The sequence below is a fragment of the Pseudomonas sp. PS02302 genome, assembly GCF_029959585.1.
GTDB classification, from domain to species: domain Bacteria; phylum Pseudomonadota; class Gammaproteobacteria; order Pseudomonadales; family Pseudomonadaceae; genus Chryseomonas; species Chryseomonas aestiva.
Map to the genome: position 1 here is coordinate 1 of NZ_JASCON010000021.1, position 57671 is coordinate 57671.

Annotated in this window: 48 protein-coding genes, 2 tRNA genes and 1 pseudogene (1 of these 51 running past the window's edge); 39 read left to right on the top strand and 12 right to left on the bottom strand. The window is 67.9% G+C overall.

The features are described 5' to 3' along the window. Positions 1-89 precede the first annotated feature (89 nt). The 10 genes from QMX82_RS09410 (at position 90) to QMX82_RS09455 (ending at position 10900) form a co-directional block, all read left to right on the top strand. On the top strand, positions 90-830 hold the full coding sequence (locus QMX82_RS09410) for a response regulator (RefSeq protein WP_133860874.1): 741 nt from the start codon (positions 90-92) through the stop codon (positions 828-830). After that, positions 820-2268: an ATP-binding protein gene (locus QMX82_RS09415; protein WP_208691502.1), complete on the top strand. Its 1449-nt coding sequence runs from the start codon at positions 820-822 to the stop codon at positions 2266-2268. The genes QMX82_RS09410 and QMX82_RS09415 overlap by 11 nt, the downstream gene beginning before the upstream one ends. Positions 2269-2478: 210 nt before the next feature. Then, the gene (locus tag QMX82_RS09420; RefSeq protein WP_208691501.1) at positions 2479-3741 is read left to right on the top strand and encodes an ABC transporter substrate-binding protein; all 1263 of its coding nucleotides are present in this window, start codon (positions 2479-2481) and stop codon (positions 3739-3741) included. A 132-nt stretch (positions 3742-3873) separates the two neighbouring features. Next, on the top strand, positions 3874-4791 hold the full coding sequence (locus QMX82_RS09425; protein WP_074582831.1) for a carbohydrate ABC transporter permease: 918 nt from the start codon (positions 3874-3876) through the stop codon (positions 4789-4791). Continuing rightward, positions 4784-5614 (top strand): carbohydrate ABC transporter permease, encoded by an 831-nt coding sequence (locus QMX82_RS09430; protein WP_007158674.1) that lies wholly within the window; start codon positions 4784-4786, stop codon positions 5612-5614. Before QMX82_RS09425 ends, QMX82_RS09430 begins: the two co-directional genes overlap by 8 nt. A gap of 11 nt (positions 5615-5625) precedes the next feature. Continuing rightward, positions 5626-6726, top strand: a complete 1101-nt coding sequence (locus QMX82_RS09435) for an ABC transporter ATP-binding protein (RefSeq protein WP_158895354.1) — start codon at positions 5626-5628, stop codon at positions 6724-6726. A gap of 128 nt (positions 6727-6854) precedes the next feature. Further along, the gene (locus QMX82_RS09440; RefSeq protein WP_208691499.1) at positions 6855-7760 is read left to right on the top strand and encodes a carbohydrate kinase family protein; all 906 of its coding nucleotides are present in this window, start codon (positions 6855-6857) and stop codon (positions 7758-7760) included. Positions 7761-7800: 40 nt separating this feature from the next. Beyond that, the gene (locus QMX82_RS09445) at positions 7801-9012 is read left to right on the top strand and encodes an AGE family epimerase/isomerase (RefSeq protein WP_282282683.1); all 1212 of its coding nucleotides are present in this window, start codon (positions 7801-7803) and stop codon (positions 9010-9012) included. 221 nt (positions 9013-9233) lie between these two features. Further along, complete coding sequence (locus QMX82_RS09450) at positions 9234-10634, top strand: carbohydrate porin (protein ID WP_133860867.1); 1401 nt, start codon at positions 9234-9236, stop codon at positions 10632-10634. Between the two features lie 92 nt (positions 10635-10726). Continuing rightward, positions 10727-10900 carry a DUF1289 domain-containing protein gene (locus tag QMX82_RS09455; RefSeq protein WP_082900493.1) on the top strand — a complete coding sequence of 58 codons (174 nt, stop codon included), beginning with the start codon at positions 10727-10729 and terminating at the stop codon, positions 10898-10900. A gap of 561 nt (positions 10901-11461) precedes the next feature. On the opposite strand, the gene QMX82_RS09460 is transcribed toward QMX82_RS09455, so the two are convergent. Then, entirely contained in the window at positions 11462-12340 is an 879-nt protein-coding gene (locus QMX82_RS09460; RefSeq protein WP_282282687.1) for a LysR family transcriptional regulator, read from the bottom strand. A gap of 141 nt (positions 12341-12481) precedes the next feature. On the opposite strand from QMX82_RS09460, the gene leuC reads away from it, so the two are divergent. The 18 genes from leuC (at position 12482) to QMX82_RS09550 (ending at position 30611) form a co-directional block, all read left to right on the top strand. Further along, positions 12482-13906 carry a 3-isopropylmalate dehydratase large subunit gene (gene leuC / locus QMX82_RS09465; RefSeq protein ID WP_208691495.1) on the top strand — a complete coding sequence of 475 codons (1425 nt, stop codon included), beginning with the start codon at positions 12482-12484 and terminating at the stop codon, positions 13904-13906. 11 nt (positions 13907-13917) lie between these two features. After that, a complete protein-coding gene (gene leuD / locus QMX82_RS09470; RefSeq protein WP_282282689.1) occupies positions 13918-14562 on the top strand; it encodes a 3-isopropylmalate dehydratase small subunit in 645 nt (214 codons plus the stop codon). Between the two features lie 45 nt (positions 14563-14607). Beyond that, positions 14608-15372 (top strand): class I SAM-dependent methyltransferase, encoded by a 765-nt coding sequence (locus tag QMX82_RS09475; RefSeq protein ID WP_282282690.1) that lies wholly within the window; start codon positions 14608-14610, stop codon positions 15370-15372. Between the two features lie 19 nt (positions 15373-15391). Beyond that, a complete protein-coding gene (leuB, locus tag QMX82_RS09480; protein WP_282282691.1) occupies positions 15392-16474 on the top strand; it encodes a 3-isopropylmalate dehydrogenase in 1083 nt (360 codons plus the stop codon). 56 nt (positions 16475-16530) lie between these two features. Further along, positions 16531-17643, top strand: coding sequence for an aspartate-semialdehyde dehydrogenase (gene asd / locus QMX82_RS09485; protein WP_133860861.1), 1113 nt, complete (start codon positions 16531-16533; stop codon positions 17641-17643). 77 nt (positions 17644-17720) lie between these two features. Then, positions 17721-18716 carry an aspartate-semialdehyde dehydrogenase gene (locus QMX82_RS09490; protein ID WP_282282692.1) on the top strand — a complete coding sequence of 332 codons (996 nt, stop codon included), beginning with the start codon at positions 17721-17723 and terminating at the stop codon, positions 18714-18716. Between the two features lie 174 nt (positions 18717-18890). Beyond that, a complete protein-coding gene (locus QMX82_RS09495; RefSeq protein WP_442969379.1) occupies positions 18891-21515 on the top strand; it encodes a FimV/HubP family polar landmark protein in 2625 nt (874 codons plus the stop codon). A 70-nt stretch (positions 21516-21585) separates the two neighbouring features. After that, positions 21586-22437: a tRNA pseudouridine(38-40) synthase TruA gene (truA, locus tag QMX82_RS09500; protein ID WP_282282696.1), complete on the top strand. Its 852-nt coding sequence runs from the start codon at positions 21586-21588 to the stop codon at positions 22435-22437. Between the two features lie 54 nt (positions 22438-22491). After that, the gene (locus QMX82_RS09505; RefSeq protein ID WP_282282698.1) at positions 22492-23121 is read left to right on the top strand and encodes a phosphoribosylanthranilate isomerase; all 630 of its coding nucleotides are present in this window, start codon (positions 22492-22494) and stop codon (positions 23119-23121) included. A 211-nt stretch (positions 23122-23332) separates the two neighbouring features. Then, entirely contained in the window at positions 23333-24202 is an 870-nt protein-coding gene (gene accD / locus QMX82_RS09510; RefSeq protein WP_133860856.1) for an acetyl-CoA carboxylase, carboxyltransferase subunit beta, read from the top strand. After that, positions 24202-25494, top strand: coding sequence for a bifunctional tetrahydrofolate synthase/dihydrofolate synthase (folC, locus tag QMX82_RS09515; protein ID WP_208691489.1), 1293 nt, complete (start codon positions 24202-24204; stop codon positions 25492-25494). The genes accD and folC overlap by 1 nt, the downstream gene beginning before the upstream one ends. A 3-nt stretch (positions 25495-25497) precedes the next feature. Further along, the gene (locus QMX82_RS09520; RefSeq protein WP_282282700.1) at positions 25498-26163 is read left to right on the top strand and encodes an SPOR domain-containing protein; all 666 of its coding nucleotides are present in this window, start codon (positions 25498-25500) and stop codon (positions 26161-26163) included. A gap of 54 nt (positions 26164-26217) precedes the next feature. Continuing rightward, positions 26218-26763: a CvpA family protein gene (locus QMX82_RS09525; protein WP_282282701.1), complete on the top strand. Its 546-nt coding sequence runs from the start codon at positions 26218-26220 to the stop codon at positions 26761-26763. Positions 26764-26845: 82 nt separating this feature from the next. After that, positions 26846-28354 carry an amidophosphoribosyltransferase gene (purF, locus tag QMX82_RS09530; protein ID WP_133860853.1) on the top strand — a complete coding sequence of 503 codons (1509 nt, stop codon included), beginning with the start codon at positions 26846-26848 and terminating at the stop codon, positions 28352-28354. 10 nt (positions 28355-28364) lie between these two features. Beyond that, a complete protein-coding gene (locus tag QMX82_RS09535) occupies positions 28365-29576 on the top strand; it encodes an O-succinylhomoserine sulfhydrylase (protein ID WP_273862133.1) in 1212 nt (403 codons plus the stop codon). Beyond that, positions 29573-30340: an SDR family oxidoreductase gene (locus QMX82_RS09540; RefSeq protein WP_273862132.1), complete on the top strand. Its 768-nt coding sequence runs from the start codon at positions 29573-29575 to the stop codon at positions 30338-30340. The genes QMX82_RS09535 and QMX82_RS09540 overlap by 4 nt, the downstream gene beginning before the upstream one ends. An 80-nt stretch (positions 30341-30420) precedes the next feature. After that, a tRNA-Val gene (locus tag QMX82_RS09545) sits at positions 30421-30496 on the top strand. A gap of 38 nt (positions 30497-30534) precedes the next feature. After that, positions 30535-30611: transfer RNA gene (locus tag QMX82_RS09550), tRNA-Asp, on the top strand. A gap of 146 nt (positions 30612-30757) precedes the next feature. Here QMX82_RS09550 and QMX82_RS25990 read toward each other — a convergent pair. From QMX82_RS25990 to kdgR, 3 genes and pseudogenes are all read right to left on the bottom strand, one after another. Then, complete coding sequence (locus QMX82_RS25990; protein WP_442969380.1) at positions 30758-31621, bottom strand: methyl-accepting chemotaxis protein; 864 nt, start codon at positions 31619-31621, stop codon at positions 30758-30760. Continuing rightward, positions 31613-32395, bottom strand: a pseudogene (locus tag QMX82_RS25995) (MCP four helix bundle domain-containing protein); the annotation flags it as partial. The pseudogene QMX82_RS25995 and the gene QMX82_RS25990, both read right to left, overlap by 9 nt. A gap of 110 nt (positions 32396-32505) precedes the next feature. Then, entirely contained in the window at positions 32506-33315 is an 810-nt protein-coding gene (gene kdgR / locus QMX82_RS09560; RefSeq protein WP_282282711.1) for a DNA-binding transcriptional regulator KdgR, read from the bottom strand. A gap of 193 nt (positions 33316-33508) precedes the next feature. On the opposite strand from kdgR, the gene QMX82_RS09565 reads away from it, so the two are divergent. The 9 genes from QMX82_RS09565 to QMX82_RS09605 all read left to right on the top strand — a co-directional run bounded on the left by QMX82_RS09565 (position 33509) and on the right by QMX82_RS09605 (position 44552). Further along, complete coding sequence (locus QMX82_RS09565; RefSeq protein ID WP_282282714.1) at positions 33509-34804, top strand: MFS transporter; 1296 nt, start codon at positions 33509-33511, stop codon at positions 34802-34804. Continuing rightward, entirely contained in the window at positions 34791-35702 is a 912-nt protein-coding gene (locus QMX82_RS09570; RefSeq protein WP_282282716.1) for an SMP-30/gluconolactonase/LRE family protein, read from the top strand. Before QMX82_RS09565 ends, QMX82_RS09570 begins: the two co-directional genes overlap by 14 nt. After that, positions 35699-36682: a sugar kinase gene (locus QMX82_RS09575; protein ID WP_282282718.1), complete on the top strand. Its 984-nt coding sequence runs from the start codon at positions 35699-35701 to the stop codon at positions 36680-36682. Before QMX82_RS09570 ends, QMX82_RS09575 begins: the two co-directional genes overlap by 4 nt. A gap of 4 nt (positions 36683-36686) precedes the next feature. Continuing rightward, positions 36687-37898, top strand: coding sequence for a D-mannonate dehydratase ManD (gene manD, locus QMX82_RS09580; protein WP_282282720.1), 1212 nt, complete (start codon positions 36687-36689; stop codon positions 37896-37898). A gap of 14 nt (positions 37899-37912) precedes the next feature. Then, positions 37913-38941: a Zn-dependent oxidoreductase gene (locus QMX82_RS09585; RefSeq protein ID WP_282282722.1), complete on the top strand. Its 1029-nt coding sequence runs from the start codon at positions 37913-37915 to the stop codon at positions 38939-38941. A 70-nt stretch (positions 38942-39011) separates the two neighbouring features. After that, on the top strand, positions 39012-40289 hold the full coding sequence (locus tag QMX82_RS09590) for an MFS transporter (protein WP_282282723.1): 1278 nt from the start codon (positions 39012-39014) through the stop codon (positions 40287-40289). After that, positions 40286-41719: a mannitol dehydrogenase family protein gene (locus tag QMX82_RS09595; RefSeq protein WP_282282725.1), complete on the top strand. Its 1434-nt coding sequence runs from the start codon at positions 40286-40288 to the stop codon at positions 41717-41719. The genes QMX82_RS09590 and QMX82_RS09595 overlap by 4 nt, the downstream gene beginning before the upstream one ends. A gap of 1 nt (position 41720) precedes the next feature. After that, positions 41721-42905, top strand: a complete 1185-nt coding sequence (gene uxuA / locus QMX82_RS09600) for a mannonate dehydratase (RefSeq protein ID WP_282282726.1) — start codon at positions 41721-41723, stop codon at positions 42903-42905. A 90-nt stretch (positions 42906-42995) separates the two neighbouring features. Next, on the top strand, positions 42996-44552 hold the full coding sequence (locus QMX82_RS09605) for a UxaA family hydrolase (RefSeq protein WP_282282728.1): 1557 nt from the start codon (positions 42996-42998) through the stop codon (positions 44550-44552). A gap of 45 nt (positions 44553-44597) precedes the next feature. Here QMX82_RS09605 and QMX82_RS09610 read toward each other — a convergent pair whose 3' ends face one another. From QMX82_RS09610 to QMX82_RS09625, 4 genes are read right to left on the bottom strand one after another with little or no spacing between them, the layout of a single operon-like run. After that, a complete protein-coding gene (locus QMX82_RS09610; RefSeq protein WP_282282730.1) occupies positions 44598-47612 on the bottom strand; it encodes an efflux RND transporter permease subunit in 3015 nt (1004 codons plus the stop codon). A 3-nt stretch (positions 47613-47615) separates the two neighbouring features. Further along, positions 47616-48713, bottom strand: coding sequence for an efflux RND transporter periplasmic adaptor subunit (locus tag QMX82_RS09615; RefSeq protein WP_282282732.1), 1098 nt, complete (start codon positions 48711-48713; stop codon positions 47616-47618). Between the two features lie 14 nt (positions 48714-48727). Next, the gene (locus tag QMX82_RS09620) at positions 48728-49513 is read right to left on the bottom strand and encodes a MipA/OmpV family protein (protein WP_282282734.1); all 786 of its coding nucleotides are present in this window, start codon (positions 49511-49513) and stop codon (positions 48728-48730) included. Between the two features lie 11 nt (positions 49514-49524). Beyond that, positions 49525-50964 (bottom strand): TolC family protein, encoded by a 1440-nt coding sequence (locus QMX82_RS09625; RefSeq protein ID WP_282282736.1) that lies wholly within the window; start codon positions 50962-50964, stop codon positions 49525-49527. A gap of 96 nt (positions 50965-51060) precedes the next feature. Between QMX82_RS09625 and QMX82_RS09630 the strand changes: the two genes are divergently transcribed. Next, a complete protein-coding gene (locus tag QMX82_RS09630; RefSeq protein WP_282282737.1) occupies positions 51061-51735 on the top strand; it encodes a response regulator in 675 nt (224 codons plus the stop codon). Then, entirely contained in the window at positions 51732-52898 is a 1167-nt protein-coding gene (locus tag QMX82_RS09635; protein ID WP_282282740.1) for a sensor histidine kinase, read from the top strand. Before QMX82_RS09630 ends, QMX82_RS09635 begins: the two co-directional genes overlap by 4 nt. 27 nt (positions 52899-52925) lie before the next feature. Here the strand turns inward: QMX82_RS09635 and QMX82_RS09640 are convergent, their stop codons facing one another. The 4 genes from QMX82_RS09640 to QMX82_RS09655 all read right to left on the bottom strand — a co-directional run. Beyond that, positions 52926-53843 (bottom strand): SGNH/GDSL hydrolase family protein, encoded by a 918-nt coding sequence (locus tag QMX82_RS09640; RefSeq protein ID WP_282282742.1) that lies wholly within the window; start codon positions 53841-53843, stop codon positions 52926-52928. A gap of 347 nt (positions 53844-54190) precedes the next feature. After that, the gene (locus tag QMX82_RS09645; RefSeq protein ID WP_282282744.1) at positions 54191-54748 is read right to left on the bottom strand and encodes a ProQ/FinO family protein; all 558 of its coding nucleotides are present in this window, start codon (positions 54746-54748) and stop codon (positions 54191-54193) included. 396 nt (positions 54749-55144) lie between these two features. Then, on the bottom strand, positions 55145-56596 hold the full coding sequence (locus QMX82_RS09650; RefSeq protein ID WP_282282746.1) for an aldehyde dehydrogenase family protein: 1452 nt from the start codon (positions 56594-56596) through the stop codon (positions 55145-55147). A 53-nt stretch (positions 56597-56649) separates the two neighbouring features. Next, positions 56650-57671 carry the 3' portion of a hypothetical protein gene (locus QMX82_RS09655; RefSeq protein WP_282282748.1) on the bottom strand. 166 nt of this gene lie beyond the right edge of the window, so the window shows 1022 of its 1188 coding nt (coding positions 167-1188); its start codon lies beyond the right edge, outside the window — the gene reads right to left on this strand; the stop codon is at positions 56650-56652.

Below are 57671 nucleotides of genomic sequence, written 5' to 3' on the forward strand. Positions count from 1 at the left end.
GGCGACTACTCAAGGTCGCCCGGCCCCGGTATGCTGCCGGCACTACCGGTAGCTGGCCTCGGGCCAGAACAACAAGAGCGAACATCGCCATGTCCACCCTGGGCAAATCCCTCCTGGTCGTCGACGACGACGGGGAAATCCGTGAGCTGCTCGAAGCCTACCTCACCCGTGCCGGCTATCTGGTGCGCGCCGTCGGCGATGGCCGCGAATTGCGCCGGGCGCTGGGCGACTTCGTCCCCGATCTGCTGATCCTCGATGTCATGCTCCCCGGCGAGGACGGCTTCGCCCTCTGCCGCTGGATGCGCGAGCAGTCGAGTTGCCGACAGGTCCCCATCATCATGCTCACCGCCAGTTCCGACGAAGCGGATCGGGTCATCGGCCTGGAACTGGGCGCCGACGACTACCTGGGCAAACCCTTCAGTCCGCGCGAATTGCTGGCCCGCATCAAGGCGCTGCTGCGCCGTGCCGGCTTCGGCGAGACGCGCCCGGCGGCCACCGGTCTGCTGACCTTCGACGACTGGCGCCTGGATCCGGTCAGTCACCGGCTGTTCCATCGCGATGGCGAGGAGGTCATCCTCTCCGGCGCCGATTTCACCCTGCTCAAGCTGTTTCTCGACCATCCCCAGCAGATACTCGATCGCGACACCATCGCCAATGCTACCCGCGGGCGCGAGGTGCTGCCGCTGGAGCGCATCGTCGACATGGCGGTCAGCCGCCTGCGTCAGCGGCTGAGAGACACCGGCAAGTCGCCGCGACTGATCCGCACCGTGCGTGGTTCCGGCTACCTGCTCGCCGCCGAGGTCAGCGGACTGGTCGCCGATGCGGTGTAGCGGTCCGCTCGCGCGGCTGGTGCCGCGCTCCCTGCTGGCGCGGATGCTGCTGCTGACCCTGCTGGCGGTACTGCTGGCCCAGGGCGCCTCGGCGCTGTTCTGGTCGGCTTCCCTGCGCAGCGACCGCAACCAGGGCTTGCAGACCGCCGCCCGCAGCCTGGGCTATTCCATCGCCGCCAGCGTGCGCTATTTCAGCCTGCTGCCGCCGGCCTATCGGCCACTGGTGCTGGAGCAGTTGCGCAACATGGGCGGCACGCGCTTCTTCGTCTCGCTCAACGAAAAGCCGCTGACCATGCAGGCGCTGCCGGACACCCCCGGCCGCCGGGCGGTGCTCCAGGGCGTCGAGGCGGTGCTGCGCGAGCGCCTGGGCGCGGCCATGCCCATGTACGTGGAATTCATCGGCCCCCAGCAGCTGCGGCTGTTCAACGGCGCCGTGGCCCTCGACGAACTGCCGCGCTCCTGGGCGCACTATGCCCTGAGTCTGGAGCCGCTGGAGCCGCCGGTACTAGTGACCCAGATCCGCATCGGCGAAGGGGAGTGGGTCTATCTCGCTACCCTGATGCCGGCGCCCTACTACAGCCTGGACGAGTCCTGGCTGCCCTTGCAGCAGCTGCTGTTCATGGTCTTCAGCAGCGCCTTCCTGCTGCTGTTCATCGGCCTGCTGATCCGCTGGCAGAGTCGCCCGCTCAAACGGCTGTCGCGTGCCGCGCGGGAGCTGTCGCTGGAGGTCCATACGCCGCCGGTGCGCGAGGAGGGCGCCCAGGAGATCCGCGAGGTTACCCGCGCCTTCAACGCCATGCGCGAACGCATCGCCCGCTACCTGGACGAGCGCGCCCAGCTGTTCAGCGCCATCTCCCACGACCTGCGTACGCCCATCACCCGGTTGCGCCTGCGCGCCGAACTGCTGGATGACGAGCTGATGCAGGCCAAGCTGGTGCGCGATCTGGACGAGCTGGATCTGCTGGTCAAGGGGGCCCTGCAGTGCGTCAAGGACACTGACATCCACGAGAACCTGGAGCCGGTCGACCTGCAGGCGCTGCTGGAACAACTGGTGGAGCCCTTCACCCAGGAGCAACCGCCGCGGGCGCGCCTCACCGGGGAAGCCCGGGGCACCCTGCTGGGCAAGCCGCTGGCGCTCAAGCGCTGCATCGGCAATCTGCTGGACAACGCCCTCAAGTATGGCTATCGCGCCCACCTGCAGGTGGAAGACGACGGTCATGCCTTCGTCCTGCATGTCGACGACGAAGGACCGGGGGTGCCGGAGCAGGAACTGGAGCAGGTATTCCAGCCCCATGTCCGCCTGGCCACCGACCGCCATGGCTATGGCCTGGGCCTGGGCATCGCCCGCAACCTGGCCCATGCCCATGGTGGCGAAGTGGAGCTGCGCAATCGCCGCGAAGGCGGTCTGCGGGTCACCCTGACCTTGCCACGCGGCTAGGCCGGGGCCGCTGCTGGAACCGCTGCGCCTCCGCCAGGCAGACGCGCGCACCCGCCAGGCAGGCATTCGCTCCGTTTCCCCACCCGCTCTGACGCCAGCGCTATGTCACCAGTCCGTGACAAAACTCCTTCCCTTCGTTACCCACGGCCGCAGGCGTCTGACTAGACTCCGCCCAGCTCCAATAAAAAAACAACAAGGAACGACCCCCTCATGAATGCGTTGAATCGTCTCGCTCTCGCCGTTTCCCTTTCCTGCGCCGCGCTCGCCGCCCCCCTGACCGCCCATGCCGGTGAGGTCGAGGTGCTGCACTGGTGGACCTCCGGTGGCGAGGCTCGCGCCGTCGATGTCCTCAAGCAGCTGATGCAGAAGCAGGGCGATACCTGGAAGGACTTCGCCGTAGCCGGTGGCGCCGGCGAGGCCGCCATGACCGTGCTCAAGACCCGCGCCGTGTCCGGCAATCCGCCGTCCGCCGCCCAGCTCAAGGGCCCCGACATCCAGGAATGGGCCAGCATGGGCTTCCTGGCTGACATCAGCGACATCGCCAAGCAGGGCAACTGGGACACCATCCTGCCCAAGCGCGTGGCCCAGACCATGCAGCACGATGGCGAATACGTCGCGGTACCGGCTGGCATCCACCGCATCAACTGGCTGTGGATCAACCCCGCCGTCTTCAAGAAGGCCGGCGCCAAGGTCCCCACCACCCTGGACGAATTCTTCGAGGCCGCCGACAAGCTCAAGGCCGCCGGCGTCGTGCCCCTGGCCCATGGCGGCCAGAACTGGCAGGACGGCACCATCTTCGAATCCCTGGTCATGGCCATCATGGGTCCGGAAGGCTACGACAAGGTCTTCGTGCAGACCGATGCCGACACCATCCGCAGCGACAAGATGGTCGAGGTGTTCAAGACCTTCAAGCGCGTCAAGGGCTATGTCGATCCCAATGCCGCCGGTCGCGACTGGAACCTGGCCACCGCCATGGTCATCGAGGGCAAGGCGGGCATGCAGATCATGGGTGACTGGGCCAAGGCCGAATTCACCGCTGCCGGCAAGAAGCCGGGCGTCGACTACGAGTGCGTGGTGATGCCGGGCACCCAGGGCGACTTCATCTACAACATCGATTCGCTGGCCATGTTCAAGATCAAGAACAAGGACAACCAGAAGGCCCAGGACGACCTGGTACGCACCGTCATCGACAAGCCCTTCCAGGAGGTGTTCAACCTCAACAAGGGCTCCATCCCGGTGCGCAACGACATCGACCTGGCCAAGTTCGACAGCTGCGCCCAGCAGTCCGCCAAGGACTTCCAGGCGGCCAATGCCGATGGCAAGGCCGAGCCGAGCATGGCGCACAGCATGGCCAACACCAGCTATGTGCAGGGTGCGATCTTCGACGTGGTGACCAACTTCTTCAACGACGCCAACGCCGATCCGAAGAAGGCCACCGAGCAACTGGTCGCTGCCATCCAGGCCGCCAAGTAAGGTCAATCGCGACCATGGCGGTCCGCCGCTGCGGCCGCTCCTGCAGACGCCTGATCGACCTGTAGGAGCGGCCCATGGCCGCGATCATCCAGCTACCTGACGCCAAGACAATACCACCCCTGGGAACGCCTCATGGCTCTTACCGAAACCCTTCCCGTCGCGACCGTCAGTCGACGCCCGGACCGGCTGCAGCGCCTGCTGCCCAAGCTGGTGCTGGCGCCCACGGCCATCGCCATGGTCGTCTGCCTCTATGGCTACATGCTGTGGACGGCGGTGATCTCCTTTACCAACTCGCGCTTCCTGCCCAGCTACAATTTCGCCGGCTTCGCCCAGTACGCGCGGCTGCTGGAGAACGATCGCTGGCTGGTGGCCTGCAAGAACCTGGCGATCTTCGGCGGTCTGTTCATCCTGCTGAGCCTGGCCATCGGCGTCTTCTTCGCCATTCTGCTGGACCAGCGCATCCGTCGCGAAGGCTTCATCCGCACCATCTACCTCTATCCCATGGCGCTGTCGATGATCGTCACCGGCACCGCCTGGAAATGGCTGCTCAACCCCGGCATGGGGCTGGACAAGCTGCTGCGCGACTGGGGCTGGGAAGGCTTTCGCTTCGACTGGCTGGTGGATCCCGACCGGGTCATCTACTGCCTGCTGATCGCCGCCCTCTGGCAGGCCTCGGGCTTCGTCATGGCCATGTTCCTGGCCGGTCTGCGGGGCGTGGATTCCTCCATCCTGAGAGCCGCCCAGGTCGACGGGGCAGGGCTGCCGACCATCTATCTGCGCATCGTCCTGCCCAGTCTGCGGCCGGTGTTCTTCAGCGCGGTGATGATCCTCGCCCACATCGCCATCAAGAGCTTCGACCTGGTCATGGCCATGACCGCGGGCGGTCCCGGCTACGCCTCGGACCTGCCGGCGGTGTTCATGTACCAGCACACCTTCACCCGCGGCCAGATGGGCCTGGGTTCGGCCAGTGCGGTGCTGATGCTTGGCGCGGTGCTGGCGGTGCTGGTGCCCTACCTCTACTCGGAATTGCGGAGCAAGCGAAATGGCTAAGGCTCTGAACGTCAATCGCGTGGCCATCCACGCCACCCTGATCATCGCCTGCGCGGTCTATCTGGTGCCGCTGCTGGTGATGCTGCTGACCAGCTTCAAGACCCCGGACGACGTTCGCACCGGCAACCTGCTGAGCCTGCCCCTGGACTGGACGATCATCGGCTGGCTCAAGGCCTGGGACGTGGTGCACAGCTACTTCTGGAACTCCTTCATGATCACCGTCCCGGCGGTGCTCATCTCCACCTTCATCGGCGCGCTCAACGGCTACGCCCTGTCGAAGTGGCAGTTCCGCGGCTCGAATCTGCTGTTCAGCCTGCTGCTGTTCGGCTGCTTCATTCCCTTCCAGGTGATCCTGCTGCCGATGTCCTTCACCCTCGGCCAGCTGGGCCTGGCCAACACCACCGCCGGCCTGGTGCTGGTGCACGTGATCTACGGCCTGGCCTTCACCACGCTGTTCTTCCGCAACTACTACGTGGGCATCCCCGATGCCCTGATCAAGGCGGCGCGGCTGGACGGGGCGGGCTTCTTCACCATCTTCTTCAAGATTCTGCTGCCGCTGTCCACGCCGATCGTGATGGTCAGCCTGATCTGGCAGTTCACCCAGGTATGGAACGACTTCCTGTTCGGCGTGGTGTTCGCCAGCGGCTCGTCGCAGCCCATCACCGTGGCCCTGAACAACCTGGTCAACACCAGCACCGGCGCGAAGGAATACAACGTCGACATGGCCGCCGCCATGATCGCCGCGCTGCCGACGCTGCTGGTCTACATCTTCGCTGGCAAGTATTTCGTCCGGGGCCTGACCTCGGGCGTGGTCAAAGGATAAGGAAGGCCACCATGGCAGCTCTCGAACTCAAAAGCGTACGCAAGACCTACGGCAACGCCGCCCAGGAAGCCCTCAAGGGCATCGATATCCGCATCGACGCGGGTCAGTTCCTCATCCTGGTGGGCCCCTCCGGGTGCGGCAAATCCACCCTGATGAACGCCATCGCCGGCCTGGAAGACATCAGCAGCGGCGCCATCTGCCTGGACGGCGAGGACGTCACCCAGGTCGAGCCCAAGGACCGGGACATCGCCATGGTGTTCCAGTCCTACGCCCTGTACCCGACCATGACCGTGCGCGAGAACATCGCCTTCGGCCTGAAGATCCGCAAGACCCCCAGGGAGCAGATCGACGCCGAGGTGGCGCGCGTTGCCAAGCTGCTGCAGATCGAGCACCTGCTCGAGCGCAAGCCGGCGCAGCTCTCCGGTGGCCAGCAGCAGCGGGTGGCCATGGGTCGCGCCCTGGCGCGCCGGCCCAAGCTCTATCTGTTCGACGAGCCGCTGTCCAACCTCGACGCCAAGCTGCGGGTGGAGATGCGCACCGAGATCAAGCTGATGCACCAGCGCCTGCAGACCACCACCGTCTACGTCACCCACGACCAGATCGAAGCCATGACCCTGGGCGATCGGGTCGCGGTGATGAAGGATGGCGAGGTGCAGCAGTTCGGTACTCCCGAGGAGATCTACAACAATCCTGCCAATCTCTTCGTCGCCAGCTTCATCGGCTCGCCGCCGATGAACTTCGTGCCGGTGCGCCTGGAAGCGCGCGAGGGCAGGGTGGTCGCCCGCGTCACCGGCGATACCGGCGACAGCCAGGTGGATTTGCCCGATCTGGATCCGGCGCTCGCGGGGCGAGAGGCTATCCTTGGGGTGCGTCCGGAGCAGATCCAGTCGGCGCATCCGGCCGACAACGCGGTGCCAGGCATCCTGACGCGGATCCAGGTGGTCGAGCCGACCGGTCCCGACACCCTGCTGTATGCCGAATGGAACGGCACCAAGGTCTGCTGCCGGGTTGCTCCGGGCGAGGCGCCGCGGGCCGGCGACCAGGTGCTGTGGCGGATCGATTCGCGACGGGCGGTGCTGTTCGATCCTGCGAGCGGTCGCCGACTTTCTTGAACGTAGCTCATGGCTGAAACGTTACAGCAATGGTAAGGTCCGCCCGCCGCCGCGCCTGACGTCGGGTTGCGGCCCTACCAGAGGCCAGGAGTGCACCTCCGGCCGCCGTGACAGACAGGAGAACAACAATGGCACTACCCCGCGTCGTGGTCTTTGGCGAAGCCCTCACCGACATCGTTCAGGGTAATCCTGGCGAATGGCGGGGTTATCCGGGCGGCGCCCCCTGGAACGTGGCGCGTGGCCTGGCCCGGCTGGGCGTGGCAAGCGCCTTCGGCGGCGCCATCAGCCAGGACGGGCTGGGTGACGAGATCGCCTGGCAGTCGGAAACCGCCGGCCTCGATACCCGCTTCCTGCAGCGCGTCGCCGCCGACCCGCTGGTGGCCATCGTGCCGTCGAGCCGTCCGCCGCGCTATTTCTTCGCCGGCGAAGCCGATCTCCAGTTCGACCCGGCGCTGCTGCCCGAAGGCTGGCTGGAGGCCGCCGAGGTCTGCCATTTCAGCTGCATCAGCCTGGCTCGTTATCCGCTGGCCGACACCCTGCTGGAGCTGGCGCGCCAGGCCAAGGCCGCTGGCAAGCGCCTGAGCTACGATCCCAACTGGCGCAATCTGATGGACGATCGCTATCGCCAGCAGACCTTCCCCGAGCTGGTGCGGCTGGCCGACGACATCAAGCTGTCCGACGAAGACATCCGTCAGATCTATCCGGGCCTGGACGAGCGCGCCGCGCTGGACGAATTGCGCGCCCTCAATCCCCATGCCCGCATCCTCTTCACCCGCGGCGAGCACGGCCTGGTGCTCTACACGCCGGAAGGCGAGTGGCAACAGGCCGCCATCGCCGTGGACGTGGCCGACACCGTGGGTGCCGGGGATGCCTGCATGGCCGGCTGGCTGGCCTCCGGCCTGCTGGGCCTGACCGACCTGCAGCAGCGCCTGAGATTCGCCGCGGCCAGTGCCTCGGTGTCCTGCCGCCATGCCGGCGCCTATGCGCCGACCCGTGCCGATGTCGAAGCCCTGCTGCAGGTGAGCCCTCACTAGACCGTTTTTCCACAACAACAATAGCCGCCAAGGAAACCCGATGGACTTCCCCGATTTTCGTCGTCGCGACACCCTGCTGGAGCACGTCCGCCATACCCTGGCGTTCTACCATCCCCGCTGTGTCGATCCGCAGGGCGGCTTCTATCATTTCTTCAAGGACGACGGCACAGTCTACGATCGCCAGACCCGCCACCTGGTCTCCAGCACCCGCTTCGTCTTCGATTTCGCCATGGCCTACCGGCACTATGGCGATCCGGCCTTTCTGGAAGCGACCCGCCATGGCCTGAGATACCTGCGCGAGCGGCATCGCCAGGCCAACGGTGGCTATGCCTGGCTGCTCGACGGCGACAAGGTGGTGGATGGCACCAATCACTGCTATGGCCTGGCCTTCGTGGTGCTGGCCTACGCCCACGGCCTGCAGGCGGGAATCGAGGAAGCGCGCAACTGGCTGAGCGAAGCCTGGGAATCCCTGGAGACCCACTTCTGGCGTGAAGCCGATGGCCTCTATGTGGACGAGATCAGCGCCGACTGGCAGACCGTGGCGCCGTATCGCGGCCAGAACGCCAACATGCACGCCTGCGAAGCCCTGCTGGCCGCCTTCGAAGCCAGCGGCGAGGTGCGCTACCTGGATCGCGCCGAGACCCTGGCGCGCAACATGACCCAGCGTCAGGCCGCGCTGACCCAGGGGCAGGGCGGGGTGGCCGACGAGGTCACCGGTGGCCTGGTCTGGGAGCACTACCACAGCGACTGGTCCATCGACTGGGACTACAACCGCGACGATCCGGCCAACCTGTTCCGGCCCTGGGGTTTCCAGCCGGGGCACCAGATCGAATGGGCCAAGCTGCTGCTGATCCTCGAACGTCATCGCCCCCAGCCCTGGTTGCTGCCGCGGGCCCAGGCGCTGTTCGATGTCTCCTGGCGGCTGAGCTGGGATGGCGAGCACGGCGGTCTCTATTACGGGTTCGCCCCGGATGGCTCGCCCTGCGATCCGGACAAGTACTTCTGGGTGCAGGCCGAGGCCCTGGCCGCCGCCGCGTTGCTCGCGGAGCGCAGTGGCAAGGCCCGCTATTGGGAACACTATCAGGCGCTCTGGCGCTACAGCTGGACGCATTTCATCGATCACGAGCACGGTGCGTGGTGGCGCCTGCTCGACCGTCGGAACCACAAGTACTCCGACGACAAGAGTCCGGCCGGCAAGGTCGACTACCACACCATGGGTGCCTGTTACGAAGTCCTCAACGTCCTGCCGTAAGAAGCTGTACACGATCTCGCGAGCTAGCGCCAAACCAGGCGAAAAGGCCTGAGAAAGCGCAGTTTACGAATGCTAAATGAGCATTTCGACGGGGCTGGCCTTCCAGGGCCTTTTCAACGCCGTTTGGCCGACGCACAGCAGATCGTTTACAGCTTCTAAGTATTAGAGACGCGGGTTTCGGGCCCAAGGTGTCATCACTTCAATAAAAAGGGATCTCAGTAATGAACAAGCAAAACCACAAGAATCGTCCGGGGCGCGCACTGCCCCTGGTATCGCTGCTGGCCCTGGCGGTCGCCGCGGGTGCCCAGGCGGCGCCCCAGGCCAATCCGGGTGGCAACTTCAGTGGCGTCAACAACACCGAGGCCGCCTTCGAGCCGCTGGGCAACACCATGACCGGTGACTGGGGTGGCGTGCGCAAGGACCTGCGCGACAAGGGCTGGGACATCAAGCTCGAATACGTCGGCGAGGGCGCGACCAACCTGCGTGGCGGCTACGACGACGACCGCACTGGGCGCTGGAGCTCCCAGTACATGTTCGGCCTCTGGGGCGACATGAACAAGATCGCCGGTTGGGAGAACTCGGTGTTCAAGCTGGCCATCACCTCCCGTGACGGCCGCAACCTGACCGACGACCGCATTACCGATCCGCGCGTGGGCGGCTACTCCTCGGTGCAGGAAGTCTATGGCCGTGGCCAGACCTGGCGTCTGACCCAGCTGTGGCTGTCCAAGGGCTTCTTCGACGGCCGTCTGGACATCAAGGCGGGTCGCTTCGGCGAAGGCGAGGACTTCAACTCCTTCGAGTGCGACTTCCAGAACCTGGCGTTCTGCGGTTCCCAGGTCGGCAACTGGGAAGGCGTCTGGTACAACTGGCCGGTCAGCCAGTGGGCCCTGCGCGTCAAGTACAGCCTGACCCCCGAGCTGTTCGTCCAGGTCGGCGCCTACGAGCAGAATCCGTCGCTGCTGGAAACCGGCAACGGCTTCAAGCTCAACGGCAGCGGCACCAAGGGTGCGGTCCTGCCGGTGGAAATGGTCTGGTCGCCCAAGGTCAACGGCCTGCCGGGCGAATACCGCGTCGGCTACTACTACAGCACCGCCGATGCCAACGACGTCTACGAAGACGTCAACGGCAACTCCGCAGCCCTTACCGGGCTGGATTACAAGGAGCACTCCAGCAAGCACGGCTATTGGGTCGTGGCGCGTCAGCAGATCACCGCGCATAACGATGATCCGAGCCGCGGCCTGTCGGTGTTCGCCAACTTCACCGCCCATGCCAAGGACGTCAACAAGGTCAGCAACTACGTCCAGGCCGGTCTGGTGTACAAGGGCCCCTTCGACGGTCGTCCCAAGGATGACATCGGCTTCGGCGTCGCGCGCATCAGCACCAACAGCGACTTCCGCGACAACCAGCGCGCCCTCAACCAGGCCGCCGGTGCCACCGACTACGATGATCCGGCCTACACGCCCCTGCAGCACAACGAGTACGACGCCGAGATCTACTACGGCGTGCACGTGACCAACTGGCTGACCGTGCGCCCCAACCTCCAGTACATCAAGAGCCCGGGTGGCGTGCGTGAAGTCGACAATGCCGTGGTGGGTGGCCTGAAGGTTCAAGCGGTTTTCTAAATCGCCCCCATAGCCCGCCATCCTGCCGGATGGCGCTGGACAGGGCCCTGCGGTGGTTATACTGCAGGGCCTTTTTCATTTCCGAGGTTGCCGTGGGTAAGGTCGAAAGTCCCTGCATCAGCCAGTGCAAGATCAAAGACGACGTCTGCCAGGGATGTGGCCGCAAACGCTCAGAGATCAAGGGCTGGAAAGAATTGAAGGACCGCGAGCGCAAGGAAGTCATCGACAAGTCGAAGAAGCGCCTGAAAAAGCTCAAGAAGGGCTGATACGTTCCTGTCGTCACCTTAGGTTGGGTTGAGCGCAGCGAAGCCCAACAAGGCCAAGCGAACTCCCACTGTTGGGCTTCGACGATAAAGCCGTCTCAACCCAACCTAAGTCCTGTCCGGCCAGCCCTCTTTCCCGAGAGGGCTGGGGTGAGGGCGCTGGAGCCAGCACCGTAGGTTGGGTTGAGCGCAGCGAAGCCCAACAAGGCCAAGCCAACTCCCCACTGTTGGGCTTCGACGATAAAGCCGTCTCAACCCAACCTACGTCCTGTCCGGCCAGTCCTCTTTCTCCAAGAGGGCTGGGGTGAGGGCGCTGGAGCCAGCACCGTAGGTTGGGTTGAGCGCAGCGAAGCCCAACAAGGCCAAGCCACCCCCCCACTGTTGGACCTCGAGGATAAGCCGCCTCAGCCCAACCTGCGCCTGATGGAGTCGAGCGCCCGCTCGGCCAGCCCCCTCTCCCTGCGGGAGAGGGTTGGGGTGAGGGCGCTTTTCGCCAACGAACACCCGGGTGGAAAAGGCTGCGCCGTTTTCCACGCTACGGTTAACCGGGCCATCAAACGCCGCTCACCATGCCCGCTCCACCTCATCCAGCAATCCCATGAACGCCTGCGCCGCATTCGAATGGGTGCGCTCGGTATGCAGGATGTACCCCAGGCGCCGCTCCAACTGAATCCCCGGCAGCGGCAGCCGGCGTACCTGATCGTCCAGCAGGGTCCGCGGCAGCACGCTCCAGGCCAGGCCGATGGACACCAGCATCTTGATGGTCTCCAGGTAGTTGGTGCTCATGGCGATATTGGGTATCAGCCCCTGGGCATCGAACAATCCATGCACGATCAGCCGGGTAAAGGTATTGCCGCCGGGAAACACCGCCGGATGCCGCGCCACGTCGGCCAGGGTGACCTCCGCCTGGTTCGCCAGCGGATGTTCGGGCGCCGCCACGAAATCCAGCGGATCGCTCCACACCGGTACCGCCTTGATCGGCGCCGCGGTGTGGGGCGCCAGGGTAATGATGGCCAGCTCCACCCGCCCATGCAGGATCTCGTCGTAGGCGGCTTCCGAATCGAGAAAGCGGATATCCAGGGCGACATCGGGATAGTCCCGGGTGAAGCGCCTGAGGATCGGCGGCAATCGGTGCAGGCCGATGTGGTGACTGGTCGCCAGCGTCAGCCGGCCACCGATGGCACCATTGAGATTGGTCAGCGCCCGTCGGGTGTCATCGATCACGCCTAGAATCTGATAGGCGCGGGGAAGCAGGGCGCGTCCGGCCTCGGTCAGGCTGACCTCGCGCCCGATGCGATCAAACAGTCGCAGCCCCAGCTGCAGCTCCAAGGCCGCGATGCGCTTGCTCACCGCCGGCTGGGTCAGGTGCAGGCGCTCGCCGGCGTCGGAGAAGCCGCCGGTTTCGGCCACCGCGACAAAGGCATTCAGATTGGCGAGGTCCAAGATGTCGAATTCCTGTTGGTTATGCGCTTCATGAAAAAGATGAATTTGTTTCATGCGAGCCTAACGCGGTATCTTTGACCCCACAAGCACCAAGGGCATGCAAAGGCCCGTGCCGTTCCACGTCTGATGAGGAATCCACCCATGGCTGGCAAGACGCTCTACGACAAACTCTGGGATATGCACCTGGTCAAGCAGCGCGACGACGGTTCCGCGCTGCTCTACATCGACCGCCACATCATCCACGAAGTGACCTCGCCCCAGGCCTTCGAAGGCCTGCGTCTGGCCGGCCGCAAGCCCTGGCGTCTGGACGCCAACCTGGCGACGCCCGATCACAACGTGCCGACCACCCCCGATCGCAAGGACGGCCTCGACTCCATCAAGGACGAGATCTCGCGTATCCAGGTCCGCACCCTGGACGAAAACTGCGACGACTTCGGCGTCACCCAGTTCAAGATGAACGACGTCCGCCAGGGCATCGTCCATGTGATCGGCCCGGAGCAGGGCGCCGTGCTGCCCGGCATGACCGTGGTCTGCGGTGACTCCCACACCTCCACCAACGGCGCCTTCGGTGCCCTGGCCCATGGCATCGGCACCTCCGAGGTCGAGCACGTGCTCGCCACCCAGTGCCTGGTGGCCAAGAAGATGAAGAACATGTTGGTGAAGGTGGAGGGTGAATTGCCCTTCGGCGTCACCGCCAAGGACATCGTCCTCGCAGTGATCGGCAAGATCGGCACCGCCGGCGGTAACGGCCATGCCATCGAATTCGCCGGCAGCGCCATCCGCGCCCTGTCCATGGAAGGCCGCATGACCATCTGCAACATGTCCATCGAGGCCGGTGCCCGGGTCGGCATGGTGGCGGTGGACCAGACCACCATCGACTACGTCGAGGGTCGTCCCTTCGCGCCCACCGGTGCCGTCTGGGAGGCCGCCGTCGCCCAGTGGCGTGGCCTGGTGTCCGATGCCGACGCCCATTTCGACACCGTGGTCGAACTCGACGCCACTCAGCTCAAGCCGCAGGTCAGCTGGGGCACCTCGCCGGAGATGGTCCTGGCCGTCGATCAACAGGTGCCGGACCCGGCTCGCGAAGCCGATCCGGTCAAGCGCGGCTCCATCGAGCGCGCCCTGAAGTACATGGGCCTCAAGGCCAACCAGCCGATCACCGACATCGTGCTGGATCGGGTCTTCATCGGCTCCTGCACCAATTCCCGCATCGAGGACCTGCGCGCCGCCGCCGCCGTGGCCAAGGGCCGCAAGGTCGCCGCCACCCTCAAGCAGGCGCTGGTGGTACCCGGCTCCGGTCTGGTCAAGGCGCAAGCCGAGCGCGAAGGCCTGGACAAGGTATTCATCGAAGCCGGTTTCGAATGGCGTGAGCCGGGCTGCTCCATGTGCCTGGCGATGAACGCCGACCGCCTGGAGAGTGGCGAGCATTGCGCCTCCACCTCCAATCGCAACTTCGAGGGCCGTCAGGGCGCCGGTGGCCGTACCCACCTGGTGAGCCCGGCGATGGCCGCCGCTGCCGCCATCGCAGGTCGTTTCGTCGACGTCCGCGACTTCGCCAACGCCTGAGGAGCCTGACCATGCAAGCCTTTACCCAGCACACCGGTTTGGTCGCACCCCTGGATCGCGCCAACGTCGACACCGACCAGATCATTCCCAAGCAATTTCTCAAGTCGATCAAGCGCACCGGCTTCGGTCCCAACCTGTTCGACGAGTGGCGCTACCTGGACGTCGGCCAGCCCGGTCAGGACCACAGCAAACGTCCGCTGAACCCCGAGTTCGTGCTCAATCAGCCGCGCTACCAGGGCGCCAGCATCCTGCTGGCCCGTGAGAACTTCGGCTGCGGTTCCAGCCGCGAACACGCGCCCTGGGCCCTGGATGGCTACGGCTTCCGCTCGGTGATCGCGCCGAGCTTCGCCGACATCTTCTTCAACAACAGCTTCAAGAACGGCCTGCTGCCGATCATCCTCGGCGATGCCGCGGTGGACGAGCTGTTCCGCCAGGTCGAGGCCGGCGAGGGCTACCAGCTGGTGGTCGATCTCGAGAGCCAGACCGTACGCCGTCCCGATGGTGTGGCGTTGTCCTTCGAGATCGACGCCTTCCGCAAGCACTGCCTGCTCAACGGCCTGGACGACATCGGCCTGACCCTGCAGGATGCCGACGCCATCGCGAGTTTCGAAGCCCGCTATCGCCAGAGCAGTCCCTGGATATTTCCCAGCGCCTGAACCCAGTCGCCGGCCCGCGCGGCCGGCGCTCTTTCCGGAGGCTCCATGAGCGGTGAACACGAGCAACACGTACAGCAGCAATTCGGCGCCACGGCCGAGGCCTATCTGACCAGTGCCGTCCATGCCCAGGGCGCCGAGCTCCTCGAACTGCGTGACGCCGTGGCCCAGCGGGAAGGCGCCAAGGTGCTGGATCTCGGTTGCGGTGGCGGTCACGTCAGCTACAACGTGGCGCCGGTGGCCGGGCAGGTGATCGCCCTGGATCTGGCCGAGGAAATGCTCTCGGTGGTCAAGCGCAGCGCGGCCGAGCAGGGCCTGGACAACATCAGCGTCCAGCCCGGCATGGCCGAGCACCTGCCGTTTGGCGACGCCAGCTTCGACTTCGTCTTCAGCCGCTATTCGGCGCACCACTGGCGCGACATCGGCGCGGCCCTGCGCGAAGTGCGCCGGGTGCTGCGCCATGGTGGCGAGATGGCCATCATCGACGTGATCTCGCCGGCCAATCCGCGCCTGGATACCTACCTGCAGACGGTGGAAATCCTGCGCGACATCAGCCACGTGCGTAACTATTCCTTCGCCGAGTGGCACCGCCTGCTGGATATGGCCCGGCTGGGCGTGACCCGCTGCCGTCGCCAGCGCCTGCGCCTGGACTTCGCCAGCTGGACCGCGCGCATGCGCACCCCCGAGCCGCAGTGCCAGGCCATTCGCAGCCTGCAGAGCAAGATCGGCCAGGAAGTGCGCCAGTATTTCGAAATCGACCGCGACGGCTCCTTCACCGTCGACGTCATGGTTCTCTGGGCTCAGCCCATCTGATGTGAGACAGGAAAAGACAATGAGCAAGCAGATCCTCATCCTGCCGGGCGACGGCATCGGTCCGGAAATCATGGCCGAGGCGGTCAAGGTGCTGGAAGTGGTCAACCGCGACCATGACCTCGGCTTCGAACTGGTCCATGACGACCTGGGCGGCGCCGCCATCGATCGTTACGGCGTGCCCTTGGCCGATGAGACCCTGGCGCGCGCTCGCGCCGCCGATGCCGTGCTGCTGGGCGCCGTGGGCGGTCCCAAGTGGGACAAGCTCGAACGCGACATCCGTCCCGAGCGTGGTCTGCTGAAGATCCGTTCCGCCCTGGGCCTGTTCGGCAACCTGCGCCCGGCCATCCTCTATCCGCAACTGGCCGAGGCCTCGACCCTCAAGCCGGAAGTGGTCTCCGGCCTGGACATCCTCATCGTCCGTGAGCTGACCGGCGGCATCTACTTCGGCTCGCCGCGCGAGACCCGGATGCTGGAGAACGGCGAGCGCCTGGCCTTCGATACCTTGCCGTACAGCGAAGGCGAGATCCGTCGTATCGCTCGCGTCGGCTTCGACATGGCCCGTCTGCGTGGCGGCAAGCTGTGTTCGGTGGACAAGGCCAATGTCCTCGAATCCAGCCGCCTGTGGCGCGAAGTGGTGGAGGAGGTGGCCAAGGACTATCCGGACATCGAACTCAGCCACATGTACGTCGACAACGCCGCCATGCAACTGGTCCGCGCACCCAAGCAGTTCGATGTCATCGTCACCGACAACATGTTCGGCGACATCCTCTCCGACGAAGCCTCGATGCTGACCGGCTCCATCGGCATGCTGCCCTCGGCGTCCCTGGATGCCCACAACAAGGGCATGTACGAACCCTGCCACGGCTCGGCACCCGACATCGCCGGCCAGGGCGTGGCCAACCCCCTCGCGACCATCCTCTCGGTGGCCATGATGCTCAGGTACACCTTTGGCGCCGCCGCGGCGGCCGAGGCCATCGAGGCGGCGGTGGGCCAGGTGCTGGACCAGGGTCTGCGGACCGGCGACATCTGGTCGGAAGGCAAGCAGCGGGTCGGTACCCGCGAGATGGGCGAAGCAGTGGTCGCCGCCCTCGCAAGGCGTTAATCTGATCGGCCGTCGGGGAAGGCGGCCGTCCTCAAGACAATAAAGGTGCAGTAGCGATGAAACGTGTAGGTCTGATCGGTTGGCGTGGCATGGTGGGCTCCGTGCTCATGCAGCGCATGCTCGAAGAACGGGATTTCGACTTGATCGAGCCCGTGTTCTTCACCACCTCCAACGTCGGCGGCGAAGGCCCGGCCATCGGCAAGGGCGTAGCGCCGCTCAAGGATGCCTACAGCATCGACGAGCTCAAGACCCTCGACGTCATCCTCACCTGCCAGGGCGGCGACTACACCAGCGAGGTGTTCCCCAAGCTGCGCCAGGCCGGCTGGAAAGGCTACTGGATCGACGCGGCCTCCAGTCTGCGCATGCAGGATGACGCCGTCATCGTGCTGGACCCGGTCAATCGCCGCGTCATCGACCAGGCCCTGGCCGATGGCCGCAAGGACTTCATCGGCGGCAACTGCACCGTCAGCCTGATGCTGATGGCCCTGGGCGGGCTGTTCGAAGCCGGTCTGGTGGACTGGATGAGCGCCATGACCTACCAGGCCGCCTCCGGCGCCGGTGCCCAGAACATGCGCGAGCTCATCCGTCAGATGGGCGCGACCCACGCCGCCGTGGCCGACAGCCTGGCCGATCCCGCCAGCGCCATCCTCGACATCGACCGCCAGGTCGCCGAAACCCTGCGCAGCGAAGCCTTCCCTACCGAGCAATTCGGCGTCCCCCTGGCCGGCAGCCTGATCCCCTGGATCGACAAGGAGCTGCCCAACGGCCAGAGCCGCGAGGAATGGAAGGCCCAGGCCGAGACCAACAAGATCCTCGGACGCTTCAAGAATCCCATCCCGGTGGATGGCATCTGCGTGCGCATTGGCGCCATGCGCTGCCACAGCCAGGCGCTGACCATCAAGCTGAACAAGGACGTGCCGCTGTCCGACATCCACGGTCTGATCAGCCAGCACAATCCCTGGGTCAAGCTGGTGCCGAACAACCGCGAGGTCAGCATGCGCGACCTCACGCCAGCGGCCGTCACCGGCACCCTGAGCGTACCGGTCGGCCGGCTGCGCAAGCTGAACATGGGTTCCCAGTACCTGGGCGCCTTCACCGTGGGTGACCAGCTGCTGTGGGGCGCCGCGGAGCCGCTGCGGCGGATGCTGCGCATCCTGCTGGAGCAGTGAGCCGACGGCTAAACGTTTGCTTATAGAGGAGGGCCGCCAGTAAAGTGCGGCCCTCTTTCGTTGCGGACCGTCCTATCATGACTGCCAGAGATATCGCCCTCGTCGGTGCCACCAGTGCCTACGGCGAAGCCATTCGCGAACTCCTCGACGAACGCGACGTGCCCCTCGGGCGCCTGCACCTGCTCGCCAGCGGTGAGTCGGCGGGGCAGAATCTGCCCTTCAGAGGCAGCAATCTGCGTGTCACCGGCCTCGACGGCTTCGATTTCGCTCAGGTCGGCATCGTCATCCTGGCCGCGCCGGCCGCCGTGGTGGAAACCCTGCGGCCGCAACTGGTCGCTGCCGGTTGCGCCGTGCTCGATCTCAGCGGCGCCTCGGCCGCGCTGTCCGTGCTGCCACGCATCAATGGCGACCGCCTCGACCAGCTCCCGGTCGCCGCCTGGCTCGGCGTTCCCCTCGCAGCCGCCCAGGCGGCCGCCAGCGTGGCCGCCGTGCTCGCTCGCTTGAATGCTCTCAGTGATGCTTCCCTGACGGCGTGCCTGGCCGCCTCCGGTGCCGGCCGTGGTGGTGTCGAGGAATTGGCGCGGCAGGCCACCGAATTGCTCAACGGTCGATCGGTCGAGTCGCGGCTGTTCGAAGGACAGCTGGCCTTCAATCTGCTCGGTCGCACCGGTGCCGCGACAGCGGATGGCTATACTGCCCAGGAACATCGCTTGCTGGACGAATGTCAGCAGGTGCTGGGAGCGCGCTTGCCGGTGCTGGACGTCACCGCCGTGCAGGCGCCGGTGTTCTTCGGCGACAGCCTGGCGCTCAGCCTGAGGGCCCAGGCGCCCTGGCAGCTGGAGCAGGTGCTGGAGGCCCTGGGCGACGAGCCGGGCCTGGCGCTCGACGAAGAACTCGATTGCCCGTCTGCCGTGGGCGATGCCCTGGGCCGGGAAGAGGTGCTGGTGGGACGGGTGCGGCTGCATCCGCGGGATGCCCGCCGGCTGGAATGCTGGCTGGTGGCGGACAATGTCAGATTGTCGGCACTGACGGCCGTTCAGCTGGCCGAATTGTTGCTTAAACAGTCGGCCTAAAAGATACTTCGTGAAATGCTTCGCTCTTTTGGCTTGAGCAAAAGGGCAGTGGACGTGGCACGCAGCGATGGACACAGGCGCCCGCACGGTGGCGCGATCGACAGCTTCTAAAAAGGGACGGTCATGGTTCGAGTTCAGAAACTGGTGCGGGCAATTGCAGCGGCGAGCGCCTTGATGTCTGGCGCGGCCCAGGCCCTCAGCCTGGGGGAGATCCACCTCAATTCCGCTCTCAATCAGCCCTTCGATGCCACCATCGATCTGTCGGACCTGCGTGACCTCGGCACCGCCGAGTTGCGCCCCAATCTGGCGTCCGTCGAGGATTTCGGCAAGGCCGGCGTCGACCGCGCTTTCTTTCTCAACGATCTCAAGTTCACGCCGGAGGTGCGCAACGGGCGCACCGTCATTCGCGTGACCTCGGCGCGTCCGGTGCGCGAGCCCTATCTCAACTTCCTGCTGGAAGTGAACTGGCCGAGCGGCCGGATCCTGCGCGAGTACACCGTGCTGCTGGATCCGCCGCTCTATACTCCCCAGGCCGCGGCGGCGCCTTTTGCGCCCCAGGTCCCGGCCACGCCGCGGGCACGCACCGCCACGCCGAGCGCACCGCGTCCGGCCACCCCGCCTGCCGCGCCAGCGCCGAGCGCGACCCAGACACCGGGCACCTACACCACCGAGCGGCGCGATACACTCTGGGAAGTGGCGGCGCGCAATCGTCCGGCCGCCAGCGTCACCGTCGACCAGACCATGCTGGCGATCCAGGATCTGAATCCCGACGCCTTCATCGATCGCAATATCAACCTGATGAAGAGTGGCCAGGTGCTGCGCCTGCCCGATCAGGCCCAGGCCGGAACGCGCCCCCAGCGCGAGGCGGTGGCCGAGATCGCCCGCCAGACCCGTGCCTGGAAGCAGGGCGGCGACGGCGCGCCTGCCGGGACGCCGCGCCGGCAGGTGGATGCTTCCGCCCAGCCGAGTGGCAACGAGGCCTCGACGCCTGCCGCCCCCAAGGACAATCTCAAGCTGCTTTCCGGGCAACCTGCCGGCCGCGCGGGCGAATCCGCCGGTGGCAAGGGCGGCGACCAGTCGCTGGCCGATCGCCTGGCGGTGACCCAGGAAAGCCTGGACACCACCCGCCGCGAGAACGAAGAACTCAAGAGTCGTCTGGGCGATCTGCAGTCGCAGCTCGACAAGCTGCAGAAGATCATGCAGCTCAAGGACGCCCAGCTGGCGCGGATGCAGGCCAACATGGCCAATCCCCAGGCCGCGGGCCAGCCGGCCCAGCCGCCGGCGACGCCCGAAGCTGCGGCTCCGGTGACGCCTGCGCCGGCCGAGAACACGCCCGCACCCACGCCCCAGGAACCGACCGCCGCCGCGCCGGTCGCGCCGGTCGACGCCTCTGCACCCACTACCCCGCCGCCGGGCAGTGAGGCCGGTACCGGCTCGGCGCCGCCCGCGGCCAGCGAGCCCAAGGTCATTCCGGTCACGCCAAGCACCCCGGCGACCGAGCCGACCGAGGCCACCAACAGTTTCCTCGACGAGATCCTCAGCAATCCGCTCTGGCTCGGTATCATCGGCGGCAGCGCCTTGCTGGCCCTGCTGGTCCTGCTGATGATCAACTCGCGCCGCAACGCGGTGAAGGAGGCCGAGCGCGAGCGTGACGCCGAAGCCGCGCGCACCGACACCGTGTTCGACGCCGATCCCGAGTTGGGTGATCACCATGCCCTCGCCGGGCTGGAGCTGAACCAGGGCGGCCAGGACGCGGCGCGTGACGCCGACGCCCAGGACGATGCCCTGGGTCAGGCCGACATCTACATGGCCTATGGCCGCTTCAGCCAGGCGGCCGAGGTGCTCAAGAAGGCCAGCGACCAGGAACCCCATCGCGCCGATCTGCGCCTCAAGCTCATGGAAGTCTATGCCGAGATGGGCGACAAGGACGGATTCCAGCGCGAAGAGCGCGAACTCAAGGAGATCGGCGGCGCCCAGCCGGCGGTGGAACACCTGAAGTCGCGCTATCCGGCCATGGCTACCGTCGCGGTCGCCTCGGCTGCGGTAGGGGCCGCCGCGCTGGCCGCCGCCCACGAACTGAGCGAGGAGCAATCCCGCAACCAGGGTTTCTCGGCCACCGAGGACAGCCAGGACTTCAATCTGTCTCTGGATGACTTCGGCAGCGAGGATACCCAGGGCCATCAGCCTGCCGGTCCGGCCGAGGAGCCTCTGTTCGGCGAAGCCTTCGCCGATGCCCAGGCCAAGGCGGCCGACCCGCGCGACGACTTCGACTTCGATCTTAATTTCGACGCCGAACCCACGGCCACGCCGGCGGCGACCCCGGCCGCCAAGGACGACGACTTCGCCCTGGACTTCAGCGAATTCGAGCGGCAGGGCGACCTGGCGCACGACGAGCCGGTCGCGGGTTCCAGTGCGGCTTCGGCCTTCGACGAGCCACTGGATGCGCCCACGCCGCCAGCGGCCGACGCCGAGCTGCCCGCGAGTTTCGACCTGTCCGACTTCGACGACGAGCAGCCAGCGCCTAAGCGTGAAAGCGACGAGGAATTCGCCGCCCGCCTGCAGGAGGCCTCGCGCCAGTTCGATGCGGAGACCACCAGTGGCACGGCGGGTAGCGACGGTCTGGACGACTTCGACTTCCTGTCCGGCGAAGACGAAACCGCCACCAAGCTGGATCTGGCGCGCGCCTACATCGACATGGGCGATCCGGAAGGTGCCCGGGATATCCTCGACGAGGTGATTGCCGAGGGGAATGCCGGGCAGCAGCAGGAAGCCCGGGAGATCATCGCCCAGCTCAGCTGACCGCGGCCGGGCTTGGCAGAGGAGGGGAGGCGCTATAAGCTGCCTCCCCTTTTTTTGCCTGGCCGTCGTCTTGGATTTTCTAGACCCCACGATCATCGTTCCGCCGCAGCGCATCGCCCTGGGCGTCGAGTACAAGGGCGCCCGCTATCGCGGCTGGCAGCGCCAGCAGCCGGGCGTGCGCTCCGTGCAGGAGACCCTGGAAGACGCCCTCTCCGAGGTCGCTGCGGCGCCCATCGCGCTGCACTGCGCCGGGCGTACCGATTGCGGGGTGCATGCCACCGGCCAGGTGGTGCATTTCGAATCACCCGTCGCCCGGCCGCTCAAGGCCTGGGTGATGGGCACCAATGCCAATCTGCCGTCGGATATCAGCGTGACCTGGGTCAAGCCGGTCAGCAACGAATTCCATGCCCGCTTCAGTGCCATGGCCCGGCGCTATCGCTATGTGATCTACAACGATCCCATCCGACCTGCGCACCTGGCGGAGGAGGTCACCTGGAATCACCGTCCGCTGCGGATCGAACCGATGCGCGAGGCGGCCCAGGTACTGCTCGGCACCCATGATTTCACTTCCTTCCGGGCCAAGGCCTGCCAGGCCAAGTCGGCGACCAAGACCATCCACCACCTGCGTCTCTGGCAGAGCGGACGGCTGATCGTCCTCGACATCCGCGCCAATGCCTTCCTGCACCACATGGTGCGCAATATCGCCGGGGTGCTGATGGCGGTGGGCTGCGGCGAGCGGCCGGTGGAGTGGGTGAGCGAGGTCCTGGCCGCGCGTGAGCGACGGCTGGGGGGCGTCACCGCCCATCCCTATGGCCTCTACCTGGTGGACGCCGAGTATCCCGAGAGCACACCTGTACCAAAACGCCCGCTGGGTCCGCTGTTCCTGGGGCATATCCCCGAGCTGGATGGCCCCCAAGGCTGACGCTGCGCGGGTGGTCTGCTAACATCCATCGATTTGGAACGAGGTCATTCCGGTTTGGCTAACGTTCGAGTGAAGATCTGCGGGATCACCCGGGTCGAGGATGCACTGGCCGCTGCGGCTGCCGGCGCCGATGCCATCGGCCTGGTGTTCTATGCGCGCAGCCCGCGGGCGGTCGGCGCTGCCCAGGCCCGCCAGATCGTGGCGGCCCTGCCGCCCTTCGTGACCAGTGTCGGGCTGTTCGTCGATGCCTCGCCCTGCGAGATCGAGGAGACGCTCGACGCCGTGCCCCTGGACCTCCTGCAATTCCATGGCGACGAGTCGCCGGCGCAGTGCGCCCGCTATCGCCGTCCCTACATCAAGGCCCTGCGCATGCGCGAGGATATCGACCTCGCCGCCGTTGCCCGGGACTATGCCGGCGCCCGCGGGCTGCTGCTCGACACCTATGTCGCCGGCGTGCCCGGGGGCACCGGCCAGGCCTTCGACTGGACCCGGGTGCCGCAGGACCTGTCGCTGCCACTGATCGTGGCGGGCGGGCTGGACGCGGATAACGTCGCCACGGCCATCGCCGCGTCCCGGCCCTTTGGGGTGGACGTGAGTGGCGGCGTGGAGCGGGCCAAGGGCATCAAGGATGCCGCCGAGATCGCCCGTTTCATGGCGGCCGTGCGGGGTGCGCCAATCGCCTGATGTGACCCTCGTCGGGTGGTTGCCGTCCACACCTGCGACATATTCAAGCAGATCCGCCCTGGGTGGGTCTGACGTCCGGCTCCCCGGGAGCCGGCATGCGACAAGAGGGTAGCGGCCCGGGATACAGCGGGCGCTGCCGAACCTATTACAGATGCTCAAGGAAGGCGTGGCCCAGGCCACGCTGGGAGCCCATGCAAGTGGAGAGAGATGCATGAGCAATTGGCTGGTCGACAAACTGATTCCTTCCATCATGCGGTCCGAGGTGAAGCGCAGTTCGGTGCCGGAAGGTCTTTGGCACAAGTGTCCGGCCTGCGAAGCGGTCCTCTATCGTCCGGAGCTGGAAAAGAATCTGGACGTGTGCCTCAAGTGCGGTCACCACATGCGCATCAACGCGCGACGCCGCCTGGACATCTTCCTCGACGCCGAGGGTCGTGAAGAGCTGGGTACCGAGCTGGAGCCGGTGGATCGCCTGAAATTCCGCGACAGCAAGAAGTACAAGGACCGTTTCACCGCGGCGCAAAAGGAAACCGGCGAAAAAGACGCGCTGATCTCCATGCGCGGCACCCTCAAGGGCATGCCGGTAGCGGTCTGCGCCTTCGAATTCTCCTTCATGGGCGGCTCCATGGGTGCCGTGGTCGGCGAGCGTTTCGTCCGCGCGGCCAACGTGGCCCTGGAAGAGCGCTGCCCGTTGATCTGCTTCTCCGCCTCGGGCGGTGCGCGGATGCAGGAAGCCCTGATCTCCCTGATGCAGATGGCCAAGACCTCCGCGGTGCTGGCGCGTCTGCGCGAAGAGGGCATTCCCTTCATCTCGGTGCTGACCGATCCGGTCTATGGTGGCGTCTCCGCCAGTCTGGCGATGCTGGGCGACGTCATCGTCGCCGAGCCCAAGGCGCTGATCGGCTTCGCCGGTCCGCGCGTGATCGAACAGACCGTGCGCGAAAAGCTGCCGGAAGGCTTCCAGCGCAGCGAGTTCCTGCTGGATCACGGCGCCGTCGACCTCATCGTCTCGCGCAAGGAATTGCGTGATCGCCTGGCGCGGCTGCTGGCGACCTTCCAGCACCAGCCGGTCCCGGCGGCCTGATGGCTTCGCGCAGCCTCGCGCAATGGCTGGCCTATCTCGAGCAGCTGCATCCGTCGGCGATCGACATGGGTCTGGACCGGGTGCGCGAGGTCGCGCAGCGGCTGGGCCTGACCCGGCCGGCGCCGCGGGTGGTGACCGTGACCGGCACCAACGGCAAGGGCTCCACCTGCGCCTTTCTCGCCAGCCTGCTGCGCGCCAGCGGGCAGCGGGTCGGCGTCTATGCGTCGCCGCACCTGGTGCGCTACAACGAGCGCGTCGACGTGGACGGCACCCTCGCCAGCGATAGCGATCTCTGCACCGCCTTCGCCGCGGTGGAAGCTGCCCGTGGCGAGATCAGCCTGACCTATTTCGAAGTGGGTACCCTGGCCGCCTTCTGGCTGTTCGAGCGTGCCCGGCTGGATGTCGCCGTCCTCGAGGTCGGTCTGGGCGGACGCCTGGATGCGGTCAACCTGATCGACGCCGATCTGGCGCTGGTCACCAGCATCGGCTTGGATCACGCCGAATGGCTGGGCGACACCCGCGACAGCGTCGCCGTGGAAAAGGCCGGGATCTTCCGCGCCGGCAAGTCGGCCCTCTGTGGCGATCTGGATCCCCCCGCGCCGCTGATCGACGCCGCCGAGCGCCTGGGCGCGCCCTTGCTGCTGCGCGGCGAAGCCTTCGATCTGCGCATCGAGAGCGCCGGCTGGTTCTGGCGTGGGCGTGATGCCCAGGGCAATGACCTGGCGCTGCCAGGCCTGCCGCTGCTCGATCTGCCCATGGAAAATGCCGCCCTGGCCTTGCAGGCCTACGCGTTACTCGAACAACCCTGGCTGCCGCAGCAGATCGCGGCGGCGCTCCAGGCGACGCGCATGACCGGTCGGCTCGATCGCCGTCAGCTCGAGCGGGCAGGGCAGACGCGCAGCGTCCTGCTGGACGTGGCCCACAATCCCCATGCCGCCGAATACCTGGCCCGCCGCCTGGCGATGAAGCCGGTCGCCGGCGTCCGCCGGGCAGTGTTCGGCGTCCTGGCCGACAAGGACCTGGACGGCATCCTCGCGCCCCTGGAAGGCCTGTTCGCCAGCTGGGCGGTGGCGAGTCTGCCAACCCCGCGCAGTCGCGACGGTGGCGAAGTGGCCGCCATCCTGCAGGCGCAGGGTGCCCGGGCCGAGGCCCATGCCTCGCTGCTGGCCGCCTTCGAGGCGCAACTGGCCGCCAGTGCGGCTGACGACGAGGTGGTGGTGTTCGGCTCCTTCTACAGTGTCGCCGAGGTCCTCGCGCAGCTTTCTTCCCCATCCGAATCCGCAGAGGCATAACCCATGCTCAAGCAAAGAGTCATCGGCGCGCTGGTGCTGCTGGCGCTGATCATCATCTTCGTCCCCATGCTCTTCAATCGCCAGGACGATGCCCGCAAGGTGGCGGTCGAGGCGCCGGCCCAGCCGACCGCACCCACGGTGCCCAGTACCGAGGTGCAGCCGGTGCAGACGCCCGAGGCGCCGCCGGTGGTGGTGGTGCCGGACGAGCCGGCCAAGCCGCTCGGCAAGCCGCAGACGCCGATCGCCGGTACCTCCGGCCAGGCGCCGACGCAAAATGCGCCGGCGAGCCCCGCGCCGGCGCCATCCCAGCCTGCCGCGCCGGTCGCCAAGGCGCCGGCCGCCAGCGCACCCGTCGCCAGCGCTCCCTCGGCACCTGCGGCGGCCCCGGCACCCGTGCCCAAGCCGGATTCGCGCCTAGGCGCGGCCAATCTGCCCAACAGCTGGTCGGTCCAGCTTGCCAGCCTGTCGTCGCGGCCCAGCGCCGATGCGCTGCAGGCCAAGCTGCGCAGCCAGGGCTACAACGCCTATGTAAGGACCGCCGACGGCATGAACCGCGTCTTCGTCGGGCCGGTGATAGAGCGCAGCGAGGCGGATCGCCTGCGCGATCAGCTCAATAAGCAGAATGGCGTCAAGGGCTTTGTCGTCCGCTTTCAGCCGGAGCGCGGTTAACCCGGTCACAAGGCTCTGCTAGAATGCAGGGCCTTTTTGTAAGTGGACCTTGCCGTGGGCTTCACCTGGGTGGACTGGGCGATCGTCGCCGTTGTCATCGTTTCCTGCCTGATCAGTCTCAGGCGCGGCTTCGTCAAGGAAGCGTTGTCATTGGCCACCTGGATCGTGGCCGGTGGGGTGGCCTGGGTCTTCGGCGGGGCCCTGTCCAATTACCTGATCGACTATATTCAGGTGCCGTCCGGGCGGGTGATCGCCGCCTGTGTCATTCTCTTCGTGCTGACACTGCTCGTCGGCGCCCTGGTGAGCTTCTTGCTTGGCGAACTGATTCGCGTCACCGGCTTGTCGGGCACCGATCGCTTTCTCGGCATGGCCTTTGGCGCCGCCCGCGGTGCGTTGCTGGTCACCGTGGCGGTGGGGCTGCTGAGCCTGGGGCCGGTCCAGCAGGACGGCTGGTGGCAGCAGTCGGTGCTGGTTCCACATTTTCTCCTGGTGGCCGATTGGTCGAAGAATCTGCTGTTGGGCTTTGCCGGCCAATGGCTGGGCGCGACGCCCATGCCCAGTCTGCAACTGCTGCCACAGCTGGGGCCCAAGGCTCCTTGAACGATTTTCCAGGCCTCGCACTGCCGGGGTCATCCTGCGATGGTTCGCCGTCGCATCACTTGAAACAGTGGGGTCGCGTCGCATGTGTGGCATCGTAGGTATCGTGGGCAAGACGAACGTCAACCAGTCGTTATACGACGCGCTCACCGTCCTCCAGCATCGCGGTCAGGATGCCGCCGGTATCGTCACCAGCCTGGACGGTAAACTCTTCCTGCGCAAAGACAACGGCCTGGTCCGCGACGTCTTCCAGCAGCGTCACATGCAGCACCTGGTCGGCCGCATGGGGATCGGCCATGTGCGCTACCCCACGGCCGGCAGCTCCAGCTCCGCCGAGGCGCAGCCGTTCTATGTCAACTCGCCCTATGGCATCACCCTCGCGCACAACGGCAACCTGACCAACGTCGAGCAGCTGTCCCGCGAGATCTACGAATCCGATCTGCGCCACGTCAACACCAATTCGGATTCCGAGGTGCTGCTCAACGTCTTCGCCCACGAGCTGGCGGTGCGCAACAAGCTGCAGCCGACCGAGGACGACGTCTTCGCCGCGGTCTCCGAGGTCCATGAGCGCTGCCGTGGCGGCTATGCCGTGGTGGCCATGGTGACGGGCTACGGCATCGTCGGCTTCCGCGACCCCAATGCCATCCGGCCCATCGTCTTCGGTCAGCGTCACACCGAATACGGTGTGGAATACATGATCGCCTCCGAGAGCGTCGCCCTCGACGTGCTCGGCTTCACCCTGATCCGCGACCTGGAACCGGGCGAAGCGGTGTACATCACCGAAGACGGACGGCTCTATACCCGCCAGTGCGCGCAAAATCCGCAGTACGCGCCCTGCATCTTCGAGCACGTCTACCTGGCCCGTCCGGATTCCATCATCGATGGCATCTCGGTCTACAAGGCCCGCCTGCGCATGGGCGAGAAGCTCGCCGAGAAGATCCAGCGCGAGCGGCCCGAGCACGACATCGACGTGGTCATCCCGATCCCGGACACCAGCCGCACCGCGGCCCTGGAGCTCGCCAACCACCTGGGCGTCAAGTTTCGCGAGGGCTTCGTCAAGAATCGCTACATCGGCCGGACCTTCATCATGCCCGGCCAGGCCGCGCGCAAGAAGTCGGTACGCCAGAAGCTCAACGCCATCGAACTGGAATTCCGCGGTAAGAACGTGATGCTGGTGGACGACTCCATCGTCCGCGGCACCACCTGCAAGCAGATCATCCAGATGGCCCGCGAAGCCGGCGCCAAGAAGGTCTATTTCTGCTCGGCGGCTCCGGCGGTGCGCTTCCCCAACGTCTACGGCATCGACATGCCCAGCGTGCACGAGCTGATCGCCCACGGCCGCACCACCGAGGAAGTCGGCGAGCTGATCGGCGCCGACTGGCTGATCTACCAGGACCTGCATGACCTGCAGGAAGCCGTGCGCACCCGCAAGGCACCCAAGGTTGAGCAGTTCGACTGCGCGGTGTTCGATGGCGAGTACATCACCGGCGACGTCGATGCCGCCTATCTGAATCGGATCGAGCAGGCGCGCAACGACGCGGCCAAGGTCAAGCACAAGGCCGTCAGCGCCATCATCGATCTCTACAACGACTAAGGAGCTGCACATGAGCCAAGACTGGGATGCCGGACGCCTGGACAGTGATCTCGAGGGCGCGGCCTTCGAGACCTTGGCGGTGCGGGCAGGGCAGCAGCGCTCGCCGGAAGGCGAGCATGGCGAAGCCCTGTTCCTGACCAGCAGCTACGTGTTCCGGACCGCTGCGGATGCCGCGGCGCGCTTCGCCGGCGAGGTGCCGGGCAACGTCTATTCGCGCTACACCAATCCCACGGTGCGTACCTTCGAGACCCGCATCGCGGCCCTCGAAGGGGCCGAGCAGGCGGTGGCCACCGCCTCGGGCATGTCCGCCATCCTGGCCATGGTCATGAGCCTGTGCAGCGCCGGCGACCACGTGCTGGTCTCGCGCAGCGTGTTCGGCTCGACCATCAGCCTGTTCGAGAAGTACTTCAAGCGTTTCGGCATCGAGGTGGACTATCCGCCGCTGGCCGATCTGGACGCCTGGCAGGCGGCCTGCAAGCCCAATACCCGGCTGTTCTTCGTCGAGTCGCCGTCCAATCCCCTGGCCGAGCTGGTGGACATCGCCGCCCTGGCCGAGATCGCCCATGCCCAGGGTGCGCTGCTGGCGGTCGACAACTGCTTCTGCACCCCGGCGCTGCAGAAGCCGCTGGCGCTGGGTGCCGATATCGTCATCCATTCGGCGACCAAGTATATCGATGGTCAGGGCCGGGGCATGGGTGGCGTGGTCGCCGGCCGTGCCGAGCAGATGAAGGAAGTGGTGGGTTTCCTGCGTACCGCCGGTCCGACCCTGAGCCCCTTCAATGCCTGGCTGTTCCTGAAGGGCCTGGAGACGCTGAAGATCCGCATGCAGGCGCACAGCCAGACCGCACTGGTGCTGGCGCGCTGGCTGGAAGGCCAGCCCGGCGTCGAGCGGGTCCACTACGCCGGCTTGGAAAGCCATCCGCAGCATGGGCTGGCGTGCCGCCAGCAGAGCGCCTTCGGCGCCGTGGTGAGCTTCGAGGTCGCCGGTGGACGTGACGCCGCCTGGCGCTTCATCGATGCCACCCGGATGATCTCCATCACCACCAACCTGGGTGATACCAAGACCACCATCGCCCACCCGGCGACGACCTCGCACGGGCGGCTGTCGCCGGCCGAGCGTGCCAACGCCGGGATCCGCGACAGCCTGATCCGTATCGCCGTGGGTCTCGAAGACCTGGGTGATCTGCGCCAGGACCTGGCCCGCGGACTGGCGGCCCTATGAGTCTGACGTTCGCGCCGGTGGAATTGCGCGTCGCCCTGGTCACCGGCGCGGCGCGTGGGATCGGGCTGGGCATCGCCGCCTGGCTGGTAGCCGAAGGCTGGCGGGTAGTGGTGGCCGACATCGAGCAGGAGCGCGGCGCCAAGGTGGCCGCCGCCCTTGGCGAACGCGCCTTGTTCGTCGCCCTGGACGTGGCTGACGAGAGTCAGGTGGAGTCCGCCGTCGCCCAGGTGATCGGCCAGTTCGGGCGGCTGGATGCCCTGGTCAACAATGCCGGTCTCGCCACTGCCCAGGGCCAGCCGCTGGAAAGCCTGGCACTGGCCGAATGGCGCAGGGTGCTCGGGGTGAATCTGGACGGCCCCATGCTGCTGGCCAAGCATTGCGCACCCTATCTGCGCGAGCAGCAGGGCGCCATCGTCAACATCGCCTCGACCCGTGCCCAGCAGTCCGAGCCCCATGGCGAGGCCTACGCCGCGAGCAAGGGCGGGCTGCTGGCCCTGACCCACGCCCTGGCCATCAGCCTGGGTCCGGAAGTGCGGGTGAATGCGCTCTCTCCGGGCTGGATCGATGCGCGCGATGCCCATGTCCGCGAGGCCGAGCCGCTGTCCGCTGCCGACCACGAGCAGCATCCGGTCGGGCGGGTAGGGACGGTGGAAGACGTCGCGGCCTGCGTGGCCTGGCTGCTGAGCGGCAACGCCGGTTTCATCAGCGGCGAGGCCATCACCCTGGACGGCGGCATGACCCGCAAGATGATCTACCGGGAATAGCGCCTCGTAGAAAATATAATTGGAAAATTCCTTGACGGATCAAGGAGCTACGAGGAGAATGCGCGTCACCCGAAGGGGATGGCTGATTAGCTCAGCTGGGAGAGCACCTGCATCACACGCAGGGGGTCGGCGGTTCGATCCCGTCATCAGCCACCAAACTCTTCGGGAAGTGTTCCGCAAGGTACACGCAATGCGCGGCGGTAGTTCAGTCGGTTAGAATACCGGCCTGTCACGCCGGGGGTCGCGGGTTCGAGTCCCGTCCGCCGCGCCATACAAGTTGTTCCGGGTCCTCTGAACTGCCCGAACGACGCAAGAGAAGCTGCCCCAGGGCAGCTTTTTTTGTGCCTGAAGAAAAGGCCGGTCGATCGTTCGCGGGCTGGCGCCGCTCTGGCTGCCAGCGCCAGCCGGCGGCTCCGTTCAGATCACGAATTCCGCTACCACCTGCCGGAGACCGGCCGCCAGGCGCGACACCTCGTTGCTGGCGCTGGAGGTCTGGCTGGCACCTGCCGCGGTCTGGTCGGACAGGTCCTTGATGCTGATCAGGCCACGGTCGATGTCCTTGGCCACCAGCGCCTGTTCTTCGGCGGCCGTGGCGATCAGCGCCGTGCGCTCGTCTATGCCGCCCATGGCGCCGGCGATGGCCCGAAGGGCACCATTGGCTTCCCGCGCGACGGCGAGGGATTGCTCGGCGGTCTGGCTGCTCTGCTGCATGGCCTTCACCGCGTCCGTCGAATCGTGCTGGATGGTGCCGATCATGGCTTCGATCTCCCGCGTCGACTGCTGGGTGCGATGGGCGAGGGCGCGGACTTCATCCGCGACCACGGCGAAGCCGCGGCCCTGATCACCGGCGCGCGCGGCCTCGATGGCGGCGTTGAGCGCCAGCAGATTGGTCTGCTCGGCAATGGCGCGGATGACGTCGACGACGTTGCTGATTTCCTGGGCGCGACCCGACAGCGTCCGGATCTGACCGCTGCTCTGGTCGACCTGGGTGGCCAGTCGTTCGATGGCGGTCAGGGTCGCGGCCACGTGCTCCAGGCCGGCCTGGGTGAGGGCGCTGCCCCGTTGCGAGGCGCCGGCGCTTTCCTCCGCATGGCGTGCCACCTCGTCCACCGCGACGCTCATCTCCGTCACCGCGGTGGCCACCTGGCCGATCTCGTCGTTTTGCCTGAGCAGGCCGCGATTGCCGTCGTCGATCACCGCGGTCATCTCTTCGGCGGCGGCGGCCAGTTGGCTGGAGCTGTCCGCCAGATGGGCCACGGTGGCGCGCAGGTTGGCCTGCATGCCGGCCAGGGCGGTCAGCAGGCCGGCGGCCTCGTCGCTGCCCGCCACCTGGATATCTTCGGCGAGATCCTTGTTGGCGATCCGCTGGGCGATGCGCAGGGCTTCGCCGATGGGCACGGTGATGCTGCGCGTCAGCAGGAGGGCGAGGGCGACGGTGGCCAGCAGGGTGGCGAGGATCAGGCCGACGACCCAGGCCAGGCCGTGATCGTAGATCCGGCCCGCCGCGATGCCAGACGCGACCGCACCACGGTCGTTCAGCGCGGCCAAGCTTTCGATCTGCGCCTGTACCTGGTCGGCGGCGATCCGCATGTTGCCATCGGCCAAGGCGGTGGCGCCTGCCAGGTCACCGCTGCGATAGAGGGTCTCGAAGCTGTCCAGCAGGCTCAGGTAGCCCGCGGCGCCGTTCTGTACGGCCTGGTAGAGCTGCTGTTCCGCGTCGCTGGACACCAGCGGCGCATAGTCCGCGATTTCCTTGGCGAAGCGGCTGCGCAGCTCGACCAGTGCAGTGGCCATTTCCGACCTGCGCCCCGAATCCTGCGTGCCCAGGCTTCTCAGGCTTTCGAGGCGCAATCGGAGCAGCGCCGCGGTCATCTGCCCGGCCTGGCGCACGCTGGGCATCCAGTCCGTCTCCACCTCGATTTCCGACTGCCTGAGTTGCCGCATCTGGATCAGGGTGATGGCCCCAAGCGCGATGACGATTGCTACGATAACCGAAAAGGCCAAGGCCGACCGACGACCCACCTTGAGTGTGCGCATCATCATGACAGTCACCATGAAAGAGGCCCGGCAGGATACCGGGCTGGAGGTGTGATGTGCGTCACACGCTATAGCGGGTGGCTTAGCGGCGGCTTAAGACCGAGCCGTCCAGCGGGCCATTGGTCTGACTATGGCTGTGCACCCTGAACAGCGGCCTCGTGGGCCGGGGCACCCATCTGCGCCGAGATGCGCGCCGTGGTAGCGAGCATCTGCTCGACGTACTCGGCCTTGAGGTCTTCACGGAAGCGGAAGCAGGGAAAGGACACGCTCAGGCCGGCCACGACCTGGCCGAAGCGGTCGCGGATCGGCGCCGCCAGGCACCTCATGTTGGCCTCGAATTCCTCGTGGTCTTCGGCAAAACCCAGCTCCCGAACCCGCGCCAGCTCCGTCAGATAGGCGGCCAGGCTGTCGAGGGTGTTGGGCGTGCGGCGGACAAAGGTCTCCTGGGCGAGGATCTGGCGTACCTCGGCTTCCGCTCGCCAGGCCATCAGCACCTTGCCGATCCCGGTGCAGTACAGCGGCGCCCGGCGCCCGATGCGCGAGTACATGCGCAGGGTGTAGCGCGAGTCGAGCTTGTGCACATAGACGATGGCGCCCTCGTCGAAGATCCCGAGGTGGACGGTCTCGCCAGTGAGGTCGTTGAGCAGGCGCATGCCCGGTTCAGCCTCGCGGACCAGCTCCAGCTGGGGCAGGGCACGGGCGCCCAGTTCGAACAGCTTGACGCTCAGCCGGTAGCGGTCTTCGGCGTCCTGGACCACATAGCCCAGCGCCTTGAGCGTCTGCAGGAAGCGGTGGACGGTGCTCTTCGACAGGTCCAGCTGTTGCGCCAGCTCCGAGACACCACAGTCGTCCTCGCGCTCGCCGAGGGCTTCGAGCACAGCCAGGGTACGCCCGACGGCGCTGACCATGTCACTGCCGAGATTCTGATTCTTTTCCATGAGACCGCCGGTCGCCTGATTGCCGGAACACTGTTCCATTCTGATTGACGGATACGGGAAAGGCCAGCAACACTGTCTTCCAGCGAATGGAACAACGTTCCAAAGTATTTCGCGCGTAAGGGTCTCTTTCCACCGCTGGCGGTCGCCGGGGGTGTGAACAAAAACAACAACGGAACCTGCGACGATGAAATCCATGACCAAAGTCCCGGGCGCTCTGGCGCCTGCTGCTCGTACCCCAGGCTGGCTGCCCCGTGCCCATCCGGTGTCCTGGCAGATGCTCGGCATCACCACCCTGGCGATGCTGATGATCTCGGTGGATCGCCAGCTGCTGCCGACCGTCTTGCCGGCGATCATGCAGGAATTCGGCCTGGACGCCGCCCAGGGTGGCTGGCTCAGTTCGCTGAGTTTCGTCGGCACCCTGATCGGCGCCCTGGTGGTGGGCGTGCTGGCCGACAGCGTCGGCACCGGCCACCGCCGTGCCTGGAGCTGGGTGGGGGCCTGCGCCCTGACTATAGGCTCGGCCTTCGCCACCTTCTATGCCCGTTCGCTGGGCGCCCTGCAGGTGCTGAGATTCACCATGGGCCTGGGCACCGGCGCCATGGAGCCGGTCAACATCGCCGTGGCCAGCGAATTCTGGCAAAAGGAAAATCGCGGCTTCGCGCTCGGCGTCCACCACACCGGCATGCCCCTGGGGCAATTCGTCGGTCCGGTCCTGATGGGGCTGATCCTGGCCAATGGCGACTGGCGCGCCACCTTTCTCTGGATCCCGCTGATCGGCCTGCCGATCATTCTGTTGCAGCTCTACCTGGGCCGCCGCCGCAACGAGGAGCAGGTCTATGCCTGGATCCGCGAGGAGGGGCTGACCGTTCCGGTCGATACCGCCGCGCCCGTCTCGCGCAATCCGCTGACCAACCTGCGCCTGGCCTTCGCCGAGCGCAACGTGCGCCTCTGCCTGGTGATGAACTTCCTGTTTCTCTGGACCGAGATGGGCGTGGCCACCTTTCTGACCTACCAGCTCACCAGTCAGCTGGGGCTGAGCCTGGCCGAGGCCGCGGTGATCTCGGGCGCCTCGGGACTGGTGGGCTGGGCGGGGCAGATCTTCTGGGGGACCCTGAGTGATCACCGCGGCCGCAAGTTCGCCCTGGGGATCCTGACCGTCGGCTTCTCGATCTGCGTCGCCCTGTGCATGTTCATCGACAGCCGCGCCATGGCCTGGACCCTGCTGCTGGCCTGGGGCCTGTTCCGCAATTCGCCCTATGTGGTGCTCTATTCGCTGGCGGTGGATTCCTCGCCGCGTGCGGCCGGCAGCGGCCTGGGGCTGCTCATCGGCGTGGGGCTGGGCCTGGCGGGCTTTCTGGTGGGGCCGGTGGCCGGTTACGTGATCGAGCATTTCGGCTGGCACTGGAGCTACGCCATGCTCGCCCTGAGCTGCCTGCTGGCGCTGATACCGCTGCGCTTCGTGGAGGAGACCCGGCATGGCGCCGCCTGAATGCCTGTTCGATCATCGCGATGAACTGGGCGAAGGCCCGGTCTGGGATACCCGGCAGCAGCGGCTGCTGTGGGTGGATATCCTCGCGGGGCGGCTGTTGCGCGCGGCGCCCCAGCCGGCGGCCCCGGTCGAGATACTGGGCTTCGGCCGACCGCTGGGTTGCGCCGTGCCCCACGTCGACGGCTCCACCTGGCTGGCCCTGAGCGATGGCGTCTGGCGCCTGGCCGCCGGTGCCTCCCAGCCGGTGCCGATCGCGCAGCCGCCCCAGGCGGTCCATGGAGCGCAGCACCGCTTCAATGACGGCAAGTGCGATGCGCTCGGTCGTTTCTGGCTGGGTACCACGCTGCTCGACGAGGCGCCCGGCGGCGGCCGGCTGTATCGCCTGGACCTGGATGGCCAGCTGCAGCCGATGCTCGACGGCATCACCGTGTCCAACGGCCTGGGCTGGAGTCCGGACAACCGTACCTTCTACTACATAGATTCGCCCACCCGCCGGGTGCAGGCCTTCGATTTCGATCTCGCCAGCGGCGCGCTCGGCTGCGGGCGCACCCTCATCGACTTCGGCGAGCAGCCCGGCGTGCCCGATGGCCTGGCCGTGGACAGCGAGGGGGCGCTGTGGATTGCCCACTGGGACGGCTACCGCCTGAGTCGCTGGAGCGCCGAAGGCGAACTGCTCGCCTGGGTGGAGCTGCCGGTGGCGCGGGTGACCTCCTGCGTCTTCTACGGCGAGCGCCTGGAGCAGCTGCTGATCACCACCGCCCGGGTGGGCCTCGATGATTCCGCCCGCCAGGCGCAACCCCTGGCCGGGCGCACCTTTCGCCTCGATCCCGGCGTGACCGGCCTGGCGGTGTCCGCCTGCCGCGTGCGGGTTCCGGACCACCTTCAGGAGTCTGCATGACGCTACCCCTCGTTTCGTCCCCCCTGACCCGCATCGGCCTCATCGGCGAATGCATGGTCGAGTTGCGCAGCCAGGGGGATGGCCAGCTGGGCCAGGCCTTTGGCGGTGACACCCTCAATGCCGCCGTCTATCTGCGGCGGCTGCTCGGGGATGACCCGGTGCAGGTCGATTACCTCACCGCGGTGGGCGACGACAGCCTGAGCCAGGCCATGCGCGCCCGCTGGCGCGAGGAGGGGCTGAGTGACGCGCGGGTGCGGGTGCTGCCCGGGCGTCTGCCGGGACTCTATCTGATCCAGACCGATGCCGACGGCGAGCGGCGCTTTCTCTATTGGCGCGGAGAGGCGGCGGCGCGGGAATGTTTCGACGGCGCCGAGGCCCAGCCGCTGCTGGCGGCCCTGGCGGAGTACCAGGTGCTCTATCTCAGCGGCATCAGTCTGGCGGTGTTGACCGACACCGGGCGGGAGCGGTTGCTGGAGGCGCTACGCCAGGCGCGCGCCGCCGGCACCCGCATCGTCTTCGATAACAACTACCGGCCGCGGCTGTGGCCGAACCTGCAGGCGGCGCGCACGGCCTATCACCGGCTGTTGCACCTCACCGATGTGGCGCTGGTGACCTGGGAAGACGACGCCGCGCTGTTCGGCTTCGCCGACGAGGCGGCGCTGTTCGCCCAGTACGCCGAATGGGGCGTGGCCGAGGTGGCGCTCAAGCGCGGTGCGCGCAGCTGCCTGCTGCAGCATCGCCAGGGGCGCCAGGAGGTGGCCGGCGAAGCCGTGGCCCGGGTGGTGGACACCACCGCCGCCGGGGATTCCTTCAGCGCCGCCTACCTGGCCTGCCGCCTCCAGGGCGGGGCCCCCGAGGCGGCCGCCGCCTGGGGTCATCGCCTGGCGGCTACGGTCATCCAGCATCCCGGTGCGCTCATTCCACGCGCGGCCATGCCGGCGCTGCCGCCCCTGATTCCCGCTCTCACTGCCCAGGCCTGAAGCCATGAAGATCACCGAAGCCCGCGTCATCGTCACCTGTCCCGGTCGCAACCTGGTCACCCTCAAGATCGTCACCGACGAAGGTCTTTATGGCCTCGGCGACGCCACCCTCAATGGCCGCGAGCTGGCGGTGGTGGCCTATCTGGAAGAGCACGTGCTGCCGGCGCTGATCGGTCGCGATGCCCATCGCATCGAAGACATCTGGCAGTACCTCTACCGGGGCGCCTACTGGCGCCGCGGACCGGTCACCATGACCGCCATCGCCGCGGTGGACGTGGCGCTCTGGGACCTCAAGGCCAAGGCCGCTGGTATGCCGCTGTACCAGCTGCTCGGCGGCAAGAGTCGCGAGCGGGTGATGGTCTATGGCCACGCCACCGGCAAGGACATCGAGAGCTGCCTGGACGAGGTCGCCCGCCATGTGGAGCAGGGCTATCGCGCGGTGCGGGTGCAGTGCGGCGTGCCGGGCATTCCCACCACCTATGGCGTGGCCAAGCGCGAAGGCGAGCGCTACGAGCCGGCCGACAGCGATCTGCCGGCCGAGCACGTCTGGGACACCGCCAAGGACCTCAATCACGTACCCAAGCTGTTCGCCGCGGTGCGCGAGCGCTTCGGCGACGACCTGCACCTGCTGCACGACGTGCACCACCGGCTGACGCCCATCGAGGCGGGGCGGCTGGGCAAGAGGGTCGAGGAATACAACCTGTTCTGGCTGGAGGACTGCACCCCGGCGGAAAACCAGGAGGCCTTCCGCCTGATCCGCCAGCACACCACCACGCCGCTGGCGGTGGGCGAGGTGTTCAACTCCATCCACGACTGTCGCGAGCTGATCCAGGAGCAGTTGATCGACTATATCCGTGCCACCCTGGTGCATGCCGGCGGCATCACCCACATGAGGCGCATCGCCGACCTCGCGGCGCTCTACCAGGTGCGCACCGGCTTCCATGGCGCCACCGACCTGTCGCCGGTGTGCATGGGCGCGGCGCTGCACTTCGACACCTGGGTGCCCAACTTCGGCATCCAGGAGCACATGCCCCACGAGGCGCGCATCGAGGAAGTCTTTCCCCATGCCTATCGCTTCGCGGACGGCCATTTCACCCCGGGCGAGGTGCCCGGCCACGGCGTGGACATCGATGAAGACCTCGCCGCCCGCTATCCGTACCAACGCGCCAGCCTGCCGGTGAACCGGCTGGTGGATGGCACCCTGTGGCACTGGTGAGCGAGGAATCCCGGATGAAAGCCTTTCAGGTCAGAGCACCTCATGAATTCAGCATCGAAGAGGTCGCGGTACCCACGCTGGCACCCGGCGAGGTCCGCGTCGGGGTGGCCTATGCCGGCATCTGCGGCTCGGACATGCACATCATCCACGGGCAGAACGCCTTCGTGCGCTTTCCCCGCGTCACCGGCCACGAATTCGCCGGCGTTGTGCGCGAGCTGGGCGCGGGTGTGAGCGGCCTGGCGGTGGGCGATCCGGTCTGCGTCGATCCGGTGATCGCCTGCGGCAGCTGCTATCCCTGCCGCATCGGCCGGCCCAATGTCTGCAGTCGCCTGCAGGTGCTGGGGGTGCACCGTGATGGCGGCTTCAGCGAAGAGGTCTGCGTGCCCGCGGCCAATGCCCATCGCCTGCCGCCCGGTTTGCCGCTGGCCCAGGCCGCTCTGGTCGAGCCCTACAGCATCGCCCTCAATGTGCTGGAGCGGATGCAGTTCCTGCCCGGGGATTCCCTGCTTATCTACGGCGCCGGCGTGATCGGCCTGACCCTGGTGCAGATGGCCAGGGCGCTGGGCATCGCCGATATCACCGTGACCGATGTGCTGGACGATCGCCTGGCCACCGCCCGGGCCCTGGGCGCGACCCGTACCCTCAATGGCCGCGAGACCAACGTCGAAGCGGCGCTGCGCGAGGCCACCGGCGGCGAGGGCGTGCCGCTGATCGTCGACGCCGCCTGCCATCCGGCCCTGCTGCCGGAGATCGTCCGGCTGGCGTCGCCGGCCGGGCGCATCGGCCTGCTGGGCTTCAGCGCCACGCCCAGCGAGCTGGTGCAGCTCGAGATCATCAAGAAGGAACTGACCCTGGTGGGTTCGCGGCTCAACAACGGCCGCTTTCCGCGGGTCATCGAGCTGCTGGCGGCGGGCAAGCTGGATGCCGCGGCGCTGATCAGCCACCAGGTGGCCAGCCAGGAGATGCCGGGCGCCATCGAGCTGATCGAAAGGCATCCCGAGCAGACGCGCAAGGTGCTGGTGCAGTGGGGTGGCAACGTCTGACAACGCGCGCGCCTCAAGGGGCGCCGTTCCGATGCCTTACCGAATAAAGACAATGAGCGGGAGGTAACAAATGGCTGGACAAGGTCGTGGACTGGTACTCGTCATGCTGTTCCTGGCGGGGGTCGTCAACTATCTGGATCGCTCGGCGCTGTCGGTGGCAGCGCCCCTGATCCAGAAGGACTTCGGGCTGGGCGCCGGGGAAATGGGGCTGCTGTTCAGCGCCTTCTTCGTCGGCTATGCAGCGTTCAACTTCATTGGCGGCTGGGCCGCCGATCGCTATGGCGCCAAGACCACGCTGCTGCTGGCCATGGTGCTCTGGTCGGCGTTCAGCGGCCTGACGGTGCTGGCCTCGGGCTTCGCCGCGCTGATCGTGATCCGGGTGCTGTTCGGCATGGCCGAGGGGCCCCTGAGCGTCTCCACCAGCAAGATGGTCAACAACTGGTACGCGCCTCATAACCGGGGTCGCACCCTGGGCCTGTCGATGTCGGGCACGCCCCTGGGCGGCGCCATCTCCGGCCCCATCGTCGGGGTGATCGCGGTGACCTACGGCTGGAAGGTGTCCTTCGTCGTCATCATGCTGATCGGCTTCGTCTGGGCGGTGGCCTGGTACCTCTGGATCAAGGACAAGCCCACCGGCCAGCTGGCCGCCGACATCGCCGCCGAGGAGCGCGCCGTGGCCGTGGTGGATACCGAGGTGCGACCGCTCAAGTACTATCTGCGCCAGCCCACGGTACTGTTCACCGCCCTGGCATTCTTCGCCTACAACTACACCCTGTTCTTCTTCCTGACCTGGTTCCCCAGCTACCTGATCCAGGCCTACGGCCTCAATGTGAAGGACATGAGCATCGCCACGGTGATCCCCTGGGTGCTCGGCTTCATCGGCCTGGCGGTGGGCGGCTATCTGTCCGACTGGGTGTTCCGCAAGACCGGTCGCCTGATGCTCTCGCGCAAGGTGGTGCTGGTGACCTGCCTGCTGGCCTGCGCTCTGTGCATCGGCGTGGCCGGCCTGGTCAGCACCCTCTATGCCGCGGTGGCCCTGGTGGCGCTCTCGGTGTTCTTCCTCTATCTGACCGGCGCCATCTACTGGGCGATCATCCAGGACACGGTGCCGGCGGCGCGGGTGGGCGGGGTGAGCGGTTTCATGCACTTCCTGGCCAACACCTCGGGCATCATCGGCCCGGCGGTGACCGGCTATCTGGTGCAATTCACCGGCGCCTTCACCAGTGCCTTCCTGCTCGCCGGCGCCCTGACCGTGATCGGTTCGCTGTGCGTGGCGCGCTTCGTCAAGCCGCTGGCCGAGCGGCCGGCGGAGGCACCCGCCACGCTGGCTACCGGAGGCGTCCGATGAGCGATTTCGAACGCATTCCCTCGCGCTATCCGGCGCCGGCCATCGGCATCGTCCACCTGGGGCTGGGCGCCTTCCATCGCGCCCACCAGGCGGTCTACCTGGAGCGCAACCTGGCCCGCCACGGCGGCGGCGCCTGGGGCCTGTGCAGCGCCAACCTGAGATCGGGGCGGGCGCTGGTGGAGACCCTGAACGCCCAGCAGGGCCGCTATCACGTGGCGGAATACCGCAACCGGCGCGAAGGGGTGCTGCGCGAGATCGGCGCCCTGCGCGAGGTGCTCTACGCCGGCGACGGCGGGGCCGGGCGCGAGGCCCTGCTGGCGCGGCTGGCCGATCCCGGGGTGCGCATCGTCACCCTGACGGTCACGGAAAAGGGCTATTGCCTGAGTCCGGCCAGCGGCGCCCTGCGCCGCGACGATCCCGGCATCGTCCATGACCTGACCGAGCCGCGGGCGCCGCGCACCGCGCCGGGGCTGCTGGTGGAAGGCCTGCGCCGGCGTCGTGCGGCCGGTATCGCGCCCTTCACCGTGCTCTGCTGCGACAACATGCCGGACAACGGCCAGCGGACCCGCCAGGCGGTGGTGTCCCTCGCCGAGGCCCAGGACGCCGGGCTGGCGGCCTGGATCGCCACCACCGTGGCCTTTCCCTGCAGCATGGTGGATCGCATCGTCCCGGCCATGGACGAGGCGGCCTTCGCGCGGCTGCGCGACCTTGGCTGCGATGATCCGGCCGCCGTGGTGGGCGAGGCTTTCAGCCAGTGGGTGGTCGAGGACCGCTTTCCGCAAGGGCGCCCGGACTGGGAACGGGAAGGGGTGCAGATGGTGGCGGACGTCCGCCCCTTCGAGACCATGAAGCTGCGCCTGCTCAATGGCAGTCATACCCTGCTGGCCTATGTCGGCAGCCTGGCCGGTCACGGCACCGTGGCCGAGGCCATGGCCGACGAACGCCTGGCGGCGCTGGTGCACCGCTATATGAGTCGCGAGGCGGCGCCGACCCTGGACATGCCGGAGGGCGTGGATCTGCAGGCCTACGCCGCGGCGCTGGTCGGGCGCTTCCGTAACGACGCCCTGCAGCACCGCCTGCGGCAGATCGCCATGGACGGCTCGCAGAAGCTGCCCCAGCGCTGGCTGCTGGGCGCCCAGCGGCTGCTGGAGCAAGGTGGCGAACTGGCCTGCACCGCGCTCGGGGTGGCGGCCTGGATTCACTATGGTGAAGGGGAGGGCGAGGCGCTGGACGATCCCCTGCGCGCCACCCTGGCCGCCTTGCCTGCTGGCGCGGCGCGGGTGGATGCCGTACTGGCGCTGACCGAGATCTTTCCACCGGCCCTGGTCGCGCAACCCGTCTTTGGCGACGCGGTGCGACGGGCCCACGCGCGCATCGCCACGGCGGGTATCGCCGCGGCCATTGCCGATCTCACCGAACAAGGAGTCTGACATGGAACACACCTGGCGCTGGTTCGGCCCGCGCGATCCCATCTCCCTCGCCGACATCCGCCAGACCGGGGCCACCGGCATCGTCACGGCGCTGCACGAGATTCCCAATGGCGAGGTCTGGCCGCTGGCGGCCATCGCCGAGCGCAAGGCGCTGATCGAGGCGGCGGGACTGACCTGGTTGGTGGTGGAAAGCATCCCGGTCCACGAAGACATCAAGCGCGGCCTGCCGGGGCGCGAGCGCTATCTGGACAACTATCGACAGAGCCTGCGCAATCTCGCCCAGTGCGGTATCGACGTGGTCTGCTACAACTTCATGCCGGTGCTGGACTGGACCCGCACCCAGCTGGCCCATCGACTGCCTGACGGCGGCTGGGCGCTGAGATTCGATCAGGACGCTTTCGCCGCCTTCGATCTCTGCATCCTGCAGCGGGAGGGCGCCGAGGCCGAGTACGCCGCCGAGGAGATCGAACGCGCGCGCCGCCATCACGCCGGGCTCGACGACGCCGGGCGCGAGGAGCTGGTGCGGACCCTCATCGCCGGTCTGCCGGGCGCCGAGGAGGGCTACTCGGTCGCCGACCTGCGCACCCTGCTGGCCACCTATGCCGGCATCGATGCCGCGCGGCTGCGCGAGCATCTGGCGGTCTTTCTCCAGGCCGTAGTGCCGGTGGCGGAAGAGGTGGGCATTCGTCTGGGGGTGCACCCGGACGATCCGCCGCGCCCGCTGCTGGGGCTGCCACGGGTGGTCTCCACCGCCACCGACGCCCAGTGGCTGCTGGACGCGGTACCGAGCCCGGCCAACGGGCTGACCTTCTGTACCGGCTCCTATGGCGTGCGCGCCGACAACGACCTGGTGGCCATGGCCCGCCAATTCGCGCCGCGCATCCACTTCGTCCACCTGCGGGCGACCCGCCGCGAGGCGGATCCGCGCAGTTTCCACGAGGCCCATCACCTGGACGGCGACGTGGACATGGTCGGGGTGATCCGCGAACTGGTACGCGAGGAGCGTCGCCGCGAACGCGCAGGCGGCGCGCGGCTGCCCATGCGTCCGGACCACGGCCACCAGCTGCTGGACGACCAGGGGCGGCGGACCAATCCCGGCTATTCGCTGATCGGCCGGCTCAAGGGCCTGGCGGAATTGCGCGGCGTGGAACAGGCCGTGCGGCGGCTGGAAGAGGCGCGTGACTGATGCGGATCGGCGTCTCTCGGATATACCTCGTGCCGGACCCCGCCACCGGCGCGGTCAAGGCCTACCTCGAATGCTGACGTGGAGACCCCTATGGAATTGATCACCCGCAGCGGCGCCGCGGCCGCTGCCCGCGCCACCCTGCGCCTGCATCCGCAAGACGATGTACTGATCGCCCGCCAGGCGCTGGTGCCGGGCCTCGAATTGCCGGAGGAGGGCGTGCAGGTCCGCGAGCCGGTGCCGGCTGGCCACAAGGTCGCCGTGCGCGCCATCGCCGCAGGCGCACCGGTACGCCGCTATGGCCAGATCATCGGCTTCGCCCGCGAGGCCATCGCCGCCGGCAGCCATGTGCACGTGCACAACCTGGCCATGGGCGACTTCACCCGCGAGCACGCCTTCGGGATCGAGGCCCGTGGCGCCCCGGCGCCCATCGAGCGCAGCTTTCTCGGCATCGTCCGCCCGGATGGCCGGGTGGCGACCCGCAACTACATCGGCATCCTCACCTCGGTGAATTGCTCGGCCACGGTGGCCCGGGCGGTGGCCGACCATTTCCGCCGCGACGTCCATCCCGCGGCGCTGGGGCCTTATCCCAACGTCGACGGCGTGGTCGCCCTGACCCATGGCGTCGGCTGTGGCATCGATACCCAGGGCGAGGGCATGGCGGTGCTGCGCCGGACCCTGGGCGGCTATGCGTCCCATCCCAACTTCGCCGCGGTGCTGTTCATCGGCCTGGGTTGCGAAGCCAACCAGATCCCCACGCTGCTGGCCGATCAGGGCCTCAGCGAGCACGCGGGATTGCGCACCCTCACTATCCAGGACAGCGGCGGCACCACCGCCACCGTGGCCCGGGGCATCGCCGCGGTGGAAGCATTGCTGCCCGCGGCCAATGCGGTGGCGCGCGAACCGGTCAGTGCCCGCCATCTGATCCTCGGCCTGCAGTGCGGTGGCTCGGACGGCTACTCCGGCATCAGCGCCAACCCGGCGCTGGGTCGGGCGGTGGATATGCTGGTGGCCGCCGGCGGCACCGCCATCCTCTCGGAAACCCCGGAGATCTACGGCGCCGAACACCTGCTCACCCGGCGCGCCGCCAGCCCGGCGGTGGGCGAACGCCTGGTGGAGCGCATCCGCTGGTGGGAAGACTATTGCGCCCGCTTCGGCGCCAGCCTGGACAACAACCCCTCGGCGGGCAACAAGGCGGGTGGCCTGACCACCATCCTGGAAAAATCCCTCGGCGCGGTGATCAAGGCCGGCTCCACCGATCTCATGGCGGTCTATGGCTACGCCGAGCCGGTGCGCAGCCCGGGCCTGGTGTTCATGGACACCCCCGGCTACGACCCGGTCTCGGCCACCGGTCAGGTGGCGGGTGGCGCCAATCTCATCGCCTTCACCACCGGCCGGGGCTCGGCCTATGGCTGTGCGCCGACGCCGTCGCTGAAGATCGCCACCAACACCCGCCTCTGGGAAAGCCAGCGCGACGACATGGATGTGGATTGCGGCGGCCTGGTGGACGGCAGCACCACCCTGGAAGAGCGCGGCGCCTTCATCTTCGAACGGCTGCTGGCACTGGCGTCGGGCGAGCGCAGCCGCAGCGAGTTGCACGGCTACGGGCAGAACGAATTCGTCCCCTGGCAACTGGGCGCCACCACCTGAGCCCGAGCTTGCGGGAGGGGGACAGCCACGCCGCCGGTGCCTCGTTCAGCTGTCCTGGCGCCGGCCATACAGCAGGGCGTAGAGCACCGGGATCAGCCCCAGGGTCACCAGGGTGCCCAGCGCCAGGCCGCCGATCATGCTGATGGCCATGCCGGTCCACAGCGGACCGGCAAAGAGCATCAGCGGGATGAGGCCGAGGATGCAGGTGAGCTTGGTCATGATGATAGGCCGCAGGCGCTCGCCGGCGGCGTCGAGCAGCGCCGGGACGAGGGGCTTGCCGGCCTGGCGTTCGGCTTCTATGCGTTCGAGCAGCAAGACCGCGTTGTTGACGATGATGCCGGCCAGGGACAGCAGGCCGAAGGTGGCCATGAAGCCGAAGGGATGGCCGCTCAGCCACAGCGCCAGGGCCACGCCGATGAGGATGAAGGGGATGCTGGCGACGATGATCAGCACCTTGCGCCAGGAATCGAATTGCCAGAGGAACAGCAACAGCATGGCCACGGCGGCCAGCGGCAGATGGCGCAGCAGGGCGTCGTTGGCGGCGGCGGAATCCTCGCTCTCGCCACCCAGCTCCAGGCGGTAGCCGGGCGGCAGCTGCAGGGTGGGCAACTGGGGCGCGAGGGTGGCGACCAGGGTGGCGGCGGTCATGCCGGGATTGCGGGCGCTGACCGTGAGGGTGCGCTGCAGGTTGCGCCTGACCTTGACCCCGGCCTCGCTGGCCAGCTCGATCCGGGCCACCGCCGCCAGCGGCAGCGGCGCGCCGCCGCGCTGGGGATAGACCAGCAGGGTGCTCGGATCCCCACCGCGGGGCGTGCTGCGCGCCGCAATCTCGACCGGATACTGGCCGTCGCGGAGCTGGGCGCCGCTCAGGCCGTCGCCGGCCAGTTGCAGCGCCTGGGCCAGGTCGCGCCGGTCGAGTCCGGCGGCGCGGGCCCGGGCCGGGTCGACCTCGACCTGGTAGCGCAGCAGGCGCGGACCCCAGTCGTCCTGGATGTCGCGGGTCCCGGGGACGGCGGCGAGCAGGTCGGCAAGGTTGGCACCCAGCTGACGCAGGACCGTCTCGTCCGGGCCGCTCAGGCGATAGACCGCCAGGCCGCTTTCGGTGGTGCCCAGGGAAAAGCGCTTGGGTTGGGCGCGCACCTCGGGATAGGCCCGAATCAGATGCTCGCCGACCCGGGCCATGACCTGGGCGAGATCGGCGTCCGGGCGGGTGGTGACGGTGAAATAGGCGACATCGGGACCGGGCAGCGGTGGATTCAGGCCCAGCACGATGCGTGGTCCGCCCTCGGCGACGTAGCCGATGCTCTCGACGATATCGGCATCCTCGCCCAGCCAGCGGCTGAAGCCCTGCATGAGTTCCAGGGTGCGCTGGGCCGAGGTGCCCGGCTCCAGCTGCAGGGGGATCTGGAACTGGTTGCGATCCGAGGGCGGCAGGAAGTCGTAGGGCAGGCTGAGCACCTTGAGGATGGCCAGGGCCAGCAGCCCGAGCATGGCCAGCAGATAGGCCAGCCGGTGCCGCAGCAGGACCTCCAGCAGACGGCGATAGCCGCGGTGCAGGGCGCTGTCGGTGCTGCTACCGCCATGGCTGGGGTCCGGCACCAGGCGCAGGCAGAGCAGCGGCGTCACCGTCAGGCTCAGCGCCCAGGAGCCCAGCAGGGTCAGCGCCAGCACCACGGCCAGGGACCTCAGGTATTCATTGGTGCTGGTCTGGCCGAGAAAGAAGGGCGAGAAGGCCAGGATGATCACCAGCGAAGAGGTCAGCAGCGGGATGGCCAGGGTCCGGCCGGCGGCTGCGCAGGCGGCGCGACGCTCTTCGCCCGCGCGCAGGCGCCGTTCGATGTCCTCGGCGATGACGATGCCATTGTCCACCAGCAGCCCCAGGGCCAGGATCAGCGCGGCGATGGACACCGTCTGCAATTCGATGCCCAGGGCGCGCATGACCAGCAGGGTCGCCAGCACCGTGAGCGGGACGATGGCGCCGACGATCAGCCCCAGGCGCCAGCCCAGGAACAGCATGACCACGGCCATGACGATCACCATGGTCTCCATCAGCACGTGCTGCATGCGCGCCATGGCGTGGTGCACCACCTCGGCCTGGAAGGTCACCCGATGCAGGGCGAAGCCGGTGGGCAGGGTGGTCGCCAACGCCTCCAGCCGGTCGTGCAGCGCGGCGCCGAAGGCTTCGACGTTGCGGCCCGGGGTCATGGCGATGCCCAGCACCAGGGCGCGTTCGCCGCGATAGAAGGCGGCGCTGCGTACTGGCTGCGCGGGCTCGACCCGCACCTGGGCCACCTCGGCCAGGGGCACGGCGCGGCCCTCGGCCAGCTGGATCGGTACGGCGCGCAGCGCGGCGGGATCGGCCAGTTCGCCGCTGATGGCCAGGCTGAGCACGCGTTCTCCCGCGCGCAGGCTGCCGCCGCTGACCAGTTCGTTGCGGGTGCGCAGTTGCGCCAGTAGCGCCTGGGGCGACAGGCCCAGGCGGGCCAGCGCCGTGGCGTCCAGGGTCAGGACGACGCGCTGGTCCTGCAGGCCATAGAGGGCAATACGGTCGACCCCGGGCAGGCCATAGAGCGCGCGACGCAGGCCTTCCACCTCGCGGCGCAGTTCGCTCGGTGAAAAACCGGGCGCGGTCACGGCGATGGACGCCACCGCCACCCGCCCGAAATCGTCGTCCACCAGCGGGCCCTGGGTGCCCTCGGGCAGGCCTGGCGCCACCTCGGCGACCTTGTTGCGGACGCGCTGCCAGAGCGCCGGCAGGTCCTTGATCTCGTCCCGGGCGGTGAGCTGGATGATGGCCTGCCCGGGTCTCAGGGTGGTCACCAGGGTCTTGACTTCGGGCAATTCGCGCAGCCGGTCTTCCAGCGGCTTGGCCAGCAGTTCCTCCACCTGGTCGCTGGTCAGGCCGGGCAGGGCGACGCTGACCAGGGCGTCGCGCACGGTCACGCTGGGTTCCTCCTGGGACGGAAAGCCGAGAAAGGCGTAGATCCCGCCCAGCAACAGGGCCAGGGCGATGCAGAGCACCAGGCGACCCCGGCGCAGGGCGAAAGCGGTCAGGGACATGGCCTACTCCCCCGTGAGCACGGTGCTGGGCTGATAGGGCAGCACATGCTCGCCGGCGCGCAGAAAGGCGGCGCCGGCGACCACGATCTGCTCGCCCTCGGCGAGACCGCTGGCGATCAGCGCCTGGCCCTGCTGCAGGGCCGCCACCGTGACCGGGCGCGGCTTCACCTGCTGGGTCTCCGGCTGGTAGACATAGACCTGACCCGCGGTGCCGCGCTGTCCGGGCAGCAGCGCCCCCAGGGGCACGGCCAGCTGCGTCTGGGTCGGCAGCGGCAGGCGCACGTCCAGCAGACTGCCGCTGGGCAGGGCCGGCGCCTCGCTGCCAAGGGCGAAGACCGCTTCCTGTAGCAGGCCCTGCTCGGCACGCGGTGAGAGACCGATCAGCCGGAGCGCCAGGGGCGCGCCGTCGCGCGTGGCGTAGGCCTGCGCCTGGGCGCCAGGCGCCAGCCCCTGGGCCAGGGCGGCTGGCACCTGTACCACCACCTGGCGTTCACCCTCGGCCTGCAATCCGAGCAGGGTCTCGCCCGCGCCCAGCAGTCGCAGCGGCTCCGGCGCGCGCAGGACGATCTGGCCCGCGAAGGGCGCCACCAGCCGGGTCTGGGCCAGGGCGCGGCGCGCCAGCGCCAGCTCTGCCTCGGCGCCCCGTTGCTGCGCCTGGGCTGCGCCCAGGGCGGCGTCGGCGCCTTCCAGCTCGGCCTTGGCCAGGTTGCCCTCGGCGAACAGCTGCCGGGCCCGTCGCTGCCCGGCGCGGCGCTGGTCCAGCTCCACCCGGGCAGCCTGCACCCGGGCGCCGGCCTGGTCGAGGCGCAGACGCGCCGGCTCGCCATCCTGCTCGGCGAGCAACTGACCGGTTGCGACCCGGGCGCCCACGTCCACGGCCACCCGCAGCACCCGCCCGCCATTCTCGAAGGCCAACGCCGTACTGCGCGGCTGGCGCACCAGGCCGGGCAGCAGCGGCGCCTGGGCCGTCAGCCGGGCGACCGGCGCGAGCTTGACGGTGCGCAGGGGCAGCGGACCGGGGCGTTCATCCGGTGAGCAGCCGCCCAGCAGGGGGAGCAGCAAGAGGAGGGTGAGGGCGGAGGTCAGGCGCGGGCCGGGCATGGCGGGCTCCAGGATCAGAAGCTGTAGGTCAGGGCGACTTGGGCGGTGGTGGCGGTGGCGCGCTGGCGCAGCGGGCTGTCGCGTGCCTGGTCGCCGTAATAGGTGGTGGTCAGGGTCGCCACCGAACTCCAGTGCGGATCGAAGGTGTGCAACCAGTTCAGCGCGGCGGAATAGGCATAGATGCCCCGCTCGAGCCGCGCCGGAGCGAAGCCGCTGGCGGCGCTCTGGGCGGCGGTGACGCCGAAATAGGTCTGGTTGAAGCGGCGGTCGCCGGCATGGGCGTCGAAATCCAGCGCCAGGGTGTCCTGGTCGGTGTGCAGGCCGATGGCTTCCACCCCCAGCCGATAGCGAGTGCCGCGCTGGGCCCCGGCCAGCCGCCATTCGCTCTCGGCGTTGAGACTGAGCCAGGGCGCCAGCGCCTGGCTCAGGGTGAGGTCCAGCACCGTGGCGCCGTCGACCTCGCCCATCCCCCGCAGCCGGTCAGCGCCTGGCCGCGAGGCGTTGTCGCGGTCATCGCGGCCGACGTCGTAGTTGAGGGCGCCGCTGAGGGTCAGCCCCTGGACCGACTGCCATTGCAGGCCGAGGCCGCGACTGGTGTCGGCAAAGAAGGGGCCGCGCTGGACCACCACCAGGGGCAGCAGCAGCGGCCGATAGTCGGACGAACCCAGGTAGCGACTGACCGCGCCGGCCACCAGGCCGAGGCTGACATCGGTGTGGTCGCCCCAGGGCGAGGTGTCGGCCGCCTGGCTGGCCAGGGGCGTCAGGCAGAGCAGCAGCGGCAGCAGGGGGGTGCGGGTCATGGCAGGTCCTCTCAGGTGGCGGAAGGGTGGTCCAGGCCGTGCAGGGCGCGGTGCAGGCGCAGGCGATTGAGGCGCAGCGCCTGCTCGGTCTGGCGCAGCGTCTCACTGGCACGTAGGTCGTCGAGACCGGCCTGCAGGCTGGCCCCGGGATCGCCAGCCCCGGCCTGCCACTGGCGCGCCAGGCGCTGGCGGCGCTGGTGGCTCAGCTGCAGCTGGGCGTCCAGGGTCTGGCGCTGCGCGAGCAGCAGCCGGCGCTCTTCCAGGCCGTCGGCCAGTTCGCGAAAGGCGTCCTGCAGGGTGCGTTCGTAGGCGGCCAGGGCCAGGTCGCGAGCAGTCCTGGCCGCATCCAGGTTGGCGCTGTTGCGCCCGCCGTCGAACAGGGGCAGGGACAGCGACGGCGTCAGCAGTCGCAGGCCACGGCCGGCGCTGAACAGATCCTGCAATTGCGGACTGGCCAGACCCACCGCGGTGCTCAGGCGGATGCTCGGGAAAAAGGCGGCGCGGGCCGCGCCGATGCTGGCGCTGGCCGCCTGCAGACGTTCCTCGGCGGCGCGCACGTCGAGACGCTCCAGCAGGCGGCTGGAGGGCAGGTCGGCCAGCTCGCCGGGCAGCTCCGGCGGAGGACCGGCGAGGCCAGGCGCAGCGCTGGGCGAGGGCGCCAGCCGGTAGCCGGTGACCCAGGCCAGCGCCCCATAGGCCTGGGTGCGCTGACTCAGCCGCTGCTGCAGCTGCTGGCGCGCCTCGAGGGCGGCCTGGGTCAGGGGCTCCAGCGCGGCCGGAGCCAGCTCGCCGGCGGCGATGCGCGCCTGGGTCCGCCGCACCAGCTGGTCGCTGAGCGCGGCCATGGCCTGGGCGCTGGCGACCTGGGCATCGGCCTCGCGGGCCAGCAGGAAGAGGCGCGCCACCTCGACCACCAGGGCGCCGCGCGCGGCCTGCTGACCATAGGCGCTGGCCAGCAGCTGGTGGCGGGCTTCTTCGCCCAGGCTGGCCACGCGGCCGAAGAAATCCAGTTCGAAGGCGTCCACGCCCAGGGTGGCGGTGGCCAGGTCCTGCTGGTAACGCTCGTCCAGCGCCGGATCGGCGAAGCGTTGACGCGGACGCTGCACCGCCAGGCCCAGGGTGGGCCAGCGCTCGGCCTGGCGGGCGCCCAGTTGCGCCCGCGCCTGCTCGACCCTGAGCTGGGTTATCCGGTAGTCTCGATTGCCCGCCAGCGCCTGGCTCGCCAGCGCTGGCAGGAGGGCTTCAGCGCTGACCGCGGCGAGCAGTTGGCGCTCCTCCGGACTGAGGTCGACGACCGCCGCGGGCGCCGCATCCTGCCGTTGCCACAGACCCTGGTGCGCGGGCACCGGCAGCGCCGGCCGCTGGTAGTCGGGGATCAGCGAGCAACCGCTGAGGCCCAGCAGGCTGATCAGCAGCAGCGGGCAGGTGACGGAAGCGGCGAGTGAAGGCATGGCAGGCAGACCCGGTGCAAGGCATGGATCGCAGCCTAGGGACGCCGAATCAAGATTCCTTCGGCGAATTGTCGAGATTCGATCAAGAGAGCGGACGTGGGCGACAAACTCATACTCATCGTCGAAGACGACGCCGACAGCGCCAGCGTGCTGGAGGCCTATCTGCTGCGCGACGGCTTCACGGTGATGCTCGCCGAGGACGGCCGCCAGGGGCTGGACCTGTTCCAGCGCGAGCGACCCGATCTGGTCCTGCTCGACATGATGCTGCCGCGTCTCGGTGGCACCGAGGTGCTGGCGCAGATCCGCCGCGCCGGGGATACCCCGGTGATCATGGTGACCGCCATCGGCGACGAGCCGGAAAAGCTCGGCGCCCTGCGCTATGGCGCCGACGACTATGTGGTCAAGCCCTACAACCCCAAGGAGGTGGTGGCGCGGGTGCACGCGGTGCTGCGTCGCTGTCATCAGGTCCCGCGCGATGATCGCTGGCTGCGCCATGGCGCCCTGACGGTGGATCTGGAGAGTTTCAGCGCCACGGTCGAGGCACGCCTCCTGGAGCTGACGCCCACCGAATTCGGCCTGCTCGCCACCCTGATGCGCACTCCGCACAAGGCCTTTACCCGCGAGGAACTGCTGGAGCGCTGCCTGCCGGAGAGCGAGGCCCTGGCGCGGGTAGTGGACACCCACCTGCACAACCTCAGGCGCAAGCTGGAGGCGGCGGGCCTGCCCGGTGTCCCGGTGACGGTACGCGCCATCGGCTATCGCTTTTCATGAAGCGCCAGGCCCCGCTGGGACGCTGGGTCGGCTGGCGCATGAGCCTGCTGGCGCTGGGCGCGGTGCTGCTGATCGCCGCCGGCATGTACCTCTGGTTTCTCTTTGGCGACTGGTGGGTGCTGCGCCAGGTGCCCCAGGCGGCGCGGACGGAGATCCTCCAGCTGCGCGCCGATCCGCAGGAAAACGAGGCAAGGCTCTGGGCGCTGTTCAGCCACTACTATCCGGTGCGCTATTTCCTGCCCGGTATCGCCAGCCGCGACTGGTGGGTGCTGGCGGGCCTGGTGCTGGCGGCGGTGCCGTTGATCCTGCTGGCCGGCTTTCGGCTGTCACGCCCGCTGTCGAGCCAGTTCTCCGCCATCGCCGCGGCGGCGCGGCGGGTGGCGTCGGGCGATCTGGACACCCGGCTGGAGGTGGCCGAGACGGCCCCCGCGGAGTTGCGCCGCCTGGCGCTGGACTTCAACAGCCTCACCGCGCGGTTGCAGCAATACGAACGCGACGTACGGGATTCCAGCGCCATCCTCGCCCATGAGCTGCGCACCCCGCTCAACGCCGCCTCGGTGCGGGTGCAGGGCATCCTCGACGAGGTCTTTCCCGCGGATGCCCGCCAGTTGCAGATGGTCAAGCGCCAGCTCGACCTGCTCAACACCCTGGTCGGCGATCTGCATACCCTGTCGCTGGCCGAGGCCGGGCAACTGGCGCTGGACCAGCGGCCCTTCGCCCTGGCGGCGCTGGTGGAAGAGCGATTGGCCTGGTTCGCGCCCCAGCTGCAGGCCGAGGCGATACGACTCCACCTGGAACTGGATCCCCGCCAACGGCTGTACGCCGACCGCGATCGCATCGGCCAGTTGCTCAACATCCTGCTGGAAAATTTCCTGCGCTATGGCGCCAGCGGCGGCGAACTGGCGATCGTCCAGCAGGCTCTGGCAGAGGGGCTGGTGCTGGAATTCCGCGATCGCGGCCCGGGCATCGCCGAAGCCGACCGTGAGCGGGTCTTCCACCGCTTCTGGCGCGCCGACAGCTCCCGGGCGCGCCATCTGGGCGGCAGCGGCCTGGGCCTGTCCATCGCCCGCGCCATCTGTGCGGCGCACCAGGGCCGCATCGTCGCCCTTGGGCGCGAGGGTGGCGGCACGGTCATGCGCATCGAGTTGCCGGGCAGAGGCTGATCGCCAGGGTCGAGGCGTACTGTCCGGTCAGCGGTCGTCCTGCAGCGTCTTGAGCATGGCGGCCGCCGCCAGGGCATGCGCCTTGCGGGTGGGATGCCATTCATCCCAGTAGTAGTAGGCGTCCGGATTTGCGCAGGCGGGCTTGGCTTGCGGGTAAGTCGGTTGGCAGGGCGTATCCAGGTGTGCCAGACCGGCGTGGCCCGAGGCCGCGCGGATCCCGTCGCTGAAGGCCCGGTGATCGAAGTAATGAATGTCGACCTGGAGGCGCTTGGCCAAATCATCGAGCACGCCGGGCAGCTCCCGCACCAGCGCCTGCTGGAATTCGGCCGCGTGGGCCTGCTGCTGGCCCTGTACCACGGCGGGGACATGCACCAGATCCACGGTGCCGACTACCATGAAGTGCTGCGCCCCGGCCGCTGCCAGTTGTTCTACGGCCTGGCGAATGTTTGCCAGGCTGGTCTGACTGAGGCGATCGAGGGTTTCCCTATGGGAAAAGTCCGCCCATTCGAAAAAATCATTGGCTGAGATGAAGATGAAGTAGAGGGCGTTCGGATCGGCCTTATGCGTCTTGGCGGCTGCCAGATGGTCGGCGATCTGCCCCAGCGCACTGGTATCCCGCGCTTCGCTCATCCATTCGTAGTAGTTGCCGTTGCCACTCTTGGCACCGCCCACCGCATAGTCGGTCAGTGGCGTCTTCAAGGCCTTGGCGAGCACTTCGACGGCTGTCGGCCCGTTGCTCCAGCGGCCTTGCCAGTATAGCGGACCCGGCAGTTCCTGGGCGTCCTTGACCTTTTGCGCAACCAGCGAGCGGGTCAGGGTCTCACTGGCGCCATTGTCCGAGAAGCTGTCACCAAAGGCATAGAGGTGATCGTAGCGGGGTGCGCCCAGGGCGCTTGCCATGCCTCCCACCAGCAACAGTGCAGCGAAACCGGTACGCCGGATCATGGGGCGACTCCAAGGCTGAGCTCGGGAAAGATCACCCAGGCACCCTAGCAGGGTGAGCTTGGCCATGCGGCGCCACTACGACGCGCAAGTGCCCCTGGGCGCTCAGCCGGTTCCCTGGGCGACGCACGGCGGGTCGCGAAGGCGCCTACGGAAGAGGGGTATGAGCCCGGATCTGGCAACGGCGAAGCGAACGGGTGGCCGCAGGCCGGTTTGCTGCCGGTTGGCCAGGCGAAAGACAGCGAGCGACTCGGATGGGCTATCCAGCGCCACCCGCCGCTGAAGAGATCGACCGAGATGAACCGGTCCGGCAGCGCCGGCAGGTCAGGCCATCCCGGTCGTGGTGGCGCTCAGGAAGGCTGGACGGCTTCGCCATCCGCGGCCGCCACGGGTGCTGCGCCGGGGGTTTCACCCTCGACCGGCGCGGCGGTGTCCGCCTTGGCCTTGGCCTGCTCACGGCGGGCCTGGGCGCGCTGGCGGCGTGCCTGCTGCTTGGCATAGACCGCCTGGGAAGCGGTCACGGTGCCAGCCGGCTGGCCATCCAGATCCAGGCGCGGGGCGTTTTCGGTCATGGCCGCCCAGTAGCGGGTGCCACGGCACCAGGTGGCGATCGACTGCTTGAGCTGGTCACCGGTGATGCCCAGGCGCTCCAGGTGCTGCTCGGCGTCCTTCAGGATGCCTTCCTTGAGCGGCACCTTGGGGGCCGGATTGACCGGGAAGGCCAGCGGGAAGTGCTTCTGCAGACGGCGGATGCCTTCGACCACCGGATCCTGCTCGCGGGGCTTCTGCTCGCGGGGCTTGGCTTTCGGTGAAGGTCTCCGCGCCGGCCGCTCGTTGCTCTCGGTCTTTACCTGCGCTTTTTCGGCCCGCAGGCGGTCGCGTAGTTCAGCTAGTTGCTCAAAGCCCATCGTTCAGCTCACCGCTCCAATAGAATTCACGTGCAAGGGTAACCCATGCCGGGCTTGGACCGCGCCGATTGCAAATTGGCACGCCCAAGGCTGGCGGCCCGTCATTCTAAAGGCTGGTTTGCCGCTCGTGCATCCTCGGAAGCGTCATTCCCGGCGGATGGTGCGCCCTGCTGGGCGTTTTCTCGGTCCTTTACCAACGCCGCCGAGCGCAGGTGAGGCGAGTTGAAACGACCTTGGTGGAGTAACGGCCCAAGGCGACTCGAAGGCTGAGCGCGCCCGAATCGGAAGGCCGAGGAAGGGCCGTACAGGTGCGGTACACGAGGCTTCCGACCGGGCTGGCGATCCAGGCCTTGCAACAAAGCAGCGCCGATGATGCAGGCACTTCGCGTACTGGATCTAGCCGCCTCCGGTCAGGCGCGACACCCATTGCGCCAACCGCAGCTTGAACGGCGAATAGGGCGGCAGCAGCAGACGAACGGCCAGCAGCGGACCGGCGGCGAGCACGCTGCGCTCGTGGGAAAAGGTGCGAAAACCTGCCTGGCCATGGGCGCTGCCGCTGCCGGAGTGATTGACGCCGCCAAAGGGCAGGTGCAGCTGGGTGTACTGCTGCATGCACAGATTGAGGCCGACGCTGCCGGAGCTGGTGCGCGCGACGACCCGTCGCTGCACCACGCGATCGCGACTCCAGAGATAGAGCGCCAGGGGCTTGGGACCGGCGTCGATGCGCTGCAGCACCTCCTCCAGGTCGTCGTAGGCGATCACCGGCAGGAGCGGACCGAACAGCTCCTGGCTGTCCAGAGGGCTGTCGACGGCCGAGCAATCCAGCAGCGTCGGGGCGAGATAGCACCCGGCCGCATCGTGCGCGCCGCCGTGGATCAGCTGCGCGCCGGCGGCCCGGGCCTGTTCCAGCAGCCCGATCAGCTGGCTGGCGTGGCGCGGGTGGATGAGCCGGGCGTAGTCCGGGCTGGCGGCGGCATCGGTGCCGTAGCGCTGCACCAGCAGGGCACGACAGCGTTCCTTGAAGGCCGGCAGCAGGCGGCGGGCGACGAAGACATGATCGGGCGCGACGCAGGACTGGCCGGCATTGAGGAATTTGCCCCAGAGCAGCAACTCGGCGGCGGCGTCCAGGTCGGCGCTGACGTCGATGATCGCCGGCGACTTGCCACCCAGTTCCAGGGTCACCGAGGCCAGGTGCCGGGCGGCGGCTTGCATCACCAGGCGGCCCACGGCCGTGGAGCCGGTAAAGAAGAAGTGATCGAAGGGCAGTGCCAGCAGCGCCTGGGCGGTGGTGACGTCGCCTTCGCAAAAGGCCACGGTGTCGGGGGTGAAGGCCTCGGCCAGCAGCTCGCGCAGCACCGCGTTGACCGCCGGGGTGAATTCCGAGGGCTTGAGCATCACGCTGTTGCCCGCCGCCAGCGCCGACACCAGCGGGCCGAGCAGGGTGGAGACCGGGTAGTTCCAGGGGCCGATGATCAGGCAGCGACCGCGCGGCTGGCTGTGGATGTGCGCCGGGCAGCCAAGGGAGGTCAGGGTCGGTCGCACCCGCCGCGGCTTCATCCAGCGGCGCAGCTGGCGGCGCGCGTGCTGGATCTCTTCCAGCACCGGCATGATCTCCGACAGTTCCACCTCCACCTCGGGCTTGCCGAAGTCCTGGCGAAAGGCCGCATAGAGCGCCCCCCGCCGCGCCACCAGGGCGCCATGCAGGCGCTGCAGCAGGGTCAGGCGCTCGGCGGCGCTGGAACCGCGCAGGGCCAGGGCGCGTGGTCCCTGGGCGGCGAACAGCCGCTGCAGGGGCTCGGGGTCGACCGGGGCGGAGGCAGAAGCGGGATCGGGGAGGGGCGCATTCATGGCAGCAGTCCGCAAGGGGGGCAGGAAGGGCGACACGGCGACGACGGCAGTATTCAGCCTGGGCGCTGCCAGCGCCAGCGGGGTACCGGCCGGGAGCCGGGGGCACTGAGGGCGAGCAGAGCCGCCAACCCCAGGGCCAGCAGGGCGAGCAGGGCGCTGGTCAGGGCGGCGGGCCGGACCACGGCGCCCTGCAGCCAGAGGGACGCCAGCGCCGGGCCGGCGGCGCAGCCGAGCAGCTGCAGCGAGGGCACCAGGGTGGCGACGCGGCCACTGGCGTCCAGCCGCAGGGCCAGGCTGATCTGGAAGGGGGTGAGGGTCTGCCAGAGAAAGGTGAAGGCCAGGCACAGCAGCGCGAAGGTCAGGTACGCCCCCGGTGCCAGGCCGTAGATCAGCGCGGCCAGACTGCTCAGCAACAGGGTCGCCAGGGTCAGGGTGGTGGCGGCCGGCAGCCAGGCCACCAGGGCCGCGCCGGCCAGACCACCGAGCAACTGCGCGGCGAAGCTGGCGGCGATCAGGGTCTGGGCCTGGCCGGGGTTCAGCCCGAGGGCTTCACCATAGGGCTCCAGATAGGCCCAGAGCGCACCGATCGCCGCCAGCTGGCAGCCGACGAAGGCCAGCAGTAGGGCCTGGGGCAGCCGCCAGCGATGGCGGACGGGCACGCTGCCAGCGATCTCCAGCATCGCCAGCCGGCGGGGCATGGCGGCGGTCAGCGGCAGGGCCAGGGCGGTCACGCCGGCCAGCAGCCGGAAGCCGCCGGGGCTGCCCAGGCGCGGCAGGATCCACAGCGCCAGCAGGGCGGCCAGCAGGCCCTGGCAAAAGGTCTGCAGCGCCATGAACAGACCGGATAGGCGCTCGGCGGCGGGCTGGCGCACGATCAGCGCCACCGCCGCCCAGAGCAGCAGGCCTTCGCCGAGGCCGGCGAGGGCGCGCAGGCCGAGCAGCAGCAGATCACCGCTGGCCTGGGCGCTGGCCAGGTCGGCGGCGACCGCCAGCAGCGTCGCCGGTACCAGGACCCTCGGCAGTCCCAGACGGGGACCCAGGGCTTCACCGGCGATGACCCCCAGGCCCAGGGCGA

Coding starts and splice junctions, on each gene's coding strand:
- QMX82_RS09410 (WP_133860874.1), top strand. CDS start 90: ATGTCCACCCTGGGCAAATCCCTCCTGGTCGTCGACGACGACGGGGAA.
- QMX82_RS09415 (WP_208691502.1), top strand. CDS start 820: ATGCGGTGTAGCGGTCCGCTCGCGCGGCTGGTGCCGCGCTCCCTGCTG.
- QMX82_RS09420 (WP_208691501.1), top strand. CDS start 2,479: ATGAATGCGTTGAATCGTCTCGCTCTCGCCGTTTCCCTTTCCTGCGCC.
- QMX82_RS09425 (WP_074582831.1), top strand. CDS start 3,874: ATGGCTCTTACCGAAACCCTTCCCGTCGCGACCGTCAGTCGACGCCCG.
- QMX82_RS09430 (WP_007158674.1), top strand. CDS start 4,784: ATGGCTAAGGCTCTGAACGTCAATCGCGTGGCCATCCACGCCACCCTG.
- QMX82_RS09435 (WP_158895354.1), top strand. CDS start 5,626: ATGGCAGCTCTCGAACTCAAAAGCGTACGCAAGACCTACGGCAACGCC.
- QMX82_RS09440 (WP_208691499.1), top strand. CDS start 6,855: ATGGCACTACCCCGCGTCGTGGTCTTTGGCGAAGCCCTCACCGACATC.
- QMX82_RS09445 (WP_282282683.1), top strand. CDS start 7,801: ATGGACTTCCCCGATTTTCGTCGTCGCGACACCCTGCTGGAGCACGTC.
- QMX82_RS09450 (WP_133860867.1), top strand. CDS start 9,234: ATGAACAAGCAAAACCACAAGAATCGTCCGGGGCGCGCACTGCCCCTG.
- leuC (WP_208691495.1), top strand. CDS start 12,482: ATGGCTGGCAAGACGCTCTACGACAAACTCTGGGATATGCACCTGGTC.
- leuD (WP_282282689.1), top strand. CDS start 13,918: ATGCAAGCCTTTACCCAGCACACCGGTTTGGTCGCACCCCTGGATCGC.
- QMX82_RS09475 (WP_282282690.1), top strand. CDS start 14,608: ATGAGCGGTGAACACGAGCAACACGTACAGCAGCAATTCGGCGCCACG.
- leuB (WP_282282691.1), top strand. CDS start 15,392: ATGAGCAAGCAGATCCTCATCCTGCCGGGCGACGGCATCGGTCCGGAA.
- asd (WP_133860861.1), top strand. CDS start 16,531: ATGAAACGTGTAGGTCTGATCGGTTGGCGTGGCATGGTGGGCTCCGTG.
- QMX82_RS09490 (WP_282282692.1), top strand. CDS start 17,721: ATGACTGCCAGAGATATCGCCCTCGTCGGTGCCACCAGTGCCTACGGC.
- QMX82_RS09495 (WP_442969379.1), top strand. CDS start 18,891: ATGTCTGGCGCGGCCCAGGCCCTCAGCCTGGGGGAGATCCACCTCAAT.
- accD (WP_133860856.1), top strand. CDS start 23,333: ATGAGCAATTGGCTGGTCGACAAACTGATTCCTTCCATCATGCGGTCC.
- folC (WP_208691489.1), top strand. CDS start 24,202: ATGGCTTCGCGCAGCCTCGCGCAATGGCTGGCCTATCTCGAGCAGCTG.
- QMX82_RS09520 (WP_282282700.1), top strand. CDS start 25,498: ATGCTCAAGCAAAGAGTCATCGGCGCGCTGGTGCTGCTGGCGCTGATC.
- purF (WP_133860853.1), top strand. CDS start 26,846: ATGTGTGGCATCGTAGGTATCGTGGGCAAGACGAACGTCAACCAGTCG.
- QMX82_RS09535 (WP_273862133.1), top strand. CDS start 28,365: ATGAGCCAAGACTGGGATGCCGGACGCCTGGACAGTGATCTCGAGGGC.
- QMX82_RS09540 (WP_273862132.1), top strand. CDS start 29,573: ATGAGTCTGACGTTCGCGCCGGTGGAATTGCGCGTCGCCCTGGTCACC.
- QMX82_RS25990 (WP_442969380.1), bottom strand. CDS start 31,621: ATGCAGGCCAACCTGCGCGCCACCGTGGCCCATCTGGCGGACAGCTCC.
- kdgR (WP_282282711.1), bottom strand. CDS start 33,315: ATGGAAAAGAATCAGAATCTCGGCAGTGACATGGTCAGCGCCGTCGGG.
- QMX82_RS09565 (WP_282282714.1), top strand. CDS start 33,509: ATGACCAAAGTCCCGGGCGCTCTGGCGCCTGCTGCTCGTACCCCAGGC.
- QMX82_RS09570 (WP_282282716.1), top strand. CDS start 34,791: ATGGCGCCGCCTGAATGCCTGTTCGATCATCGCGATGAACTGGGCGAA.
- QMX82_RS09575 (WP_282282718.1), top strand. CDS start 35,699: ATGACGCTACCCCTCGTTTCGTCCCCCCTGACCCGCATCGGCCTCATC.
- manD (WP_282282720.1), top strand. CDS start 36,687: ATGAAGATCACCGAAGCCCGCGTCATCGTCACCTGTCCCGGTCGCAAC.
- QMX82_RS09585 (WP_282282722.1), top strand. CDS start 37,913: ATGAAAGCCTTTCAGGTCAGAGCACCTCATGAATTCAGCATCGAAGAG.
- QMX82_RS09590 (WP_282282723.1), top strand. CDS start 39,012: ATGGCTGGACAAGGTCGTGGACTGGTACTCGTCATGCTGTTCCTGGCG.
- QMX82_RS09595 (WP_282282725.1), top strand. CDS start 40,286: ATGAGCGATTTCGAACGCATTCCCTCGCGCTATCCGGCGCCGGCCATC.
- uxuA (WP_282282726.1), top strand. CDS start 41,721: ATGGAACACACCTGGCGCTGGTTCGGCCCGCGCGATCCCATCTCCCTC.
- QMX82_RS09605 (WP_282282728.1), top strand. CDS start 42,996: ATGGAATTGATCACCCGCAGCGGCGCCGCGGCCGCTGCCCGCGCCACC.
- QMX82_RS09610 (WP_282282730.1), bottom strand. CDS start 47,612: ATGTCCCTGACCGCTTTCGCCCTGCGCCGGGGTCGCCTGGTGCTCTGC.
- QMX82_RS09615 (WP_282282732.1), bottom strand. CDS start 48,713: ATGCCCGGCCCGCGCCTGACCTCCGCCCTCACCCTCCTCTTGCTGCTC.
- QMX82_RS09620 (WP_282282734.1), bottom strand. CDS start 49,513: ATGACCCGCACCCCCCTGCTGCCGCTGCTGCTCTGCCTGACGCCCCTG.
- QMX82_RS09625 (WP_282282736.1), bottom strand. CDS start 50,964: ATGCCTTCACTCGCCGCTTCCGTCACCTGCCCGCTGCTGCTGATCAGC.
- QMX82_RS09635 (WP_282282740.1), top strand. CDS start 51,732: ATGAAGCGCCAGGCCCCGCTGGGACGCTGGGTCGGCTGGCGCATGAGC.
- QMX82_RS09640 (WP_282282742.1), bottom strand. CDS start 53,843: ATGATCCGGCGTACCGGTTTCGCTGCACTGTTGCTGGTGGGAGGCATG.
- QMX82_RS09645 (WP_282282744.1), bottom strand. CDS start 54,748: ATGGGCTTTGAGCAACTAGCTGAACTACGCGACCGCCTGCGGGCCGAA.
- QMX82_RS09650 (WP_282282746.1), bottom strand. CDS start 56,596: ATGAATGCGCCCCTCCCCGATCCCGCTTCTGCCTCCGCCCCGGTCGAC.